This is a genomic window from Paenibacillus sp. GbtcB18 (assembly GCF_019091125.1).
Lineage (GTDB): Bacteria > Bacillota > Bacilli > Paenibacillales > NBRC-103111 > Paenibacillus_F > Paenibacillus_F chitinolyticus.
Window position 1 is genome coordinate 115,343 of record NZ_JAGXJX010000010.1, and the last position, 57,671, is coordinate 173,013.

General features: G+C 51.5%; 38 protein-coding genes (2 of these 38 running past the window's edge). 26 read left to right on the forward strand and 12 right to left on the reverse strand.

Annotated features, from left to right (window positions below; translation table 11 throughout):
• The 3 genes from KVT34_RS24760 to KVT34_RS24770 form a co-directional block, all read left to right on the forward strand.
• Window positions 1-2,441, forward strand: partial view of an IPT/TIG domain-containing protein gene (locus KVT34_RS24760; protein ID WP_217562105.1) — the 3' portion only. The gene continues 733 nt to the left of window position 1, outside the view; 2,441 of the gene's 3,174 nt are visible here — the last part of the coding sequence; the start codon falls outside the window, past its left edge; the stop codon is at window positions 2,439-2,441.
• 71 nt (window positions 2,442-2,512) lie between these two features.
• Entirely contained in the window at window positions 2,513-3,598 is a 1,086-nt protein-coding gene (locus KVT34_RS24765; protein WP_217562107.1) for a glycosyltransferase family 2 protein, read from the forward strand.
• Between the two features lie 22 nt (window positions 3,599-3,620).
• Window positions 3,621-5,492 carry a glycosyltransferase gene (locus tag KVT34_RS24770; protein WP_217562109.1) on the forward strand — a complete coding sequence of 624 codons (1,872 nt, stop codon included), beginning with the start codon at window positions 3,621-3,623 and terminating at the stop codon, window positions 5,490-5,492.
• Between the two features lie 70 nt (window positions 5,493-5,562).
• Here KVT34_RS24770 and KVT34_RS32645 read toward each other — a convergent pair whose 3' ends face one another.
• Window positions 5,563-7,479 carry a glycosyltransferase gene (locus tag KVT34_RS32645; RefSeq protein ID WP_217562111.1) on the reverse strand — a complete coding sequence of 639 codons (1,917 nt, stop codon included), beginning with the start codon at window positions 7,477-7,479 and terminating at the stop codon, window positions 5,563-5,565.
• Between the two features lie 345 nt (window positions 7,480-7,824).
• Between KVT34_RS32645 and KVT34_RS24780 the strand changes: the two genes are divergently transcribed.
• The 12 genes from KVT34_RS24780 to argH all read left to right on the forward strand — a co-directional run bounded on the left by KVT34_RS24780 (window position 7,825) and on the right by argH (window position 22,883).
• On the forward strand, window positions 7,825-8,022 hold the full coding sequence (locus tag KVT34_RS24780) for a cold shock domain-containing protein (protein ID WP_009677088.1): 198 nt from the start codon (window positions 7,825-7,827) through the stop codon (window positions 8,020-8,022).
• 197 nt (window positions 8,023-8,219) lie between these two features.
• On the forward strand, window positions 8,220-8,768 hold the full coding sequence (gene hpf / locus KVT34_RS24785; protein WP_042233776.1) for a ribosome hibernation-promoting factor, HPF/YfiA family: 549 nt from the start codon (window positions 8,220-8,222) through the stop codon (window positions 8,766-8,768).
• Between the two features lie 496 nt (window positions 8,769-9,264).
• A complete protein-coding gene (gene secA / locus KVT34_RS24790) occupies window positions 9,265-11,769 on the forward strand; it encodes a preprotein translocase subunit SecA (protein WP_217562113.1) in 2,505 nt (834 codons plus the stop codon).
• A 198-nt stretch (window positions 11,770-11,967) separates the two neighbouring features.
• Window positions 11,968-13,081, forward strand: a protein-coding gene (gene prfB / locus KVT34_RS24795; RefSeq protein WP_217562115.1) for a peptide chain release factor 2 whose coding sequence is annotated in 2 segments (ribosomal slippage) — window positions 11,968-12,039 and window positions 12,041-13,081 — 1,113 coding nt in all. Because the reading frame shifts where the segments join, the coding sequence is not laid out codon by codon here.
• 348 nt (window positions 13,082-13,429) lie between these two features.
• Complete coding sequence (locus tag KVT34_RS24800; RefSeq protein ID WP_042233772.1) at window positions 13,430-14,314, forward strand: YitT family protein; 885 nt, start codon at window positions 13,430-13,432, stop codon at window positions 14,312-14,314.
• Window positions 14,315-14,563: 249 nt separating this feature from the next.
• Window positions 14,564-15,613 carry an N-acetyl-gamma-glutamyl-phosphate reductase gene (argC, locus tag KVT34_RS24805; RefSeq protein WP_217562117.1) on the forward strand — a complete coding sequence of 350 codons (1,050 nt, stop codon included), beginning with the start codon at window positions 14,564-14,566 and terminating at the stop codon, window positions 15,611-15,613.
• Window positions 15,614-15,774: 161 nt separating this feature from the next.
• Window positions 15,775-17,001: a bifunctional glutamate N-acetyltransferase/amino-acid acetyltransferase ArgJ gene (argJ, locus tag KVT34_RS24810; RefSeq protein WP_217562119.1), complete on the forward strand. Its 1,227-nt coding sequence runs from the start codon at window positions 15,775-15,777 to the stop codon at window positions 16,999-17,001.
• A gap of 46 nt (window positions 17,002-17,047) precedes the next feature.
• Window positions 17,048-17,833, forward strand: coding sequence for an acetylglutamate kinase (argB, locus tag KVT34_RS24815; protein WP_217562120.1), 786 nt, complete (start codon window positions 17,048-17,050; stop codon window positions 17,831-17,833).
• Between the two features lie 41 nt (window positions 17,834-17,874).
• Complete coding sequence (locus KVT34_RS24820) at window positions 17,875-19,065, forward strand: acetylornithine transaminase (RefSeq protein WP_217562122.1); 1,191 nt, start codon at window positions 17,875-17,877, stop codon at window positions 19,063-19,065.
• A 66-nt stretch (window positions 19,066-19,131) separates the two neighbouring features.
• Window positions 19,132-20,088, forward strand: coding sequence for an ornithine carbamoyltransferase (gene argF / locus KVT34_RS24825; protein WP_217562124.1), 957 nt, complete (start codon window positions 19,132-19,134; stop codon window positions 20,086-20,088).
• 40 nt (window positions 20,089-20,128) lie between these two features.
• Complete coding sequence (locus KVT34_RS24830; protein ID WP_217562126.1) at window positions 20,129-21,367, forward strand: argininosuccinate synthase; 1,239 nt, start codon at window positions 20,129-20,131, stop codon at window positions 21,365-21,367.
• A 100-nt stretch (window positions 21,368-21,467) separates the two neighbouring features.
• Window positions 21,468-22,883, forward strand: coding sequence for an argininosuccinate lyase (gene argH / locus KVT34_RS24835; RefSeq protein ID WP_217562129.1), 1,416 nt, complete (start codon window positions 21,468-21,470; stop codon window positions 22,881-22,883).
• 128 nt (window positions 22,884-23,011) lie between these two features.
• Here the strand turns inward: argH and KVT34_RS24840 are convergent, their stop codons facing one another.
• Window positions 23,012-24,454 carry a VanW family protein gene (locus KVT34_RS24840; RefSeq protein ID WP_217562131.1) on the reverse strand — a complete coding sequence of 481 codons (1,443 nt, stop codon included), beginning with the start codon at window positions 24,452-24,454 and terminating at the stop codon, window positions 23,012-23,014.
• A gap of 259 nt (window positions 24,455-24,713) precedes the next feature.
• Between KVT34_RS24840 and ftsE the strand changes: the two genes are divergently transcribed.
• From ftsE to KVT34_RS24865, 5 genes are all read left to right on the forward strand, one after another.
• The gene (gene ftsE, locus KVT34_RS24845) at window positions 24,714-25,400 is read left to right on the forward strand and encodes a cell division ATP-binding protein FtsE (RefSeq protein WP_042233748.1); all 687 of its coding nucleotides are present in this window, start codon (window positions 24,714-24,716) and stop codon (window positions 25,398-25,400) included.
• Window positions 25,390-26,307 carry a permease-like cell division protein FtsX gene (gene ftsX, locus KVT34_RS24850; protein WP_217562133.1) on the forward strand — a complete coding sequence of 306 codons (918 nt, stop codon included), beginning with the start codon at window positions 25,390-25,392 and terminating at the stop codon, window positions 26,305-26,307. The genes ftsE and ftsX overlap by 11 nt, the downstream gene beginning before the upstream one ends.
• Before the next feature lie 44 nt (window positions 26,308-26,351).
• Complete coding sequence (locus tag KVT34_RS24855; RefSeq protein ID WP_217562135.1) at window positions 26,352-27,614, forward strand: murein hydrolase activator EnvC family protein; 1,263 nt, start codon at window positions 26,352-26,354, stop codon at window positions 27,612-27,614.
• Between the two features lie 95 nt (window positions 27,615-27,709).
• Complete coding sequence (locus tag KVT34_RS24860; protein ID WP_217562137.1) at window positions 27,710-29,164, forward strand: S41 family peptidase; 1,455 nt, start codon at window positions 27,710-27,712, stop codon at window positions 29,162-29,164.
• 174 nt (window positions 29,165-29,338) lie between these two features.
• Window positions 29,339-30,628, forward strand: a complete 1,290-nt coding sequence (locus KVT34_RS24865) for a PDZ domain-containing protein (protein WP_217562139.1) — start codon at window positions 29,339-29,341, stop codon at window positions 30,626-30,628.
• A gap of 157 nt (window positions 30,629-30,785) precedes the next feature.
• On the opposite strand, the gene KVT34_RS24870 is transcribed toward KVT34_RS24865, so the two are convergent.
• Window positions 30,786-31,613, reverse strand: coding sequence for a flagellar motor protein MotB (locus KVT34_RS24870; protein ID WP_217562141.1), 828 nt, complete (start codon window positions 31,611-31,613; stop codon window positions 30,786-30,788).
• Window positions 31,597-32,397, reverse strand: coding sequence for a flagellar motor protein (locus tag KVT34_RS24875; RefSeq protein ID WP_217562143.1), 801 nt, complete (start codon window positions 32,395-32,397; stop codon window positions 31,597-31,599). Before KVT34_RS24875 ends, KVT34_RS24870 begins: the two co-directional genes overlap by 17 nt.
• Window positions 32,398-32,687: 290 nt before the next feature.
• Between KVT34_RS24875 and uvrB the strand changes: the two genes are divergently transcribed.
• Window positions 32,688-34,685: an excinuclease ABC subunit UvrB gene (uvrB, locus tag KVT34_RS24880; protein ID WP_217562145.1), complete on the forward strand. Its 1,998-nt coding sequence runs from the start codon at window positions 32,688-32,690 to the stop codon at window positions 34,683-34,685.
• Between the two features lie 468 nt (window positions 34,686-35,153).
• The gene (gene uvrA, locus KVT34_RS24885; RefSeq protein WP_217562147.1) at window positions 35,154-38,045 is read left to right on the forward strand and encodes an excinuclease ABC subunit UvrA; all 2,892 of its coding nucleotides are present in this window, start codon (window positions 35,154-35,156) and stop codon (window positions 38,043-38,045) included.
• A gap of 282 nt (window positions 38,046-38,327) precedes the next feature.
• On the opposite strand, the gene KVT34_RS24890 is transcribed toward uvrA, so the two are convergent.
• A complete protein-coding gene (locus KVT34_RS24890; protein WP_217562149.1) occupies window positions 38,328-39,944 on the reverse strand; it encodes a nitrite/sulfite reductase in 1,617 nt (538 codons plus the stop codon).
• A 302-nt stretch (window positions 39,945-40,246) separates the two neighbouring features.
• Between KVT34_RS24890 and KVT34_RS24895 the strand changes: the two genes are divergently transcribed.
• A complete protein-coding gene (locus KVT34_RS24895) occupies window positions 40,247-40,447 on the forward strand; it encodes a DUF2759 family protein (protein ID WP_042233732.1) in 201 nt (66 codons plus the stop codon).
• A gap of 78 nt (window positions 40,448-40,525) precedes the next feature.
• Here KVT34_RS24895 and KVT34_RS24900 read toward each other — a convergent pair whose 3' ends face one another.
• The 6 genes from KVT34_RS24900 to KVT34_RS24925 form a co-directional block, all read right to left on the reverse strand.
• Window positions 40,526-41,494 (reverse strand): sugar phosphate isomerase/epimerase family protein, encoded by a 969-nt coding sequence (locus KVT34_RS24900; RefSeq protein ID WP_042233730.1) that lies wholly within the window; start codon window positions 41,492-41,494, stop codon window positions 40,526-40,528.
• Window positions 41,495-41,647: 153 nt separating this feature from the next.
• The gene (locus KVT34_RS24905; RefSeq protein WP_217562151.1) at window positions 41,648-42,793 is read right to left on the reverse strand and encodes an MBOAT family O-acyltransferase; all 1,146 of its coding nucleotides are present in this window, start codon (window positions 42,791-42,793) and stop codon (window positions 41,648-41,650) included.
• A 152-nt stretch (window positions 42,794-42,945) separates the two neighbouring features.
• Window positions 42,946-43,851, reverse strand: coding sequence for a hypothetical protein (locus tag KVT34_RS24910; protein WP_217562153.1), 906 nt, complete (start codon window positions 43,849-43,851; stop codon window positions 42,946-42,948).
• Window positions 43,852-43,862: 11 nt separating this feature from the next.
• Window positions 43,863-45,056 carry a class-II aminoacyl-tRNA synthetase family protein gene (locus tag KVT34_RS24915; protein WP_217562155.1) on the reverse strand — a complete coding sequence of 398 codons (1,194 nt, stop codon included), beginning with the start codon at window positions 45,054-45,056 and terminating at the stop codon, window positions 43,863-43,865.
• 4 nt (window positions 45,057-45,060) lie between these two features.
• Entirely contained in the window at window positions 45,061-45,312 is a 252-nt protein-coding gene (locus KVT34_RS24920; RefSeq protein ID WP_217562157.1) for an acyl carrier protein, read from the reverse strand.
• Between the two features lie 123 nt (window positions 45,313-45,435).
• On the reverse strand, window positions 45,436-48,657 hold the full coding sequence (locus KVT34_RS24925; protein ID WP_217562160.1) for an FG-GAP repeat domain-containing protein: 3,222 nt from the start codon (window positions 48,655-48,657) through the stop codon (window positions 45,436-45,438).
• Between the two features lie 179 nt (window positions 48,658-48,836).
• Here KVT34_RS24925 and KVT34_RS24930 point away from each other — a divergent pair, with 179 nt between their 5' ends.
• Window positions 48,837-50,981 (forward strand): methyl-accepting chemotaxis protein, encoded by a 2,145-nt coding sequence (locus tag KVT34_RS24930; protein ID WP_217562162.1) that lies wholly within the window; start codon window positions 48,837-48,839, stop codon window positions 50,979-50,981.
• A 163-nt stretch (window positions 50,982-51,144) separates the two neighbouring features.
• Here KVT34_RS24930 and KVT34_RS24935 read toward each other — a convergent pair whose 3' ends face one another.
• Window positions 51,145-52,530 (reverse strand): glycine--tRNA ligase, encoded by a 1,386-nt coding sequence (locus tag KVT34_RS24935; protein WP_042233715.1) that lies wholly within the window; start codon window positions 52,528-52,530, stop codon window positions 51,145-51,147.
• 805 nt (window positions 52,531-53,335) lie between these two features.
• On the opposite strand from KVT34_RS24935, the gene KVT34_RS24940 reads away from it, so the two are divergent.
• The gene (locus KVT34_RS24940) at window positions 53,336-55,408 is read left to right on the forward strand and encodes a glycosyl hydrolase family 18 protein (RefSeq protein ID WP_217562164.1); all 2,073 of its coding nucleotides are present in this window, start codon (window positions 53,336-53,338) and stop codon (window positions 55,406-55,408) included.
• 331 nt (window positions 55,409-55,739) lie between these two features.
• Window positions 55,740-57,671 carry the 5' portion of a U32 family peptidase gene (locus tag KVT34_RS24945; protein WP_217562166.1) on the forward strand. Its footprint extends 735 nt past the window's final position, so only the first 1,932 of its 2,667 coding nucleotides appear in the window; its start codon is at window positions 55,740-55,742; its stop codon lies beyond the right edge, outside the window.

Below are 57,671 nucleotides of genomic sequence, written 5' to 3' on the forward strand. Positions count from 1 at the left end.
TATACGCGGCTATTGTACAAGAAATTGGTTTGGCCAGCGCATATGATGTTATTGTTAAAGATATTATAGCCGAGGGATTTGAGATTGTGCCCGGTTCATATGACAATAACATTCCGAAACCTGTAGTTGAAGGAAATTCATTAACTTGGAAATTCCTCGAATTAAAAAAGGATATCTTAAGTTTTACTTATAAGATCCGTCACACAGGATCGGTTGATGGTACGTTTCCTGTTAGTAAGGGTTCGACTATAACATACAAAGATTACACGGGTGTTACCCGAAATTACGATATTCCTTCCGTGAACGTAGTAGTGAAGTATCCGGCTCCTAAAATCAATCAAGTAACACCTTCTAAAGGATTGATTACAGGTGGAGAAGCAATTAGCATTAAAGGCGAGAATTTTTTACCCAATGCTAAAGTCTATTTAAATGGTCAATTAGCTAGCAACATTCAAGTTATAAGTGGTACTGAAATTAATGCCGTAACTCCTCCAGGAACACAAGGTACTGCGCAGCTTAAAGTAGTTAATACGGATGCTCAGTTTGCAACCGCAGATTTCTTGTACTACGGCATTCCAGAAATAACAAGCATTTCTCCTAACAATGGTTTCCAAACAGGTGGTACAACCGTAATAGTAAAGGGAAAAAATTTTCTCCCAGAGGTTAAGGTTAAATTTGGGGAAAATTATTCTACTATGGTAACATACAATAACAATGGTTCTCTGTATGTTATTTCCCCTCCTTCCAGCCTATCGGGACCTGTTGATGTCACAATAGAAAATCCGGACGGATACTTGTCAACCTTGAAAAATGCTTTTACCTATAACGAATCGCCTAAAATAACACTCAGTGGCATTGCACCAGCAACTGGTATTCTTACAGGAAACGAGAGTGTAGTTTTAACGGGTAAGGAATTCAAAACTGGAGTAAAAGTTTATTTTAACAATGTGGAAGCTCCTTCGGTTACTTTAAATTCAAGTGAAAGATTAACGGTCAAAACGCCTGCATGGGTTCAACCTGAAGTCGTGGATGTAAAAGCTGTAAATGCTGACGGCACCGAATCAATCTTGTCGAAAGCTTATAGTTATGAGGCCCCACCAGCCCCACCAGCCCCATCAATTCTTTCTATCACTCCTAATCAAGGTAGACGAGATACAAGCCAACTAGTTGTAATTGATGGCAAGGATTTTGTTAAAGGTGCTAAGGTAGTTTTTGGAGGCACAGCTGAAGTTCAGACGGAGTTTATCACTGCTACACGCTTACGTTTGACAACACCACTGTGGAGTGTTTCTGGTCCTGTCGATATTCAAGTAGTTAACCCAGACGGACAGTCAACTACACAAGCACAAGGTTATACTTTCCAGGATCCTCCTGCCCTTCCGGACCCAGTCATAACCAAGTTATCGCAAACAAAAGGTCCGATGAGTGGAAATACTATGATTTATGTAGATGGGACAGGTTTTCAAAATGGACTTAAATTGTACTGGATTAGTAATGGGGCTGAGAAAGAGCTTAGTGTAGAATACATCAACTCGAATAGAGTAAGAATATTCTCGCCAGTATCAACTACTCCTGGAAGTGTTGATATAAAAATTGTAAATCCTGATAATAAGTCTGTTTCGATGCCTAATGCTTTTGCATATGATGCGCCCCCTGTCTTCCCGGATCCCGTTCTAACATCTGTTAGTCCGAATAGTGGGACTATAAAAGGTGGCAATGTAGTTGACCTTATAGGAAATGAATTCCAGAAGAATGCAAAGGTCTCCTTTGGATCAACACAAATCGATCTATATGCCTTTGTCGATAAAACTCGTGTAAAAGTAGTTGTTCCCGCTTCCACGACAGAAGGTACGGTCGATATTATAATTACTAACCCGGATGGTAAATCTTCAACATTATCGAATGCGTATACTTATCTCCAACCTAAGCCGGCAGTAACGAAAGTAACCCCTGGCAATGGACCGTTAGCCGGAGGAACGCTGGTAATAATAGACGGGGTTAACTTTGAATCGGGCCTTTCATTAACATTTAATGGTCAAGCGATCAAATCCGAATACATCAATTCAACGAGGATCAGATTTACTACCCCTGCGGGTAATGCTTCAGGTCCGGTTGACATTATATTAACAAATCCTAGTGGCAGTTCAGCAACTTGCCAGTTCACTTATGATGTACCACCACCTGTTGCGGCACCAAAACTAACTAAACTGCTGCCCAATAGTGGGCCTGTTGCTGGTGGAACTCTTTTATACTTGGATGGCGCCAATATTAAAAGCGGTGCTGTAGTAGTATGGGATGGGGTTACGTATACTGCGGAATTTATCAACAATACGCGTCTTCGAATTTTCTCCCCTAAGGGATCGGCAATAGGTGCAGTACCTGTTAAAATTGTCAATCCTGATGGGCAGGAGAGTGGCACTTTAAATTTTGAGTATAAGTGATTTATTGCAGTTAAGGAGAGGGAGCCAGTTCGGCTCCCTTCTTTAAATTATTAATAAAAGGTGTGATGATTTTGGTTTTGCCAATCAGTGTCTGTATCCTAACTCAAAATGAGGAGGAATATATTTGTGATGCCATACACTCAATCAAACCTTTTGTTAAAGAAATTATAGTTTTGGATACAGGATCAACTGACAGTACAGTAAGTAAAGCTAGAAATGAAGGTGCCAGGGTAGCACAAAGCGATTGGCAAGAAGACTTCAGTGAAGCAAGAAATAAATTGATTGAGCTTGCACAGGAAAAATTCATCTTTATGATGGATGCAGACGAGAGATATCTAGGTACGGAGGATGAATTAAAAGAATACATCCATGCGCTGAGCGATTCTCCCGGTAAGGTGAGCATTATCAATGAAGTTAGTGAGAATGAAAAAACGGAAACCTACATTACAAGAATTTTTCCAGCCTTTAAAGGCTATTATTATCAAGGAATTATTCATGAACAACTTACCAATGAAACTTCTGATTACAAAGTACATCGAACAAACATAAAATTATTGCATATCGGCTATCAGAAACATATTATTGAATCCAAGAATAAGTTAAACAGAAATATCTCATTACTTCTCAAGCAGTTAAATGATGCCGAAGATGATATATATACATTATTTCAGCTAGGAAGAACCTATTATGTAGCCAAGGAATTCACTGAAGCTTGTGTATTTCTAGAAAAGGCGTACCTTCTAAGTAATAACAGCTACTCGCCTAGTTCCTTATTACCGAGTATCCTTTTTTATTATGGGTATAGTTTGTTAAAGAAAAAAGCTTGGTCTGAACTATTAAATTTGTTAGCTACAGCACTAAAAAGTTACCCCGATTATACCGATTTATATTTTATGTATGGTAGTTATATTATAGAATCCGCGAATGTTAATTTATTTAGCAAGTTACCGGAAATTTATAATACATGTTTGGAGCTGGGTGAGGCAGATTCCAATAAATATGAAACGGTTACTGGTGTAGGCACATTTAAAGCTTTATATAATTTAGGGCTTTATTATGAAATTACTAATCAAAAGCAAAAGGCTGTTGAATGTTATCGCTTAAGTCATTCTTATGGCTATTCATTAGCAAAAAAAAGACTCGATGAGTTAATATAATTAAGCTAGGGAGAGCAAGTTTATGAAAAGCCAAACCATATCATTGTGCATGATTGTGAAAGATGAAGAAAGAACATTAGATAGATGCCTTGCAAGTGTCAAAGATTTTATAGATGAAATGATTATCATTGATACTGGTTCGACAGATAATACTATAGCAATTGCCAAGAAACACGGGGCCCAGGTTCATTCTTATAAATGGCGCGATGATTTCGCTGATGCTCGTAATTTTGCAAATCAATTTGCGACCTCTGACTATATCTTATCTCTCGACGGGGATGAATGGATAAGCGAAGACACAGACCTTTCAGTATTTAAACAGTCCTTTGAACATGAATTTTATTATTTAACTATACGAAATCAGATACAAGTGGGAGTTGTAGAAAATCATTCTTTGATCAGACTTTTTAAAAGAGGATTTTCCTTTGCGGGGTCAATTCATGAACAGATAGATTTGCAGGGACTTTCTTCTAATGAAGGGGGCTTTCTTGCTGCATTTATTAATCACGATGGTTATATGGACACTGTCGTAAAAAATAAGAATAAAAAAAGCCGAAATAGAAGCCTCTTAGAGAAAGAAATAAAAAAAAATCCAACAGCATTCAATTACTATAATCTTGGTAATCAATATAGAATGGAACAAAATTTTGATAAAGCTATTGAATTATACCGAAAATCCTATTCGATGGACAGCAATAAAGCATTCACACACAAATTATTGATTAACCTGGTTCAATGTCTTTTTGAGAAAAAAATGTTTAAAGAATCTTTAGATATTCTAAAAGATGCTTCAAAGATATTACCGATGTACACAGACTATTATTTTTATATTGGACTTGTTTATGAAAAGTTAGGATATTTACGAGATGCTGAAGCCAGTTTCTTAACTTGCTTGGAACAAGGCGAAGTAAAGGATCCGTTCCTTATTTCCCAACAAGGCGTAGGTTCTTATATGGCTCATGCTTTATTGGCTAAAATTTATTTAACCTTAGGGGACGTAGATCAAGCATGGAATCAACTTCATTTAAGTATTAAAAACAATCCACTTTACATGCCATCTTTTAAAATTTGGATGGATTTGAACGTGAACGCAAGTTATGACGACATCATTGCTAAAATGAATAAAACATTTAACATGCGGGATTACGAACAAATCTCGGCTGTTCTAAAAGCTTTGTATCAACTAAGAAGTCCCTTATTAGTTGAAATGCAAAAAGTGTATAAAGTCGAGTTTGATGAAGATGTAAAAGCATGGGCTATGCAAGTAAATAACCAATTGGAAGAAGCTAAAGAAGCGTGGTCTAAGAGGAAAACTTTATCGGAGACTAATTATCGAGAGATAATATATTTGTCTGTACTCACAAGAGATGAAAGTTACTATAAAAAGCATAGATATTGCAAAAATATAACCATAAAAGAACATGTAATAATAGAACGGATAATTAGGAGAGAATCCCTAGATCGCGGAAAAATTACGCCTGAATTAGAAAATATATTGCAAGAGTTGTTATACGATATCCTTACTTTAAAACAATATGATCTTGTTGAATACTTTATGCTTAACGTTCAGATCCCATATGTAAGATTCTTAGTAGCTGAGATGCTAAAGAAATTTAACTTTATGGAATTAGCTTTAGACTCAATTATAGAACCAACGGAGCATTCAGAAAAATATAAAATTTATTGTTTAGCTGGTGATTTATTAAAAGAATTAGGGCAAAAAGGGGATAGCTATTATTATTACGAGCAGGCTAAAATGGCAGAGTCAACCTTTGAAGTAGCATTTAAAATTTACAACTTAGCCTTAAGTGTTGGGGATGGCCAGATAAAAGAAGATGCTGCTGAGCAATTAAAAAAATTCATTCCGGAATCTCCATGGGCCCATACTCTATGAAATGACAAATTTATAAAAACCTCAACCCTTATGAAAGAAGGTTGAGGTTTTATTTATTTCCATGTTCTTCTTATTCTTGCCAAAGGACTAGAGTAGGTTTTTCATCAAGAATTGTATTGTACTGTTCTAGTGAACCGTATAAGCCATCCGGATCTAGTTTCATGTATCTCTTATACTTTTCTATCCTGTCTACGGGGTTCATCCACCCCCAATGCTTCACACGAAGCTGGGATGTACCTACTTGAAAATCATTAACAATATTATCAGGGAATCGTCCGGAATGTTGCTTTTTATTGTTCCATTTATAATGGGCGGTTGGATTAAAGTGGACGAGAAAAGGCTTGTAACTCAAGTGGGCAGACCAATATTTATCCTCTCTATAATAATCTTCATTCCAAAAATCATAAAGACGAAAACAGATAGTATCAAAGCTATCCTGATCGATCAATTGATGAATATCCCGTCTGAACCGCGTCTCAAATATTTCATCCGAATCCATATTTAAAATCCAATCGGGATCGGTATCTATAGTTTTTTTCCATTGTAGTTCTCGTAACTTGTACTCCGTATGAAAAAGCGAACTGTCGTTTCTTATAATATGATGAGGAGTTGTTTTCAGGATGGAAGCACAAATCTCAACGCTATTATCCGTAGAACAGTCGTCTATAATTACGGCCTCATCTATATAATGAATGTGTTCTTTAAGTACCCTTTCTAAGTATCTTTCGCTTTCATTTTTAATCGTCATGGAAAGTGTTAGTTTCTTTGGCTTGCGCAGAATAAAAGGAGCCGAGGTTTTTGCTGATTCAATTATTTCGAAGGAATCGATCAAATACCTTCTTGTTTCTCTATCGAACTTTATATGTGACCTACACAAAAAGTGGTCTGTAAATCTTGTGGCCTTTTCAATTCCGCAATTTATTAATCTAAATTCAGCATCAAAATTTTCTTGGGTAGGGGTTAGAACAACATTACTAACCTGGCAAGTAACCTTTAGCTTACTGATTAAGTTATGTTCGGCTTCGCTTTCAGCCATTTCATTAAGTGTAGCTGCCATTTTATCAGTAAAATAGGGGGCCCAATTACTTTTATTTCCCTTATCATAATGTGAGGTCCCGAAATTTTGGAAGCCATTCATTATATTTTTCTTGATTTGATAAACTTTTATTTGTTCGTATAGAGAACTGTAATTGTTTTTAAAATCTGTAAGTTTTTCAAGGTCTCTCTCACGATAAATATGAAATGCTGGAAAATGGGTATCAACAAACAATTCATACCCTAGTACGGCGGCTCTGATACAGAAATGTCTGTCTTCGCCCATAAAGTTAATATTGGGTACTTCGTTGAAATTTACTCCAGCCCTCAATGCTTTATGGCTTATAAGAGTACAGGCACCCAGTCCGCCTACCTGATACAGGCCTGGTTGTTTTAACTGTTGAAAAAAATGATTCCGTCTCGAGTGTTTCTCTTCTTGTGAAATGGTTTCTCCCCGTTTAATTTGGAACTGATTATAGTGGTCGCTTAACCAAACTTGAGGGTAAACGGTGTCTTTATTCAAATCCCACTGGGTCCAGAAAATGTTAGAAATGATATCCTTTTGAGTGGAAAGAAGCTGTTGTAGGGTTTGAGGATGAAGCACTAAATCAGAATCTATCAGAAAGAGATAATCATAGTTTTTTTCTATACAGTACTCAATGATTCTGTTTTTGTATTTTGCGACCTTCCAAATAGTTTCTTCCTTCCATTGATGACTGTTTTCTTCACTTGAACGATTTGAAGGCAAAAATCCGGGTAATATAAGCTTCTTCCCCGAACTATACGAGAAACCGGTGAGTATATCAGTTGATTGAATATCATGATTATCATCTATAAAAAATAAATCGGCTTCTAAGTCAGTTTTATCTAATCCCTCGATCGACAATAAAAACTCATTTAAAATGTCAGGTTTTTGATAGATTGGACTTGCTATTAAAATACGTGGTTTCACAGATATCCCCTCAATCATTTTGGATGGTTACTATATAGTTTATCGGTGAAAGAAACTCTTTTGTTAATCGATTTCTGAAGTACGAAATTACCCTTATACCAGTTGCTTTTTAGCCTGTGGACAATGTGTATAACTTTGTTGATAACTCTGTGAATAAGTGCTTAAATCCCGCTTTCGAAAAGGGATCTAGGGCTTAAAGCCTATGCTGTCGAAAGTGTGAATACCTAAATTTTCAAAATATTTAGGATTATCTTGTCATCAGATTGACACAATTATTTCCGCGGTGATATATTCAAAAGGTAAGCAAAGGCTTACATTTATTTGAAGACGAAGGGAATGTGTCCGATGCAAGGTAAAGTAAAATGGTTCAATGCGGAAAAAGGCTACGGTTTCATCGAGCGTGAGGACGGCGGAGACGTATTCGTACATTTCTCTGCAATCCAAACGGACGGTTTCAAAACACTAGAAGAAGGTCAGGCTGTCGAGTTTGACATCGTGGAAGGCGCTCGCGGACCACAAGCAGCTAACGTAAACAAGCTGTAATTATTCGGCCGTTTGGCCGGTTCATAAAACATGGCACAAATGTTTGAACCAGCACCCTGGATTGCGATCCGGGGTGTTTTTTTGCATGCGCCCGGCGTTCACCATTTAGCCGCAGAACGGACACGAAACGTATATTAAGATTTTTTGAATATTCAAAATAGTTGGTGTATAATAGAGACAGAAGGGAGGAGTTTTATATGAAATTCACCGTTCGAGGAGATCATCTCGAGATAACAGCTGCCCTCAGGGAGTATGTGGAGAAAAAGCTGAGCAGACTGGAGAAGTACTTTGAAGCCCCCCTCAACTCGGAAGGATATGTGACACTTAGCGTAGTCAAAAACATCCACACGGTGGAAGTGACGATTCCGCTCCAGGGCGTCCTGCTCCGTGCCGAGAATAAAGATCAAGACATGTATGCGGCAATTGACCTGGTGGTCGACAAGCTGGAACGTCAAATCCGCAAACACAAAACGAAAATGAATCGTAAAATCCGCCTGGAAGGCAACAAACGCGAATTGAGCAAGCTGGAAAGCCCGGTTCTCACCATGGATGAGGAAGAGGAGGATTACGAACTGGTCCGGACGAAGCGGTTCACGCTGAAACCGATGGATATCGACGAAGCGATTCTGCAGATGAACATGGTTGGTCATGATTTCTTCGTTTTTTCCAACATGGACACAGAGCAAGTGAACGTGGTCTATAAAAGGGACGATGGCAGATACGGTCTGATCGAACCGGCTATTTGACCCCAACCCGTCTTACTGATTACGGCAAATGCCAGACGAACTTCCAACTGAAACTATGAAACCAAAGCTTGATCCGACAGGATCAGGCTTTTTAAATGTTAATAGCCTATATCCAGCACAAAAATGGGTGAATAAAGCTGACGTTTGACGTGGAAGCCAGCGTTACGCTATCTTCTCTTTAATAGTAGAAAGAAGCTCGCAGATTTTGCGCATGTTTACGAAAAAAATATAACAAATCCAGAGGTTTTCGTCTGTTCAACAGCCGGACGGTAAAATTTCGCCAACTTTGGAAATGAAAAAACGGCTTTTCAGTGGCTTTGCCGACAACAACTGCAACAAAGCGCGAGCTTTTACGTATGTAAAGGAGTAGGTTTGCTACAGAGAACCACATCTGATAAACTGAAATGTTCACGCTCTGAAGCCTTGTTTTGTTGCGGCTTGACGAGCAAACTGATACAATTTAAGGATACTGAGTGTAAGGGAAAGGGGTTCACCGATGCTAGGACTGGTCAAAAAAATGTTTGGTGATTCCAACGAACGTGAAATCAAGCGATATTGGAAAGCAGTCGATGCTATAAATGGGCTCGAGCCGGAAATTTCCGCTCTGTCCGACGAACAATTAAAAGGCAAAACCGTCGAGTTCCGCGAGCGTCTGGAAAAGGGCGAAGACCTGGACGACATTCTGCCGGAAGCATTTGCCGTTGTGCGTGAAGCCTCCAAGCGGGTGCTGGGCAAGCGTCACTATGACGTGCAGTTAATCGGCGGCATGGTGCTGCACGAAGGCAAAATCGCCGAGATGAGAACCGGTGAAGGTAAAACCCTCGTCGGTACGCTTCCCGTCTATCTGAATGCGCTGGCGGGCAAAGGCGTGCACGTGGTTACCGTCAATGACTATCTGGCGCAGCGTGACAGCGGCGAAATGGGCCAGATTTACGATTTCCTGGGGATGACCGTCGGGGTCAATCTTCATGATCTTTCGCATGAACAGAAGCAGGCTGCTTATGCTTGCGATGTCACATACGGCACGAACAATGAATACGGATTCGACTATTTGCGCGATAATATGGTGCTTTACAAAGAGCAGATGGTTCAGCGTCCGCTTTATTTTGCCGTTATCGACGAAGTGGATTCCATTCTGGTCGATGAAGCGAGAACACCGCTGATCATTTCGGGACAAGCTGCCAAATCTACGGATTTGTATTATGCGGCGGACCGTTTTGTGAGCAAGCTGGAAGCGGAGAAAGATTATACTGTCGATATTAAAGTGCGTTCCGTGTCTTTGACGGAGCAGGGTGTGGAGAAAGCGGAGAAAGCGTTCGGGATTGAGAACCTGTTCGATCATCAGAACGTTACACTCAACCACCACGTTACCCAGGCTCTGAAAGCACGCGTCATTATGCGCCGCGACGTGGATTATGTCGTTCAGGACGATGAAGTTCTGATCGTCGACGAATTTACGGGCCGTCTGATGACGGGCCGCCGCTACAGCGAAGGTCTGCACCAGGCGATCGAAGCGAAAGAGCAGCTCCAGGTGCAGAACGAAAGCATGACGCTGGCAACGATCACGTTCCAGAACTATTTCCGTATGTACCGCAAGCTGGCCGGTATGACCGGTACGGCGAAGACGGAGGAAGAAGAGTTCAAGAAGATCTACGGTCTGGACGTTATTATTGTGCCGACTAACCGTCCGATGATCCGTAAAGATATGCCTGACGTTGTGTATAAGACGGAAATGGGCAAGTTCAAGGCGGTCGTGGAAGAAATCGTCGAGCGCCACAAAAATAAACAGCCGGTGCTGGTCGGTACCGTTTCCATCGAGAACTCCGAGCTGCTGTCCGAAATGCTGAAGAAAAAAGGCGTTCAGCATAAGGTGCTTAACGCGAAGTACCACGCCGAAGAGGCGGAAATCGTCTCCCGCGCGGGACAAGCCGGCGCCGTAACGATCGCAACGAACATGGCGGGCCGCGGTACCGATATTATGCTGGGCGATCAAGTCCACGAAATCGGCGGTCTGCATATTATCGGTACGGAGCGCCATGAGAGCCGCCGGATCGATAACCAGCTTCGCGGTCGTGCGGGCCGTCAGGGTGACCCGGGTTCCTCCCAGTTCTATCTGTCGCTTGGCGATGAACTGATGAAGCGCTTCGGTGCCGAGAACATCATGGCTATGATGGACCGTCTTGGCATGGAAGAAGATCAGCCGATCGAGAGCAAGCTTATCACGCGTGCGATCGAGTCCGCTCAGAAGCGTGTAGAGGGCAACAACTTCGATATGCGTAAAGTCGTCCTCCAATATGACGACGTTATGAACCAGCAGCGTGAAATTATTTATAAACAGCGCCGTGAAGTGCTCGAGTCCGAGAATATCCGTGAGATCGTGGAGACGATGCTTCGTTCCAGCATTGAGCGTATCGTGAACGCCCATTGCAGCGAGTCTCAAATTCCGGAAGAGTGGGATCTGCAGGCGGTTGTCGACTATGTCAACAACAACTTCCTTTCCGAAGATGCCTTGAACAGCAAAGATATCTGGGGTAAAGAGATCGACGAAATCATTGAATTTATTGATGAGAAAGTCAAAGATAAATACAACGAGCGCGAAGAACAGATCGGCACTGAATTTATGCGCGAATTTGAGAAAGTCGTCGTACTGCGTGCGGTCGACTCCAAATGGATGGATCACATCGACGCGATGGATCAGCTGCGCCAAGGGATTCACCTTCGGGCATACGGCGGCACGGATCCGCTTCGCGAATACCAGTTCGAAGGCTTCGAAATGTTCCACGAAATGGTCGACAGCATCCAGGAAGAAGTGGCCACTTATATCATGAAGGCCCATGTCGAAAGCAATCTGGAGCGTCAAGCCGTGGCCGAAGGGCAAGCCGTGGATCCCAAAGTGGAATCCGCAGGCAAACAGCCGATCGTAAAAGAAGAGCAAATCGGCCGCAACGATCCTTGCCCTTGCGGAAGCGGGAAGAAATATAAGCAGTGCCACGGAGCGTAATCCGCATCCGGCCGGGATTTTATAAGTTGTATCTTATGCAAGGTTATGCATTTTTCATGCATAGCCTTGCATATTCGCTTATATCCTGGCGCAGGCCCGGTTATGATAAGCTGAGAGCAGCCGGGACCGGCAAATTTTTTTACTACTCTGTATTACAACTAACTGCTAGATCAAATATGAGGACTCCGAGGTGTTGGTATGCTGGAACCGGAAGTGAAACAAGACCTGCGCGAAATTGCAAAGCGACTAACGGAATTAAGGGGGTCTCTTTGACTTAGATCATAAGCTCGAAGAGATCGGAGATTATGAAGTAAAGATGGCGGCGCCGGATTTCTGGGACGATAACGAGAAGGCCCAGAAAATCATCGGCGAACTCAACGCCATAAAGAGCGTTGTGGATCAGTTCCAGGCGCTGAATAATGAATATGAAGACCTGGACGTGATGGCGCAGCTGGCTGACGAGGAGAACGACGAGGACATGGCGGCCGAACTGGCCGACGGGCTGAAAGGCGTTCTCCGCAAGCTGGAAGACTTCCAGCTGCAGCTGCTGCTCAATCAGCCGTACGACCGGCTGAATGCCATTCTCGAGCTGCATCCGGGCGCGGGCGGGACGGAGTCCCAGGACTGGGCGGAGATGCTGCTGCGGATGTACCGCCGATGGGCAGAGAAACGGGACTTCAAGGTCGAGGTGCTCGATTATCTTCCCGGAGACGAGGCCGGCGTGAAGAGCGTTACGCTCCTCATCAAGGGCCACAACGCCTACGGGTATCTTAAAGCGGAGAAGGGCGTACACCGCCTTGTGCGCATCTCGCCGTTCGACGCTTCGGGCCGCCGCCACACGTCATTCGTGTCGTGCGACGTGGTGCCGGAGATCGAAGATGATGTGGAGATCGATATCCGCACGGAGGATTTGAAGATCGACACGTACCGCGCGAGCGGAGCGGGCGGCCAACACATCAACACGACGGATTCGGCCGTGCGGATTACGCACTTGCCGACGGGCGTCGTGGTGACGTGCCAGACGGAACGTTCCCAGATCAAGAACCGGGAACGTGCCATGAAGCACTTGAGATCGAAGCTCTACGAGAAGAAGATCGAAGAGCAGGAGAAGCATCTCGCGGAAATCCGCGGAGAACAGTCCGACATTGCGTGGGGCAGCCAGATCCGTTCGTACGTCTTCCATCCGTACAGCATGGTCAAGGATCACCGGACTACGGAAGAGACAGGCAATGTGGGAGCGGTAATGGACGGCGATCTCGATCCGTTCATCGATGCTTATCTGCGTCTGCAGATCCAGAAGAAAGAAGAATAAGAAGCGTGCGGGGAAGGGGGCCGAGTGCCTGCGGCCCCGCATTTTTTGTATATTCAGAGGTCGATGGGCCAGTCGAGAGGGTTCAAGCACTTAGCGCGCGGGCGAGCCTGCGAAAACCCGGGATCTGTTCAAAACCGGAAGGGTGCCCGGGCACAGTGCGAACCAGTCTTATACAAGGTTCTGCAACGCTCCCGAATTATTTTTGACCAGTGGTTAATTAGAGGTAGGCAAACTCTTCTTTTAATGCCATAATAATCCCAGTGCCTTACTCATACAACAATAGACCTTCATCAGGCAAAACTAGAGATAACCGGCGCGAACGGCCGGTAAAAGATAGGAGGAATGCCCATGGCTATGGCCAAAGGCAAACGGAGAAAAGCCCGTCTTGTCCTGAACAGTCCGCAGCAGAAAGTGTACGAATATGCGATGCTGCTGATCGGTTGTTTGATTATTTCCATCAGTTTTAACGTCTTTCTCAATCCCAATCAGGTTGCTTCCGGAGGGGTATCGGGCCTGTCGACCATTATCCAGCAAACCTTGGGCTGGCAGCCGGCTTTAACGCAGTGGGGTTTGAATATTCCGTTATTTCTCCTTGGCTTGTGGCTTCTGGACCGCTCCTACAGCCTTAAGGCAGTCGTGGGTTCGATCGTGCTGCCGCTCTGCGTTATGCTGACCAGCCATCTGCCTACCCTGACTCATAACATTCTGCTTGCAACGATCTACGGCGGCATGGTGCTGGGGCTTGGTATCGGGATCGTGTTCCGCGGCCGCGGCTCAACGGGAGGCTTCAGTATTTCCTCGCAAATTTTACATAAGTATTCCGGTTTGAGCCTGGGTGTATCGGTTGCCGTTTTTGACGGAATGGTCATTTTGCTGGCCGGAATTTTTTTCGGTCCTGAAAAAGCTCTTTACGCGTTGATCGGTCTCTTTGTGACCACGAAAACCATTGATATCGTCCAAGTCGGGCTCAACACATCGAAGGTGGCTTACATCATTTCGAACGATCCGGAGAAGCTTCGCGAAGCGATCCTTCATGATCTGGATCGTGGCCTGACCCAGTTAAACGGAGCCGGCGGTTACACGGGTGATGCGCGGCTTGTGCTGATGGTTGTCGTCAGTCAAAGCGAAGTCAGCAAGCTCAAAGCGCTGGTACAGTCGATCGACCCACAAGCGTTTATCATTTTAAGCAATGCGAACGAGGTGTTGGGGGAAGGTTTCAAACGAGCGGTATAATTCTGCATATATACAAAACATTCTGTATAAAAGCTATAAGACGCAGAGACTGATCCTCTTCAAAAGAACTCAACTTCGAACCTATATCCTGTAGTGGAAAACAGCTGTCTTTAAAGGCAGCTGTTTTTTTGCGCGTGATTTAATGATCCGGATGGGAGGCTCCTTGGCAGGCAAAAAAGTCGTTGAATTATTATACCCGTGTCTGTATAATAATACATATCATTTTTAGGACGTTTGGGGGAAAAAGCAATGACGGAACACGTGAGAGCGGCTATTGTAGGTTCAACCGGTTACGGGGGAGTGGAGCTGATTAGGCTGCTGCTCGGACATCCCGCTGTAACGATCACTTCGGTAATTTCGTCTTCGAGTGCAGGCGCGCCTATTTCGGAGGGATTTCCTCATTTGAACAGCATTATGCACGATTCGCTGGATGCTGTGGATGTACCGCTTATCGCGTCCAAAGCGGATGTCGTTTTTCTGGCGACACCGGCGGGTGTGGCTGCCAAGCTGGCGCCTCAAATGCTGGATGCCGGTCTCAAAGTGATCGATCTGTCCGGAGATTTCCGGCTGAAAACCCCGGAGATTTATACCCAGTGGTATAAGCGCGAGGGCGCGTCTCAGGAAGATCTGGATAAGGCTGTGTTCGGATTGTGCGAAATTTACGGAGAGCAGGTGCCGGGGAAAGAGTTTATTTCCAACCCGGGCTGTTACCCGACGGCTACACTTCTTGGTTTGGTTCCGGCTGTGAAAGCGGGATGGATCGATCCGTCCACGATCATCGTGGATGCCAAATCCGGAATTTCCGGTGGGGGCAGAGGACTTGGCCTCGGCTTTCATTACGCGGAAGCCAATGAGAATTTCTCGGCTTACAAACTTAACCGCCATCAGCATATTCCCGAAATCGAGCAGGTGCTGAGCGATGCCGCGGGACGTGAAGTCATCATCACTTTCTCGACTCACCTTGTCCCGATGACGCGCGGAATTATGGCGACCTGTTATGCGCAGTTGAACGGAAAGCATGACACCCGCGAGTTTATTGAAATGTACCGTAATTTCTACGAAGGACGCCGTTTTGTGCGAATCCGCGAAGAAGGCAAGTGGCCGGCGACCAAAGAAGTATGGGGCTCGAATTACTGTGATATCGGTTTTGCCGTAGATGAAAGGACGAACCGGGTCACCGTCGTTTCGGTTATCGACAACGTGATGAAGGGCGCGGCGGGGCAAGCCGTGCAAAACTTGAATCTGATGCTTGGCTGGGATGAAACGACGGGTCTTCAACTTACGCCGGTTTATCCGTAATCGTTCCGACTGGCTTAAAGATAGTTTGCTTTTGCATAGATTGAGCAGGGCTTATTGAAGAGCCGTTATATTTTACGAGCTTTTGGTTTGCAAGAAATTTAACAGATTACAGATTAGTAGATATCCCAGGGATAATGGGCAAAAAGGACAGGTGAGCATCCATGACGCTGCTAGGCCGTTTTACCGTCGTGCCGGATGGCACGGTGACCACACCTCAAGGCTTCCGCGCTGGCGGCCTGCATTGCGGGTTGAAGAAAACCGAACGCAACGATCTCGGAGCGATCGTATGCGACGTCCCGGCGGCCGTTGCGGCCGTTTACACGCTTAACGCGTTCCAGGCGGCACCGCTTCGCGTGACGCAGGAAAGCATTGCCGCGGGCGGCAGGCTCCAGGCGATGCTCGTCAACAGCGGCAACGCCAACGCGTGCACGGGCGAGCAGGGACTCGCGGATGCGCGCGCTATGCGCGATGCCCTGGCTCGCCGTCTCGGAATCGCCGAAGAGCTGGTCGGCGTCACCTCGACAGGGGTCATCGGCGAGCTGCTGCCGATGACGAAAGTGCTCACCGGCATTGAAGCGCTGCCGGAGAAGGTCAACGCCGCAGGCGGTGAAGACTTTTCCCAGGCGATTCTGACGACCGACCTGGTGAAGAAAGTCATCTGCGTGCGTGTAAACATCGGCGGACGCGAGGTGCACATCGCCGGAGCCGCCAAAGGTTCGGGGATGATTCATCCGAACATGGCGACGATGCTCGGTTTTGTCACCACCGACGCGAACATCGAGAGCAAGCATTTGCAGCAGCTGCTTGGTGAAGCGACCGACTCCACCTTCAATATGATTACGGTGGACGGCGATACCAGCACGAACGACATGGTCGTCGTGATGGCCAGCGGCCTGGCCGGCGGGGAGGCTCTTCAGCCGGGCCATGCGGACTGGGAAGACTTCGCGGCCGCTTTCCGCCACGTGTCGGAGCATCTGGCGAAAGCGATCGCCAGAGACGGCGAAGGAGCGACGAAGCTTATCGAAGTCAACGTGCACGGGGCCGTCTCAAAGGAGGCCGCACGCGCGATTGCCAAGACCGTCGTAGGCTCCAGTCTTGTGAAGACGGCGTGTTTCGGAGCGGATGCCAACTGGGGCCGCATTATTGCGGCCGTCGGACGCGCAGGCCAGCCGGTGAACACGGAGACGGTGGATGTAAGCCTTGGAGGCATCACCGTACTTAAGCAGTCCAAACCGGTTATGTTTGACGAGGAGCGGGCGGAAGCTTACTTAAAGGGAGATATCGTGCAGATTGACGTGCACTTAAATATGAGTGATAGCGGAGCGACTGCTTGGGGCTGTGATTTGACCTATGATTACGTCCGCATCAATGCGGCGTACCGGACTTAGGCTGCCACGAACCGCTTGGGGAGAAGAACGGAGGCAAGGGGAAGACATGGAAAGTTTTGTGATGAAGTGCGGCGGGAGTACCCTGGCTGCACTACCGGATTCTTTTTTCACGGATTTAAAACAGCTCCAGGACCGCGGCATTGTCCCTGTCATCGTGCATGGCGGGGGGCCTGCGATTTCAGAGACACTGAATCAGCTCAGCATCGCGAGTGAGTTCGTCGGCGGACTCCGCAAAACAAGCGAGGCGGTTCTCGACGTTGTCGAAATGGTGCTGGCCGGACGGATCAATAAAGAAATCGTCAGACGCATCCAACTGTCGGGAGGCAGGGCCCTGGGATTGTCCGGTGTAGACGGACGCCTGATTACGGCCCGCCCGGTGGAAAACACCTCCGAAGTAGGACTCGTAGGCGACGTGACCGATGTGAACGCGGAGCTGATTCAAGGCGTGGTCGGGATGGGCTACATGCCCGTTATTGCACCGATCGGTCTCGGCGGCGACGGGAACCAGCGCTACAACATTAATGCCGATACGGCAGCGGGTGCGGTCGCATCCCGGATCGGTACGGACCGTCTCATCGTTGTGACCGATGTACCCGGTATTATGAAGATGGAGGACGGTGTGAAGCGGGTGCTTACGACCGTCACCATTGCGGATATCGAGACGATGATCGAGAGCGGAGATATTTACGGGGGCATGATCCCTAAAGTACGGGCGGCGATCCAGTGCATCCAAGGGGACGTGCGGGAAGTCGTGATCGTGGACGGTTCCGTCCCGGGTATTCTCAGCAGCGTTCTGGACGGAGAGCAGGTCGGGACCCGGATTATCCGCTAGCGGATATTATCTTTAACAATTAAACGATGGGAGTGAAGAACATGGTTCAGCAGGCAAGCAGTTTGTTTCCGACGTATGCCCGGTTTCCAATCACACTGGTAAAGGGAGAAGGCAGCCGATTGTGGGACGATCAAGGCAAGGAGTACATCGATCTGATGGCCGGCCTTGCCGTTACGAATTTAGGGCATGCTCCGGAAGTTGTTAAAGAGAAGCTTGTGACGCAGCTTGATCAGCTTTGGCACGTGTCTAATCTGTTCCATATCCCGAATCAGGAAAAGCTGGCGAAGCTGTTGACCGACAATAGCTGCGCGGACGCCGTGTTCTTCTGCTCGACCGGTGCCGAAGCCAACGAGGCGGCTATCAAGCTTGCGCGCCGTTATTCGCAGAAGGTGCTGGGCGAGAACCGTTACGAGATCATTACGTTCCATCAGTCGTTCCACGGCCGTACGCTGGCTACTCTGACCGCAACCGGACAAGAGAAGGTGCAGGAAGGTTTTCATCCCCTTCCCGAAGGGTTTGTCTACGCCGACTATAACGACCTTGCTTCCGTCGAAAAGCTGATCAGCGAGCGTACATGCGCCGTTATGCTGGAAATGGTTCAAGCCGAAGGCGGCGTCATCCCGGCGGATCCCGCTTTCGTGAAGGCGCTGGCCGAACTTTGCAAGGAGCGCGGCCTGCTTCTCATCGTCGATGAAATTCAGACGGGTATGGGCCGCACCGGCAAGCTGTTCGCCTACGAACACTACGGCATCGAGCCGGACATCTTTACTCTGGCCAAAGGCCTCGGCAGCGGGTTCCCGATCGGGGCTATGCTGGGTAACGCCAAAGTGGCGCCGGCTTTCTCGGCAGGCTCCCACGGCAGCACATTCGGGGGAACGCCTATCGCTACCGCAGCGGCTATAGCAACGGTTGAATATATGCTGAACGAGAAAATTCCTCAGCGTGCGGCGGAGCTTGGCGAATGGACGGTTAAGACGCTTCGTGAGAAGCTTGCGGGCAATCCGCTCGTTGAAGAAGTGCGCGGCGAAGGCCTCTTGATCGGCATCGTGTGCAAGCAGCCCGCAGCGGAGCTTATAGCCGAGATCCATGAAGCGGGCGTTCTGGTCGTATCGGCCGGCCCGCAAGTGGTGCGTCTGCTGCCGAGCCTCGTTATTCCGAAAGAAGATTTGCAGAAGGGCCTGGACGTCGTTTGCGATGTGCTGGCAAGAAAAGCCTCTGCTTTAGTACAATAGACAAGAAGGTCGTCCGCAGCCCTGCGGACGCTCCGACATTTTGCAGGAAAGAAAGGACGGATTCCCATGTCCAGCACGGTACAGGAAGAATTGCAGCAGCAGCTTAAGGGAAGAGATTTTCTGGGACTGGTCGATTACACACCCGCGGAGCTTAACCACCTGATCACCCTGGCCCGCGATCTGAAGGCCAAACAAAAGGCCGGTGAAGCGCATGAGCTTCTCAAAGGCAAGACGCTCGGCATGATTTTCGAGAAATCGTCCACGCGGACGCGTGTATCTTTTGAAGTAGGAATGTTCCAGCTCGGGGGCCAAGCCTTGTTCCTTAGCAAAAACGACATCCAGCTCGGACGCGGAGAAACGGTTTCCGACACGGCGCAGACGCTGTCCCGCTATCTGGACGGCATCATGATCCGTACGTTTGCCCACCGCAACGTGGTCGATCTGGCGCGTGCCGCAACTATTCCGGTTATTAACGGGTTGACGGACTTCTCTCACCCGTGCCAGGCCCTGACGGATTATATGACGATTCAGGAGCACAAAGGCCGCCTGGAAGGGCTTAAAATCGCTTATGTCGGCGACGGTAACAACATGGTCCACTCCCTGCTTGTCGGAGCGGCCAAACTCGGCCTGAACATTACGGTCGCTTCCCCGGAAGGATATACGCCGGATGAGGAGCTAGTCCGCAGCAGCAGGGAATTTGCTTCCCAATCGGGCGGCTCGGTGCTGGTTACCCAGGATCCGAAGGAAGCGGTGGCGGATGCGGACGTGATTTATACGGACGTGTGGGCGAGCATGGGCTTCGAAGCGGAGCAGCAGGAGCGCGAGCGTGCTTTTAGCGGCTACCAGGTAAACGAGGAGCTTGCCCGCTACGCGAAAAAGGATTACCTCTTCCTGCACTGTCTCCCGGCACACAGGGGAGAAGAGGTCAGCGAAGGCGTAATCGACGGACCGAATTCTTTCGTATTCGATCAGGCGGAGAACCGCCTTCATGCACAGAAAGCCGTTATGGCTTCGATTATGTAACTATGTAATTAAAATTATGGCAGCAAAGGTGAGGGAAAACATGGCTAAAGAAAAAATCGTGCTGGCCTACTCGGGCGGTTTGGATACGTCCGTTATTCTGGCTTGGCTTAAAGAAACATACGACGCTGAAATTATTGCGTTCACAGCGGATATCGGGCAGAAGGACGAACTCGACGGCCTGGAAGAGAAAGCATTGGCAACCGGCGCGAGCAAGGTCTACATCGATGATCTCCGCGAAGAATTCGCGAGCGACTTCATCTATCCGATGTTCCAGTCCGGCGCGCTGTACGAAGGGCAATACCTGCTCGGCACGAGCATTGCGCGCCCGCTGATCGCCAAGCGCATGGTCGAGATCGCCCGCGCCGAAGGCGCTACGGCCATTGCGCACGGCGCAACCGGCAAAGGGAATGACCAGGTGCGCTTTGAGCTGACGGCTGCTGCGCTTGCGCCGGAAATCAGCGTAATCGCCCCGTGGCGCCTGGAAGCGTTCCGGGAGCAGTTCCCGGGCCGCGCTGAAATGATCACGTATGCCGAGAAGCACGGCATCCAGGTGCAGGCGACCGCGTCGAAACCGTATTCGACGGACCGCAACCTGCTGCACATCTCTTTCGAGAGCGGCATGCTCGAGGATCCTTGGTTTGACGCAAGCGCCGACTCCAATCGCGATATGTACGTGCTCAGCGTATCTCCGGAAGATGCGCCGGATCAGCCGGAGTACATCGAGCTTGAATTTGAGCAGGGCAATGCGGTCGCTATCAACGGCGAGAAACTGAACCCGCTGCAAATGATGGAGACGCTCAATGAGCTTGGCGGCAAGCACGGCATCGGCCGTATCGACATGGTCGAGAACCGCTTCGTGGGCATGAAGAGCCGCGGCGTGTACGAGACGCCGGGCGGCACGATTCTGTTTGCGGCTCACCGCCGCATCGAATCCCTGACCATGGACCGTGAAGTCATGCATCTGCGCGACTCTCTAATCTCCAAATACAGCACACTCGTATACAACGGGTTCTGGTTTGCTCCGGAACGTCTGGCTATTCAAGCGCTTGTCACCGAGAGCCAGAAAAACGTTACGGGCACAGTTCGTATGAAGCTGTACAAAGGTAACGTGATTGCCGCCGGCGTGAAGAGTCCGGTGAGCTTGTACAACCCGAATATCGCGACGATGGAAGCGGATCCGACCCAAGCTTACGACCAGGGCGATGCGGCAGGTTTCATTCGTCTCAACGCGCTGCGTCTGAAAGTAAGCTCCGGCGTAGAGCAGCAATCCGGGAAATAAGCGGGCAACCGATCGTTTGTATATATACCTGTGAAACAGGAAACGGGGAACGGGCCGGAATCGGCCCGTTGTTCCGTTGAAATCGAAGGAGGCAGCAGTCGTGTCTAAATTATGGGGCGGCCGGTTTACGAAGCAAACCGACCAATTAGTAGAAGAATACACAGCTTCCATCACGTTCGATAAAGAACTGGCGGAAGAAGACATCCAGGGCAGTCTGGCTCATGTGACCATGCTTGGAAAGTGCGGCATCCTGCCTCAAGAGGATGTCGAAACGATCAAGGACGGTCTTAATCGCGTACTGGGCATGATCCGCCGCGGCGAGCTGGAATACACGATCGCCAACGAAGACATTCATATGAATATCGAAAAGACGCTGATCGATGAGATCGGACCGGTAGGCGGCAAGCTGCACACGGGCCGCAGCCGTAACGATCAGGTGGCGACCGACATGCACCTGTATTTGCGCGGGCGCGTGGTGGAATTCGTGAGCCTGCTCCAGAAGCTTCAGGAAGCCCTCCTGACGCAGGCTAAGGCCAACCTGGATACCATCGTGCCGGGATATACGCATCTCCAGCGTGCGCAGCCGATTCTGTTCGCCCACCATCTGATGGCCTACGTGTCGATGTTCCAGCGCGATATCGAGCGTCTTCAGGACAGCTACAAGCGGATCAACGTTCTGCCGCTGGGCGCCGGCGCGCTTGCGGGCACAACGTTCCCGATTGACCGTCATTTCGTAGCGGAACAGCTTGGCTTCGAAGGAGTGTACGAGAACAGTCTGGACGCCGTCAGCGACCGTGACTTTATTCTGGAGTTCCTGGCGAATGCCTCCTTCATCATGATGCATCTTTCCCGTTTCTGTGAGGAGCTGGTTATGTGGTCCAGCACCGAATTCAATTTCGTCGAACTGGACGATGCGTTCTGTACGGGCAGCTCGATCATGCCGCAGAAGAAAAACCCGGATGTGGCCGAGCTTGTCCGCGGCAAAACCGGCCGCGTGTACGGCAACCTGTTCGGTCTCATGACCGTTCTCAAGTCGCTTCCGCTGGCCTATAACAAGGACATGCAGGAAGACAAAGAAGGCATGCTGGACACAGTTCGTACCCTTCAAGGTGCCCTGCAGCTTTTCGCGCCTATGATCTCCACGATGAAAGTGAACAAAGCCCGCATGCGCCAGGCGGTAAATCAGGATTTCTCTAACGCCACGGACATTGCGGACTATCTCGTAAACAAGGGTCTGCCATTCCGCCAGGCTCACGAAGTGATCGGCAAGACAGTTCTCTATTGCATCCAACAGGGTAAATTCCTGCTCGATCTGTCGATGGAAGAGTTCAACAAGTTCTCCGAACTGTTTGGCGACGACATATACGGGGTGCTTCAGCCGGAGCAAGTGGTTAACGCCCGCAACGTATACGGGGGCACGGCCAGCAGCCAGGTAGAGGGAGCTATTGCTCGTGCGGAGAAAGGGCTGGAAGTAACTGTAAGCTGGGTTGACAGCAAGCTCGATAAAAGTAAATAATGAGAAAATAACCGAAAGGCTCATGAAATTCATGCGTTTGGCCGTTGTGCCACGCACGGGTTATTCAGGGCCTTTCCTGTTTCGTCCTGTCCCTCTTTGTGCCGGATGGACGGGTTGTTTCACAGGCACTAAGGTGACTTACCGTTCTGGGTGACTCCGTCTTCAATGACGTTCTTTTGCGGAGGAGCGGATTCCGCAGGAGGCTTGAGTACACCTGTATTAGACGCGACGACTCTCGCTTGCGGAGTATAGCGGTCTCTGGAAACTTTTTCACGGGAGACTTCTTTACCGCCCTGCTTTTTTATCCGGTAGGTATCGACCACAAACCCTTGTTTGCCGGGACTTAGCTCCACTTGTTCTCCGGTTTTCAAACCGGGGTTGTGCACGTATTTGACGGGCGGTTGAATGGTTTCAACGGTATTCGACATAATCTCATACGTCGTATCCGTGGGAATGCTTCCGAATAGTTTAATAGTCAACGCCGTATCCGACATTTCCGTTCGGATAAGGAGGTGGGCTTTTGTGTCGTTTCGGAAGCGAAAATTGATGAAACCTGTCGAAAAGGTAGCATCTTGCCCCAAGGGAGCATAGCTGATCGGCAGTGAATGGTTTCTTCGTTCGACAATCTCCAGGCCGGCGCGCAGAACCGCGTTGTAGAGCGTGGTGGAAACTTGGCAAATTCCGCCCCCTACTCCGGGAACAAGCTTGCCGTTTAGGATAACGGGAGCTTCCCGGAAGCCGAATTTAACGCCGGTCTGTTCAATAATAGGGGCGTAATCGAAAATTTCGCCCGGCTTTAGGATCACTTCATGAAGCGTTGCCGCGGTCGAGCGGACGTTGTGCCTGCGTCCCGGCGACGATTGGTTAAGCGGGGTTGAGAACTGCGTGATAAGCCGATCCACATGCTGGCCACGCAGCATTTTTTCCGTCACCTCGGGTTCCTGCAGCCGAAATGGGACCTGTATGGAAAGCGGATTCTCCGCCCGTTTCGGATCTATCTGCCTGATCTGCCGCTCTATGTCCGCCTTCAAGCGGGAAGCATCAATGCGGAGAGCGGGTTGTCCCGCTTTATACTGCACGCGGTCATCGGGCGTAACGATACGTTGGGCGGATACGGGCTGTACCGCATAAAGTTCCGGCCACAGGCTTTGCAGCTTCTTGTCGAGCCGGTCCGCCTCTATGGACAAGCCGATTTTCGCCTCGTAATGGCGTAGCTTCCAGCGGTTGCGTGCACGATCCAGCAGATTTCCTTCCGTAAGATCATGGAGGAGGGCCTGAAGCTCGCGGTCGTCTACACTCAGTCCCAGATCCTGAAGCTTCTGAGAGCGGGAGGGAACATCCTTCCGGTTGGAAAGAAGCTGTACGGGGACGGAATTTAGAAGCGCAACCTGGCGGCTCAACTGCCGGGGGAAATCGGCGTAAGCCATTCCTCCCACTTTCCACCCCGATACGGAGAATTGCTCCGGAAAAGCCGGACGCGAGCCGTAAAAGGCTATGGAGCCCAGCCCTACGACGGCCGCCAGCGGTAGGACGATGGCAATTGTCGTTAGCACACGCTTAACTGGCTTCATAAGTAAACTCCTTCGAAGAATTTGGCGCACTGACACTTTGGACTCAAGTTGAACTTGAACATTCAGACGGATGCCTGTTCTACATGTCTATGGATTCATCGGACAAATATGCCTGAGTCGAAAAGAGGGCAAACCCCAACAAAATTCGCCGTCCGCTGTGAAAAGATGTTGAATATTCCCTTTTTTAAAAGGAATTTTAAGATGGCTGTCGAACTTGTATGAGCTAGGATCAATCCGCCGTTAACAGGAAGTGATGATTTTGATCGAAATGCAGGATGTCTGGAAAACGTATTCTAACGGAACTCATGCGCTGCGGGGGATCGATGTCAAGGTTGACCGCAACGAATTCGTTTATATCGTCGGCCCGTCCGGCGCCGGCAAATCTACTTTTATGAAGATGATCTATCGGGAAGAAAGACCTACAAAAGGGCAAATATTTGTGAACGGGTTTAACATCGAGAAGCTTAAGCAACGGAAAATCCCGTATGTGCGCCGCAACATCGGCGTTATTTTTCAGGATTACCGGCTGCTGCCGAAGATGACCGTCTATGAAAATATTTCTTTTGCTATGGAAGTTATCGAGGCACCGAAGAAGCTAATCAAAAAACGCACGATGGAAGTGCTCGATCTCGTGCATCTGAAGGATAAGGCCAATTCTTTACCGGGACAGCTCTCCGGCGGTGAACAGCAGAGGATCGCAATTGCCCGGGCAATAGTGAACAATCCGGCCGTGATTGTCGCCGATGAGCCGACAGGAAACCTGGATCCCGAAACCTCGTGGGGAATCATGAAGCTTCTGGAAGAAATCAATTTCCGTGGAACGACGATCATGATGGCGACCCACAACAAAGAAATCGTCAACACGATGCGCAAGCGCGTTATCGCTATCGAGAACGGGATTATCGCCCGTGACGAGCTGCGAGGTGAGTACGGTTATGAAGAGTAGGACAATGGCCCGCCATCTGCGGGAAGGCTTTCGCAACATCATTCGCAACGGATGGATGACCTTCGCGTCGATCAGTTCCATCACGATTTCGCTTTTTATACTGGGCTTATTCCTGCTGCTGTCATTGAACGTGAATTATGTGGCAGATCAAATAGAGAAGCAAGTCGAAATCCGCGTGTATATGGATTTAAACATTACGGAAGATCAGACCAACCAGTTGAAGCAGGAGCTGAATGCCCTGCCTGAGGTCCAGAAGGTCACTTTCGTCTCGAAGGAGCAAGGGCTTGAAGATCTCCGGAACCGGCTTGGGGAAGAAGGAAAAGGATTCCTGGAAGGTTTCGAAGGCGACGAGAATCCGCTGCCGCCTGCTTTTAAAGTGGAGGTTAAAGACCCCCGGCAAGTGGCGGGAGTTGCAGATAAAATCAACCAGCTTAACGAAGGCAAGGAACCGAAGCCGATCGGCAGCGTCAAGTACGGCCAAGGCACGGTTGAGAACATGTTCAAAATTACGGAAATTGTCCGCAACGTCGGACTCGTTCTTGTAGCGCTTCTCGCTTTTACATCCGTATTTCTGATTGCGAACACCATCAAGCTTACCATCGTCGCCAGACGCAGAGAGATCTCGATCATGAAGCTGGTCGGCGCGACGAACGCTTTTATCCGCTGGCCATTCTTTATCGAAGGGGCTCTGCTGGGAATCGGCGGTTCAGCCATACCGGTGGCCGTGCTCCTGTACGGGTACAACAAGCTGGTGGAATCCAGCAAGTCGGACCTGAGTATGGTCTTTATCAAATTAAAGCCTTTTGCCGAAGTCAGTTATGTCATTGCCGGACTGCTGTTATGCCTGGGCTTCCTTATCGGAATCTGGGGCAGCATCATCTCCGTGCGCAAGTTTCTCAAAGTGTAGACGTGAATGGGCGCATGCACAATGTGTAAGAGGAGGATCAACACTTGAAGAAAAGAATCATGCCTTTAGTGGTTGCACTCGGAATCTCGACAACATTGCTGCCGTATGCGGTGGCCAACGGGGCTTCCAACTCGGCCAAAATCGATCAGGAAATTGCCAATATGAAGAAAATGAAGTCCGCAGCCGAACAGAAGGCGAAGGACGTTCAAAATCAGCTTACACAGGTTCAACAGGAAAAACAGGAAACCGCCAAGGACATCGAAACCTTGATGAACCAGGTCGACAGCGCGACGGCCAAGCTTTCCGGCTTGAACGTGCAGATCGAGAACACGACCGAGGATCTCGAAGAAAATGCCAAGCAGTTGGACGAAGCGGAAAAGCGGGTTGAAACCCGGGACGAGCTTTTGAAGAAGCGCATGCGCATTATGTATGAGAACGGTTCGGTATCCTATCTGGAAGTCGTCCTGAACTCCACGAGCTTTTCGGATTTTATCGACCGGATGTCGGCGCTGAAATCTATTGTGGGCCAGGATAAAGAGATTTTGGAGGCGAACAAGAAAGACCGCGCCCTTGTGGCCGAAAAGAAACAGCAGATCGAGAAACAGCTGGCTTATGTGAAGAATTTGTATGCGCAGACGGAAACCCTTAAACAGGATCTCCTCGTCAAGGAAAAAGCAAAAGAAGTGAAAATCGCATCCCTGTCCGCCGAGCAGCAGCATCTGGAAGAAATTAGCAGCGATCAGGAACAAGCGATTATGGAATATGCGAAAAAAGAATCCCAGCTTCAAGCCAAGAAAGCGGCTGATGCGAAAGCTGCAGCGGCGGCTGCGGCGGCTGCGGCAGCCGCGTCGAGGAACTCATCGTCTATCGGCGGCTCCAGCGGCGGCGGTCCGGCAACGGGTTCAGGCGGAAGCATGGGCTATCCGCTACCGAAAAGAGTTTCGTTGTCCTCCGGTTTCGGAGGCCGTGTAGACCCGATCAACGGTTCGTTCGCCGGTCACACGGGAATTGATATGCCTTCACCGCAAGGTACCGATATTTATGCGGCGGAGTCCGGCACCGTGCTGGTAGCTTCCGAGTGGAGCGGCTACGGAAACTGTGTCATTATCGACCACGGGGGCGGCGTTTGGACCCTCTACGGACATATACGTAACGGAGGCATTAAGGTTTCCAAAGGTCAATCCGTGAAACGCGGAGAGAAAATCGCAGAGGTAGGTTCAACCGGAAGATCCACGGGGAATCACCTGCATTTCGAAGTCCGGATCAATTCGAAACCGGTCAATCCGTCCAGCTATATCGGCTATTAAGGTTTTCGGCGACTGGCACTCATAAATTGGAAGAGCTTGTCATACACTAGCAAGAGCAGCTCATAAGGGTGCAAGTACAAAGGTGGTGAACGGCAGTGCAATTTAAAGGGCGTACGGTGATCGCATTCGTTCTTCTGGGGATGTTTGCAAGCAGCATTCTGACGCTGACCTTTACGGGCAGAAATCTGCTGCCTCTCGGGAGCAAATCCGTCGGAGCTTCGGCAACCGCAGGAAGTTCGGGACTCAGCAGTCAGGACGTCGGCAAAATTGCAAAGACGTACCAGTTGATCGAGAACAAGTATTTGAACAAGGTCGATCACGACAAAATTATGAATGGCGCCATCAACGGAATGCTGGAGTCGCTTGAAGACCCGTATACCGTGTATATGGATTCCAATGAAGCGAAGCAGTTCAGCGAGAGCATCAATTCTTCGTTCGAAGGAATCGGGGCCGAGGTTACGTCGGAAGACGGTAAAATCAAAGTCGTTTCTCCGATCAAGGGATCACCGGCCGAGAAAGCCGGAATCATGGCTAACGATGTAATCGTATCGGTCAACGGCGAAAAATTGGACGGGCTGACCGTTAATCAGGCGGTCGTCAAAATCCGCGGCCAGAAAGGCACTCAAGCCAAACTGGAGATTTTACGGCAAGGTTCGACGGAGCCGGTTCAAGTGATTGTAGTCCGTGACGAAATCGACATTGAGACGGTGTTCGGTGAAATGCTTGAGGGCGGCATCGGCAAAATCGAAATCCGCCAGTTTTCGGCAAATACCGCGGAGCACTTCCAGGAAGAGCTGAAAAAGCTGGAGACTCAGGGAATGAAAGGACTCGTAATCGACGTCCGGAACGATCCCGGCGGTCTTCTCAACGTTGTGATAGATATTGTCGAGCCGTTTGTGCCGAAGGGCAAACCGATCGTACAGATCGAAAACCGGGAAGGCAAACGGGAAGCGACGACATCCAAAGACGGCAGCAAAAAGTACCCTGTTGTCGTGCTGACGAATAAGGGAAGCGCCAGCGCTTCGGAGATTTTGGCGGGAGCGTTTAAAGAAGCGGTCGGCAGCAAGACCGTTGGCGAGACTACGTTCGGCAAAGGCACCGTGCAGGAAACGTATGTGAAGGAAATGGGAGACGGCAGCAATATCAAAATGACCGTCTACAAGTGGCTGACCCCGGACGGCAACTGGATTCACAAGAAGGGGATCGAGCCGGATATCGCGGTCGAGCAGCCGGCATTCTTCAAAGCATCGATTCTGTCCAAGAAAGATACCTTGAAGCCGGACAGCAACAGCGACGATGTGAAAAACCTGCAGCTGATGCTGACCGGCGTAGGGTATGAACCGGGCCGGACAGACGGCTACTACAGCAGCAAAACGGCGGATGCCGTCAAGGCGTTCCAGAAGAGCAGTAGTCTGCCCGTGACCGGCAATGTGGACATGGCGACGGCCAAGAAACTGGAAAGCGCCGTTCTGGAAGCCGTTAAGCTTCCGAAGAACGACAACCAGCTGAAAGCGGCCGTTAAAGAGCTGCAGACCCAGCTTTCGAAATAAAAGAGGGACGGTAGGACTTTGCGCACTCCGCGCGGGTCTGGCCGTCCTCTTCTTTTTGCCAATTGCATGGGGACGGAAGGAAATGAAGGGGGCGGGTCGAATGTATATAACTAAATCGGACCGTCGGATTTTTTACAAAAAAGAAGCGTGTTTCGAGCCACGAGGGAGTGAGTTATGGACATTATTGCGGAAATTGCCGGACGTTTCTTGACGGCGTTCGGCCGGTTATGGCTGAACCCTTTTACGTATATCGGACTTCTTCTCGTCCTTCTGCAGTACCGGAAACAAATTCAATTTGAACGAAAATTGTTTGCCACCCGCCTTCATTCCCTTATCGGGGAAACCTGGCGGACTTATTTATGGGGCTGGGTCGCGGGACTCGGCGTGTCGGTCGTTATGCTGTTCGTAGGCGTCTCCCTGCAAGCCGATACGATTCTGCTGCTGTGGGGGCTGTCCGTCGCGATGATTCTCATCCGTATCCGATTTCTGTGCCTCGCTTATTCGGTGGGACTCCTCGGTATTCTGCAAGTAGTGCTGGCGGGATTGCCCGGGCCTTCCGGAGACGGTTTCTGGAGCAGCTTGGCCGGCGTCGTAAAGAACGCGGATGTTCCGTCCCTGCTGGCTCTGGTGGCCGTCCTACATGCGGCGGAAGCCCTGTTGATCCGCTCTCAGGGAGCCCGAATGGCTAGCCCCATGTTTTACGAAGGCAAGCGGGGCAAGATCGTCGGTGGCTACCAGCTCCAGGGATTCTGGCCGGTGCCGCTTTTCCTCGCGGTTCCGGTTCAAGCGGGAACGGGAGCGGTTGATTTTCCCTGGTCGCCGCTGTTTACCGGCGATGCTCTGACGGCGGGCTGGAGCTTGCTCGCATTTCCCGCCATGATCGGGTTTACGGAGCTGACGATGACCCGGCTTCCGAAGGAGAAGGTGGGGCGAAGCGCCGGCATGCTGCTGGCTTATGCAGCGGTGCTCTTCCTCTCCGCGCTGCTTGCGCAGGTCTGGAGTCCGTTCACCGTTGTCGCCGCCGTGCTTGGAATTGTGCTGCACGAAGCGGTGATCTGGTACGGACGATGGGAAGAAGCGCAGCGCAGCCCGTGCTTTATCAACCAGCCCCGCGGGCTGAAGATTTTGGCGGTGGTGCCCGGGAGCCCCGCCGCCGAGCTGGGGCTGAGACCCGGAGAGCTTGTGCACAAGGTAAACGGCGTCCGGGTCCACAGCAAAACCGAGCTGCACCAGGCGATCCAGGTGAGCTCGGCGTATTGCAAGCTGGAGATCGTCGACATGGAAGGCGAGATCCGTTTTCACAAGCGGGCGGTCTTCGCGGGTGAACATCATCAACTGGGCATCGTCATCTGCCCGGATCAGGATGCCGTTTACTACGTCGAAATCCGGCAGCTTCCGCTGCTGACTTATTTTACGAGAAAGCTGACGGGGCTGCTGACGAAACGTTCGGAAGAAACCTTATAAGGAGCGAACGGAGCGTAATCTTCGGCCGGCCGGAAGCTCTTAAATTCAAATAAAAACCTCGACATCACCTTAGGGTGAACGTCGAGGTTTTTTAGCGTTGCGTGAGGCCGGGGGAAGGGAAGCTGCCCAGGCCAAGCCTTCACAACTGGAGCGTGAACTAATTAGCTTTTGCCGAAGCGGCTTCCGCGACAGCTGCCGGCGGCGCTTCTTTCTGTGGCTGCGGCTGCTGCCCGTCATTTTGAAATTCTCTTAGCACGACGATTTCCACACGCCGGTTCTTGGCGCGGTTCTCTTCGCTTGTGTTAGGCATTTTAGGAACGGTATCCGCATAAGCCGTCGCCATCAGATGATCATCGTTCAGTTTAGCCGTATTCGTAAAATAACGGAGTACGGAAAGCGACCGCGCAAACGAAAGTCCCCAGTTATCTTTGTAAGCCGATCCCGAGGAAATCGGAATATTATCGGTATGCCCTTCGATGCTGACCCGGTTGCTCAGCGTAGGAAGAAGGGTAGCGAGCTTTTCAAGTACGGGATAAGCGGCCGGTTTGAGGTCGGCTTTACCCAAATCGAACAGGAACAGATCGTTCAGCGTAATGGCGATGCCTCTCGGTGTATCCGATGCGGAAACTTTAGCTTCCAGGTTGTTATCTTTGATGTATGCCTGGATCGCTTGAAGCATGTCCTTGAGCTGCTGCTCTTTCTTGGCCGCTTCTTCCGCGGAGGTATCCTTCTTAGGCTTGGTTCCGTCGCTCGCCGTAGGGATAATCGTGCCGGAAATTCCGCTGCCTTGAGGCAGAAGGGACTCATTTTTCATAAACTGCGAATTCAGGGCCTTGGCCATAGTCTCATACTTGTTTATATCGACCTTGCTCATCGCGTACATCACGATAAAAAATACCAGAAGCAGCGTAATCAAGTCGGAATAAGTAATCAGCCAGCGTTCATGGTTCACGTGTTCTTCTTGTTTCTTACCTCTCTTCCGCAAGAACGGCACCCGCCTCTCCGCTGGTTTGCTTATCGGCATTCTTCTCGTGAACGAAGGAAGCCAGCTTTTTGCGGATCAACTGAGGATTCTCACCGGCTTGGAGAGCCAGAATGCCTTCCAGCATCAGTTCCATCTCGGAAATTTGCTCTTTGCCGCGCAGCTTGATCTTATTGCCGATCGGCAGATAAACCACGTTGGCGAACATAACGCCGTACAGGGTGGCGGAGAAAGCGACCGCGATGGCCGGACCGAGTGTGGACGGATCGGACAAGTTGCCGAGTACGTGAATAAGCCCGAGCACCGTTCCGATGATTCCCATGGTCGGGGAGTAACCGCCTGCGGCTTCGAACATTTTGGACATGCCGTCGTTGCGGTGTTCGATCGAGTCCATTTCAAGCTCCAGAATCTGCCGGGTAAGCTCCGGATCCGTACCGTCTACGACCATCATAAGACCGTCTCTCAGAAAAGGATTCGGATGCTCCTGCGCTCTCTGTTCCAGAGCCAGTACGCCTTCTCGGCGGGCGATGGAAGCCATGTCGACGATTTCGTCGATGGTGGCGGTCGTGTCCCGCTGGGTTTGCTTGAATGCGATTCCGAGCGCTTTCGGAATTTTTTTGAGCGTTGCTACCGGGAAACTCACCGCGACCGCGCCGAAGGTGCCTCCGAAGACGATCAGCATGGCACTTGGAACGAGGAGCGAGGTCAGGTGACCGCCGTCCCACATGTATCCCCCGATTAGTGCTCCCAAGCCGAGTATAAGCCCTAACAATGTTGCCAAATCCACAATTGACCACCTCTAAAATCGAAATATGTTCATGATGCAGACCAGGCTGCCGCCTAAAATAAGGAAATGAAAGTGAGTCTGAATATTTGCAACCGGATCATAAAAAGAGTATAATTATACGGGAACACATATTCTTATTTCCGGCAGCCCGAATATCTCCGTTGTAGGTAAGTATATATGTTCTATATCGGAGCAAGACGGGTAAAAGTTTATAGGTATTAAGACAGGCATGCGGGGTGCAAGCCGCCGCGTGCTTTTAAATTTGACTACCTGACGGTGGGTGATAAATTTTGAATGAAATAATCAAGAGCACGAAAAAGTTTGAACTCGTATCGGAATTTTCTCCTCAGGGAGACCAGCCTTCGGCGATCCAAGAGCTCGTCAAAAGCATACAGAGCGGGACGAGACACCAGACGCTTCTGGGCGCGACGGGTACGGGGAAGACGTTTACGGCGGCTCAGGTCATTGCCCAGCTAAACCGTCCGACCCTCATTATTGCGCACAATAAGACGCTGGCGGCTCAGCTTTGCAGCGAGTTCCAGGAGTTTTTTCCGAACAACGCCGTGTCTTATTTCGTCAGCTACTACGATTACTATCAGCCGGAGGCTTATATCGCTTCTTCGGATACGTATATAGAGAAAGACTCCAGCATCAATGAAGAAATCGATAAGCTTCGCCACTCGGCGACGAGTTCTTTGTTTGAACGCAGAGACGTTATTATCATAGCGAGCGTGTCGTGCATTTACGGCCTCGGTTCGCCTGCGGAATACGGATCGCTGCTGTTGTCGTTGCGCACCGGAATGGAGAAGTCCCGCAACGAGATTCTTCACCGGCTTGTGGACATCCAGTATCAGCGCAACGATTTGAACTTCGTGCGCGGCACATTCCGCGTCCGCGGCGATGTGATTGAGATTTTCCCGGCCTCCCGAAGTGAACAGGCTGTCCGTGTGGAACTGTTCGGGGACGAGATCGAGCGGATCACCGAAATCGACGTGCTTACGGGCGAGATTCTGGGTGAACGCGATCATATCGCGATTTTCCCGGCGTCTCACTTCGTAACGAAAGAAGACACGATGAAGCGCGCGCTGGTGAACATCGAGCGCGAGCTTGAGGAGCGGCTTGAGGAACTGCGCGGCAAGGGCAAGCTGCTCGAAGCGCAGAGACTGGAACAAAGAACGCGCTACGACATCGAAATGATGGCGGAGATGGGTTTCTGCTCCGGGATCGAGAACTATTCGGGACCGCTGACGTTCCGCGAACGCGGGGCGACGCCTTATACGCTTCTCGATTATTTCCCCGACGACATGCTGGTGATGGTCGACGAGTCCCACGTAACGCTGCCTCAGATCCGGGCGATGTACAACGGGGACCGGGCGCGCAAGGAAGTGCTGGTCGAGCACGGATTCCGTCTGCCTTCCGCGCTGGATAACCGTCCTCTGCAGTTCGAGGAATTCGAACGCAAAGTGAATCAGATCGTTTACATCTCGGCAACGCCGGGGCCATACGAGCTGGAACACACTCCGCAGATGATCCAGCAGATTATCCGTCCGACCGGACTGCTTGACCCGATCATTGAAGTGAGACCGACCAAAGGCCAGATCGACGACCTCATCGGAGAGATTCAAGACCGGATCGCCAAGGACGAGCGGGTTCTCGTGACGACCCTCACGAAGAAGATGTCCGAGGATTTAACGGATTACTTCAAGGAAATCGGCATTAAGGTGCGTTATCTGCATTCCGATATCAAGACTTTGGAGAGGATGCAAATCCTCCGCGACCTGCGGCTTGGTACCTTCCACGTTCTTGTGGGAATCAACTTGCTCCGGGAGGGGCTTGATTTGCCGGAAGTTTCGCTGGTGGCTATTCTGGATGCCGACAAAGAAGGCTTCCTCCGGGCGGAACGTTCGCTGATCCAGACGATCGGCCGGGCGGCCCGGAACGCGGATGGACGCGTGATTATGTACGGCGATAAAATTACGGATTCCATGGATAAGGCGATTAAGGAAACCGAACGCCGCCGTACCATACAGGAAGCCTACAACAAAGAGCACGGAATTACTCCCCAAACCATTGCCAAGAAGATTCGTGACGTTATTGAGGCGACCAAGGTTGCCGAAGAGAAGACGGAATACTTGGCAGAAGTGAAGACAGGCAAAATGTCCAAGAAAGATCGCGCCGCGGTAATCGAACGTCTCGAGGCGGAGATGAAAGATGCGGCGAAGAATTTGCAATTTGAAAGAGCTGCGGAATTGCGCGATGCTCTTCTTGAACTGAAAGCGGAAGGTTAGGATAGCAACGATGCGGCACAGACAGGCAGGAGAACAGAAAGGGATCCTGCCTGTTTGTCTGCTTATATTCGGACCAATCCGGGCATAACTGGTACTAAGCGAGGCAAGTGTGGTAAATAGAGTACGTATACCCTTATAGTTGGGGATGACAGTTGCATGATTGATAGATTATCGTATATATTGACGTATATACGTTTTTGATTAATATTTAATGGGACCCGCGTTCAAGCGACAGTTGGACGAGAGGTTTTTTCATAGATATCTTTTTGGTGTGAAACTGTTCTGCTATATTCGAAGAGTCGGTATGTACAAGCCGGAGCAGACAATAGAGACTGGATTTTGAAGCGTGTGGAGTATCAAAGAGATTAACTAACAGGAAGCTCAGCCTTAGAACCCGGGAAGGGAACCTTTCAGATGTTCCGGGGAAAGGACTGGACGGCCTGCGAATAGAGAGGGTGTACGTACAAAGTGGCCAGAGAAAACATAGTCATTAAAGGGGCACGGGCACACAATCTGAAAAACATTGATGTGACCATTCCGCGCGACAAGTTCGTCGTGCTCACGGGACTCAGCGGTTCCGGGAAGTCGTCCCTGGCCTTCGATACGATTTACGCGGAAGGGCAGCGCCGTTACGTTGAATCGCTGTCCGCTTATGCGCGGCAGTTTTTGGGACAAATGGACAAGCCGGACGTCGATTCCATCGAGGGGCTTTCACCTGCGATTTCGATCGACCAGAAGACTACGAGCCGGAATCCCCGTTCTACGGTCGGAACCGTTACGGAGATTTACGATTACCTTCGTCTTCTCTTCGCGCGTATCGGGAAACCGCACTGCCCGGTACACGGCATTGAGATTACTTCCCAGACCGTCGAACAAATGGTCGATCGGGTGATGGAATATCCGGAACGGACGAAGCTTCAAATCTTAGCCCCGCTTGTATCCGGACGGAAAGGCGAGCACACCAAGCTGCTGGCCGATATTCAGAAGCAGGGTTTCGTGCGCGTGCGTGTTAACGGAGAAATCATGGATCTCTCCGACAAGATTACGCTGGAGAAGAACAAAAAGCACAACATTGAAGTTGTTGTTGACCGTATCGTCGTTAAAGACGATATTCAAAGCCGGTTGGCGGATTCCCTGGAGACGGCGCTGAAGCTGTCCGAAGGCCGCATTATCGTCGATATTATCGACCAGGAAGAACTGCTCTTCAGCCAGAATCTCGCCTGCCCGGAGTGCGGGTTCAGCATTGATGAATTGTCTCCGCGTATGTTTTCCTTTAACAGCCCGTTCGGAGCTTGCCCGGAGTGTGACGGTCTTGGCAGTCAGATGATTGTAGATCCGGATCTTTTGGTGTCCGATCCGAACAAGACGATCAACCAGGGAGCTTTTGAAGCTTGGGCGGGAAGTACATCCACATACTACCCTCAATTCCTGGCGGCCGTTTGCAGCCATTACCAGATTCCGATGGATGTTCCGGTATCGGAACTGAGCCAGGAGCAGTTCAAAATCATTCTATACGGCACAGACGGACAGCGTGTCCGCTTCCGTTATCAGAATGAATTCGGTACCGTCAAGGACGCTTACGTGCCGTTTGAGGGCATCGTACGGAATTTGGAGCGCCGTTATCGCGACACTTTCTCGGATGGAATCCGGGAACACATCGAGGCATACATGAGCTCCAAACCGTGTCCGAAATGTAAAGGACAGCGGCTTAAGCCGGAAACCCTTGCCGTAACGGTAGGGGGAACCAACATTGCCCATGCGACAGAGCTCTCTATCGGAGACGCTCAGACCTGGTTTGAGGATCTTGACGGAGGACTGTCCGAGAAAGAGCGGACCATCGCCCACCTGATTCTTAAAGAAATCAAAGCACGCCTAGGATTTCTGGTAAATGTAGGACTGGATTACTTGACTTTGCACCGGGCAGCGGGAACGCTATCCGGGGGCGAAGCCCAGCGTATCCGGCTTGCTACCCAAATCGGGTCATCGCTGATGGGTGTCCTCTACATTTTGGACGAGCCGAGTATCGGTCTCCACCAGCGTGATAATACACGCCTGATTCAGACGCTGGAGCACATGAGAAATCTGGGCAACACGCTGATCGTTGTGGAACATGACGAAGACACCATGATGGCTTCGGATTATATTATCGATATCGGTCCGGGCGCAGGTATTCACGGCGGACAAATCATCGCTCAAGGTACGCCGGAAGAGATCATGAACAATGACAACTCCCTGACGGGCCAGTATTTGAGCGGTAAAAAATTCATTCCGATTCCGGCCGAGCGGCGCAAGCCGAACGGGAAATGGCTCGAGATTAAAGGAGCTAAGGAAAATAACCTGCGCAACGTAAGCGTGAAATTCCCACTGGGTGTATTTACGTGCGTAACGGGCGTGTCGGGATCGGGCAAAAGCACCTTGATTAACGAGATCCTGTATAAGACACTGGCACGCGATCTTAACAAAGCCAAAGTGCGTCCGGGCGTGTACCGCGAAATGAAAGGTCTGGAGCACGTGGACAAGGTGATTGATATCGATCAATCGCCAATCGGACGAACTCCCCGCTCCAACCCGGCAACGTATACGGGTGTCTTCGACGATATCCGTGATCTCTTCGCTTCCACGACGGAAGCGAAAATCCGCGGCTATAAGAAAGGTCGTTTCAGCTTTAACGTGAAGGGCGGACGCTGTGAGGCTTGCAGAGGCGACGGGATCATCAAGATCGAGATGCACTTCCTTCCGGACGTCTATGTGCCGTGTGAAGTCTGCAAAGGCAAACGATACAACCGTGAAACGCTCGAAGTCAGCTATAAAGGAAAGAGCATCTCCGATATCCTGGATATGACGATTGAGGATGCTTGCGAATTCTTTGAGAATATACCGCGGATTCACCGCAAGCTTCATACTCTTCTGGATGTAGGCTTGGGTTACATGAAGCTCGGACAGCCCGGAACGACCTTGTCCGGCGGGGAAGCCCAGCGTGTGAAGCTGGCGGCCGAGCTTTACCGCCGCAGTACAGGCAAGACGATCTATATCCTGGATGAGCCGACAACGGGTCTGCATATTCACGATATCGACCGGCTGTTGAAAGTGCTTCACCGTCTAGTTGAGAACGGCGATTCGGTTCTGGTTATCGAGCATAACCTGGATGTAATCAAAACGGCCGACTATTTGATCGATCTGGGCCCTGAAGGAGGCAGCCGCGGCGGTGAAATCGTCGCAGCCGGTACTCCGGAAGCCGTCGTCAAGGTCGAAGGCTCCTATACCGGCCAGTATCTCAAGCCGATATTGGACCGTGACCGCAAGCGTTCGGACGACTACGCCGAGCGCGCCAAGGAACTGCTGGAGGATGCGGTCAGCTAGGGGAAGAACAATTCTGTTCGGACGCAGCCATAGACTTGCAGCACAAAAGAAGCAGGAATTAAAGCGGGCATCGCTTTGTTCCTGCTTCTTTTTCGTCCGGTCCGGTCCAGTCCGGTGGGACAAATAAAGAAAAAACGGGAGAGATCGCTTTAGGGCGATCCCTCCCGTTTTCTATAGTTCTTTTAAGAATATAGGTGCTTCATAAGTACTCTGTTCGTTGAGGCTTAAGGAATGGCGTGGTCGGCAGCTGCACCCGAATTAAACTCATTCCGACCTTTTAAATTAAGAAGCCACCGTAAGGATTTCCGTCAATTTCTCCTGGAAAGCAGGTGCGCCTACGCGGAGGAAGAATTGATGGAACGTTTCCTCCGGGCTGCGGTTGTCCTTGTAGAAACGGATAAGCTCGGCCAGCACCGGGCCTACATCGTCCCCTTTGACGCGGCCTTTCAGCCCCGTGTTAAACTGGGCGCCGGGACCGAGGATACCGCCGACCGCGATATCGAACGCATCTACCGGGCCGTCCGGCGTTTTAACGAGCGTACCCTGCAAGCCGATATCCGCAATTTGCTTCTGGCCGCAGGCGTTCGGGCAGCCGATGAAGTGGATGCGTACTTCTTCGTCCAGGTCAACATTGGCGTCCAGATATTCGGCAACGCGGCGTGCGCGTTCCTTGGTTTCGACGATCGCCAGGTTGCAGAATTCGTTGCCTGTGCACGATACCGTCCGGCTCATGAAACGCTTCGGGAACGGCGTCAGACGCTGCAGCACGGTTTCCTGGAGAACATCGTCCACCCGGTCGTTCGGGATATCCGACAGAATGATGTTCTGGGACATGGTCGTGCGGATCGTGCCTTGGCCATACTGGTCCGAGATGCGGGCCAGCTCGCGCAGCTCTTCCGCGTTCAAACGTCCTACCGGCACGTTCAAGCCGATATAGCTGTAGCCCTCCTGTTTTTGAGGGTGAACGCCGTCAAAATAAGCCGCTGTCCAGCCGGCAACTTTCTCCTCTCCGCGGGTTGGCATAGGTCCGATCAGCTCGATGAGCTTCTCCAAGAATTTCTCCGGACCCCAATCGGCCACGAGAAATTTCAGGCGCGCATGATGGCGCTTCTCACGATAGCCGAAATCGCGGAAAATAATCGTTACGCCGGTTGCGACTTTCAGCACTTCTTCCGGACGCACGAAGAGGTCAAGCTGTTTGGCCAGATGGGGCTTCGCGGAAAGACCGCCGCCGACCCAAGCGTGGAAGCCGAGCACTTCTTCTCCGTCAATGACTTTAACGGCCGGCGTAAAACCGAGGCAGTTAATTTCGGCATGAGCGGAGTTATAGATGTTGCTGGAAATCGACATTTTATATTTACGTGGCAGGTTGGAGAAATCTTTGTTCATCAGGAAGAAATCGTTTACTTCATTTACCAGGGCAGTCGTGTCCATAAGCTCATCGGGATCGATACCTGCCAGCGGATTTCCGACAATCGTACGCGGGCAGTCGCCGCAAGCTTCATAAGAATAAAGGCCGACTTCTTCCAGCCTTTTAAAGATATCGGGGAGGCTTTCAACGGTCAACCAGTGGAACTGAATCGCCTGACGCGTGGTGACGTCGACCAGATTGCGCCCGTAATCTTCCGCAATGCCCGCAATTGCACGAGCTTGAGCGCTGGACAATACGCCGGAGTTGATGCGAACGCGCATCATAAAATGGCCGTCCTTAGGCTTTTGCTGATAAACACCGGCCCATTTAAATAAATTCATATCGTCTTCAGGAATGGAATCGTATCCTTCCAGAGCATACTTTTCAATAATGGTACGAATCACATCGAGTCCGTCCTTTTGAAGCTTAACGAGTTCCATCTTGTTCAACTTCGACGTGTCTTGAGCCCAGATCGGTTGATAAGCCATCGTGCGACCTCCCTTTATATTTAATTCCGATAGAAAAAGTGTGATATAGGATAGGTTGATCGTATCATATTTAGGCCGGGGCGTAAATCCGTGCAGGCCAAAAGCGGGTATAAACAATTATTATGAAAGAGACAGGTTTTGTTTATAATTGGCCGCGCTATTCATAGAAATGAATAAAACGTGACAAACTTGTTAACATCAAGACCAGGGCCTTGCATCTTGAACCCGATAGAGATAACATAGAGAGTAAAAGGCTATTTCGTTAAGTTACCTGGTTGGATAAATGAAGGAGGTCTCTCACAATGTTATTTGCAGAAGAGGCAGCACAAGCATCCAGTTTTTCCGGATTCGATCCATTTGTGATCATTTTTACGATCCTGATCGCAATCGGTCTGGTCCGTCTGTTCGCGGCCAAAAGAAAAAATGTTTTCGCGATCGCATTTGCGTTGGTTAGCTTGGTTGTGTTCCTTTTCATGGATTTCGTCATGATCAAAGGCTGGTAACAAGCTGCCGCTTACAAATATGCAGCGCATGAAGAAAAGCCCCTTATCTTCGGATAAGAGGCTTTTCTTTTTGTTCCGTTACACCCACCACATGTCGCCAAGCGGTTCTTTGATAAGAATCTGCTGAAGGTTCTCGACGGCTTTCGTGAAGCCTTCGTTAACCGACATCAGCCCGTCTTCGTGCTCAATGCTCACGACGTAGTCATAACCGACCAGACGCAGGGCGCTGATAATGTCCGCCCATGTCTTCATATCGTGGCCGTAGCCGACGGTGCGGAACTGCCAAGCGCGATCCAGCATAAGCGAGTAGGACTGCATATCCGTAATGCCGTGCTTATTCACGTTGATCGGGTCGATCGAAGTATCCTTGGCATGGAAATGATGGATCGCATTTTCGCGGCCGAGAATTTGAACAGCTTGAACCGGGTCGATCCCCTGCCACCACATGTGGCTCGGGTCGAGGTTCGCGCCGATCACTTCGCCGGCTGCTTCACGCAGACGAAGCAGGGTGCCCGGTGTATGAACGGAGAAACCGCCGTGCAGTTCAAGGGCGATTTTCACACCGCGGTCAGAAGCGAATTTACCGGTTTCGGTCCAGTAAGGGATAACTTTATTCGTCCACTGCCAGTCGAGAATCTCCTGGAAGTCGTTCGGCCAAGGAGCAACGGGCCAGTTCGGGTATTTGGCATCTTCGTGATCGCCCGGGCAGCCGGAAAAACCGTTTACGACAGGGACTTCAAGCTTTTCAGCCAGTTCTAGCGTACGGATAAAATCGTCGTGAAACTGTTTGGCTATCGCCTTTTGAGGATGAAGCGGGTTACCGTGGCAGCTGAGCGCGGAAATCGTCAGGCCGCGGGAATCAAACGCATGTTTGAATGCTTTCAGCTTGCTTTCGTCGGCAAGCAGTTCTTCGGGCTTGCAGTGAGCGTTGCCCGGGTAACCGCCGGTACCGATTTCAACGGCCTCAAGGCCTTTTTCTGCAATGTAATCGAGTGCTTCTTCTAGAGGTTTTTGTCCGAAAAGGACGGCAAATACGCCTAGCTTCATTTTTGTACACCTCCACGGATTTTAAAAAAGAACGCGCGTACACTTATTATATCACCGCTGTGCCCGGAAATGAAGCGGATAACCGCAACAAGTCTCGTCAGGGAAAACTTGCTCTTTTTGCAAATAAGAAAAAGGTCTTCCCACCTGCCTCTTTTAGAAGGGGAGATGGAAAAGACCTTTGTAAACGCGTAAGACCACGTCAGGGTTATTCAAGTTAATAATAATGGCCGCGACGACAAGAGCCTGGGTCAGCAGGCATCGCATGTAGAAGTAAGGCTTGGACACCTTTCTGCGGATGACGGTCGTCTTGCCGAGCAGATTCTCAATCGCGATAATGACCCCGTGATAAACCCCGTAGATCAGAAACAGCCAAGAGAAGCCGTGCCACAGTCCCATCAGCGTCATAATGAAAATCGAAAGCCCGGCGGTCATGAGCTTGGATGGCGTTTTGCGAGAAAAGAAAATGAAGATATGATCGCGGAACCAATCCCCCAAGGTAGCGTGCCAGTTCCGCCAGAACTGAGTAAGAGTGGGAGAGAGGAACGGTTTCTTAAAGTTTTCGGGAATCGTGAAGCCCATCAGACGGCCGAAGCCGACGGCAATATCCGAATAGCCCGAGAAATCCATATAAATCATCAGATAAAACCAGATCATCAAGAAAAGGCTCTGATGGGTATGAAGCTCCTGGTCCATCACTTTGTTGAACAGATCGGTCATCCAGACGACCACGACGACTTTTTTGAAAAGGCCCAAAATAATCCGCTTCACGCCCGCCTCAAACTGGGACGCATCCACCTTGTACGGCACTTTTACATCGGCCATGAAGTCCCGGAACTTTAAAATCGGCCCCGAAGTAAACGTGGGAACGAACAAAATGTAGTTCATGTAGTCGATCACTTTGGCTTGGCCGTCTTTGCCGAAGAAGTAGGCGAAATACAGCGCATCAATGATTTTGAGGACGTTGAACATGATGCCGAGTGTCATCACGCCGTCTGCCAAAAGCGAGCCCTGCTTGCCGAGCATGTGAAACAGGATTACGGCGCCTATGTTGGCGAGAATAAACAGCGCGAACGCAAATTTCCGCCAGACGGATGTACGGCACAGATATACGAAGAAAATATAATTAAGCAGCGTATAGGCGATATAGAACGCAAACAGTTTGCCGCTCCACAGAAAAAGAAAGCCGAGGTTGAACAGCAGCATCAGGATGCGTTTGTTCTGCGGCCATTTTCTCGTCGCCATCAGCACGAACACCATGCCGCACATGGCAAGCAGCGCGTTCATGTTCAAATAAAACATAACAGGACTCCTTCAACGGACGGAGAATGAGTGGATCAACACATAAGCGGACAGGTAAGACCTCATGGGGAGGCTGGGCTAGAACCCTTCATAGATAAACAAACCTTGCCCCGTAAAATAAATAAGAACCAAGTAAAGCATGGCTACATAAATCAGGATTTCGAAGGTTTTCTTAAAGAAAGCAGCCATTCGTCAACCTCCTTCGTAAACAGGGGAGCCCCTTCCTCCCGGTTAAGGTGGACCAGGTCGTGGAAGTACTTCGGCGCGTAACGGTCCATGAGATCAAGCACGGGAACGTCCGCGGCTTTAAGACGCGCATTCACTTCCTGCTTCATGGCTTCGGCATAGGGAGGCTTTACGTGATCCTGGCGGAACGGCATCCACACGACGCGGAGCGGGATTCCTTGCTCCCGGCTGTAACCCAGTATCCATTGGAGCGCGTCCAAGTTGTCCTGCATGTCCTTGAGCGTCATCCAATTGTAATCCTTCTCGTACCGGGCCCAGCTTTTGATCATAGCCTCTTCCGTAGCGTACCCGTGATAAAGCTCCTTGTCGATCCAGCGGGGCTCATAAGCTAGACTCCCCTGAAAAGCCAGATTGCGGACCAGTTCCTTGCCCGCATCGAGGAAATCCGCCCGGTACGCGTATACGTACGGCTTGTACCAGGGCTTGTTCCACGGGAACCGGTAGTCGGTTTCCATCTTGTCCAGCAGCGTATGCACATCGATGCCGATCACAAGCTCATCCTTCACGGTGTATAAACCGCGCTGAAGAATTTGCTGCAAATCCGTCAGCTTCCCGTAGGATAAGCCCATTTCGACCAGCTTGGCTGCCGACTTCTCCTCGATATACGCCCCCGTAACGGAGGAATTGCCGTAAAATACGGATCCGCTGCGCGACCAGCCGTGATGGTAGAGCGTCTTCGTAAAGTCGTCTTTACCGAACCGGCGGCTCGTTTCAAGAGGATTCCACCACATGACGAGAGCTTCAGCGACCACAAAAATAAGAAGCAGCCCCAGGACGAAGCTGTTCTTCTTGAAAAAAGCGAGTATGTTCACACGATCACTCTTTATAGGGATTTTTGTTGCCAAGCATGGTACTGCTCACGGAAAGACGCCGGCCAGTCGGCTTCATTCATGCCGTATTGAGCGAGGAAGGCGAACGCCCAGCGCTCGATGCCGAATCCTACGCAGCCGGTAACGGCGGCACGTTTGCCTACTTTGATGTCGAAGGCGTTGCCGAACGTGTTGCTGTGGAAGTTGACGGAACTGCAGGCGATGGACTTGTCCAGGTACGGAATCGTCAAACGCAGTTCGTATTTCATCTCCTGATTGCGCTGGAAGGACGCTTTTACCTGGAAGTCATTGGTGAAAAACGGATCGTTCGCAATTTCAAGCAAACTGTCGACTTCCCACTCTACGGCAAGCTCTTTAATGTATTCGATGGATTTCAGACGATTTTCCTTCACGAAATCAGGTTTTCCCACAAAAATAATTTCCCGCATCGAGAAATCGAGCAGCCGGCCGAAATCGGTATGGTTTTTGGACTCGAACCGGTGACATTTCGCGACAGCCGTTACCACGATTCCGTCTCCTTCGAGGGTCTCGCCTTGCAGGCCTTCATAGCAGTGGTAGCACGTGGACGGGTTCATCGTAAATTTAGGCTTCGGCATGGTGGCGTTCAGATCGAGCGGATGCTCGTCCTTCCAGCCGCCGGTAGCACGGATCGAGTCGGAGAAGGATTCGATCACATCCAAATCTTCGCGCAGATGCGTCAGGAAATGGATATGCTCCGGGAAAGAGGTGAAGTGATTCGTTTTGTTCAAGGTCTCCGAGTGAATCACGGCCGGGTAAGACTCTTCCTTCACCTGAAAGCGGTTCGCGATTTTCGTAACGAACGAATAGTCGAGAAAGCGCATGAGAGAGGAGAACGGCTCGCGGAAAATAAACAAGCCCGGCTCCAGTACCTTAATGCTCTTGCTTTCCACGAGTTCGCGGATAATGTCGCCGCTGTATGGAACGGAAACCTCGTTGCGGAACAACACGTTTTCTTTAAAACCGAAGTCGCCCTTGGAGAAACGCTCGATAAGACGCTCTACGCGTTCGCGGATCGCTTCGTCGCCGTTCGGGGACGTATGGACGATCCGGAGATGTCCGTCTTCCAGTGAAATTTCCTGAATGTGCTCATCCACGAAAGCGGATGCGTATTTAACCTGTCCGTGCTGGCTTTCGGAAAGCCGCTCCAGCGATATTTTGCATTCCATGGTGTTACCTCCCGGTTTTCGTGGAAATGAATTGGGCGATCTCGCGAACGGTATTCATCGGATACAGCATCAGATCCTGGTTCGTCACTTGAATGCCGTACGTCTGCTCGATATGAGCGATCAGTGCCGTGGCACCCATCGAGTCGATAAAGCCGTAATCGAACAGATGAACATCTACGCCGAAATCGTCGTCGTCTTCTTCAATCTCATAGCGGGTTCTGATGTGTTCTTCCAGCTGCTTTATGATTTCTTCCATAGTCAGTCGGGCCTCCCAGGCAGGAATAGATTGGTGTAAAGAAGGCGTACAGCCGGATGGGCCGTAGGAACGGCAGGCACCGGCTGCACTCGGGAGCGGGACGGCGTTAACCGGCCCCTCCGTTTATTTTTTAAGAGACAGGCTAATGGTCGTCTTGTCTCCGTAACGTGTAAGTGTATACATGCCGGTTGCCGCATCCTGTTCAAGCTTGATATCCGCCGGATTTCCCGGGATCGTCAGCCCGGACGGGCTGTAGATCTTGATTTGCTGCAGACCGGCCGCCTGCAAATTGAGCTTCCAGGTGCCGCTCTCGCGTGTATCCAGCTCGAACGGCACATTGGCACGGACAATATGAGCTTCATCGGCAGGCTTGCCGATATGAAGCTGAGCCTCGCGGGCAAGGCCGAGGTACAGCTTGCCGCTGCGCTCGGTATATACGTCGGATTTTGCGGCAAGGGAGTAAGGCGCGTACTTCTCGCCTTTTTCCACTACGACGCCAGGCGTATTGGCGTACTCGGCCGCCTGTTTCGGCACGGCGGACGTATCCGCTCCGATCGTGAGAGACAGATGGAGGCCTTTGCCGGAAATCCGGTCTTTCACTTCGTCCATGATATAGTCGGCCCAGGTGCGCTTCACGGTAACCTGCGTTTTCAAGGTAGTCAGGAAGGAACGGGCCATTTGGGTTTCCGTCATAAAGTTATAATCGTACTGATTCCGAATGTCATCGAGGAAGGAAGCGAACTCCTCCAGTTCCCCTACGCGGGCAGGGAAATGATACTCGATGTGTTCGAAGTAATCAATAGGCATATCACGCTTGATATAAGAATCGTAAATATCGACCGTAGAGCTTTCACCCGTTTTGCGAAGCACCGGAGCCGGCGTATAGATCAGCATAGGCTGATCGCTACCGCTTTTGTCCTTCGTCAGCAGGAAAGGAAGCCCCCAGATGTAATCCGTACCGAGCCGGGGCTCTGTTGGCGTATGTGACGGGGTAAAGCCAAAGTTGAACCAGATTCCCTGCTCGTTCTCGTTGCGGAGCGTCTGAAGCCGGTCCGGGAAGTTGATCCGCCAGGTGTGCTGGTTCGTTCCGGGCATCGTCCAGGGAAGGCCGAGATTCTCGAACGCCTGCTTGTGCAGGGCGATTTCCTGCTTCTCCTGGGCGTCGCTGACGAAATTGTGCACATAAATGTGCGGATACAATTCGAGATGATTCTGCTTCGTATACTGCAGGAACTCTTGCAGTTCCGCCTTATAAGGGAAAGCGGGCGAGTCGACCGGAACCGGCGAGCCGAATTCCAGCTGCCCGACGATCAGGTCCACCACGCCGTCGTGGTTCACATCGTGCCAGACCGGCACGGAGTTGTGCCCGCCGACCAGGGCGTTCGTGCCCATCTGATTCAGCGTGGCGCCACCTACGCTTCCCTGGGCGGTGAAGGTTCCGCCGCTTTCCTGGCGGAACACGCGCAGATCTCCCTCGTTGCTGCCGACAACGAGGTCGGCCCGGCCGTCGCCGTCCATATCACGGACGGACGGCGCGGCATACTTGGCGCCGACGTCCGCGACTACGGCGCCGGCGGAGAGGCGCAGCGCGCCTGCCTGCGGCGCGCGGTACACCCGGACCTTGCCGTCGGCGTCTCCGACGATCAGGTCCGGGAAACCTTGGCCGCCGAGGTCTCCCGCGGCGGCGATGGCCGGTCCGGGCACCTTGATGGGCCCGGACGGGTCCTGCAGGGCGGTCGGCGGTGCGAACCGCCCGTCGCCTTGGCCGAGCGCGATCTGCACGGCCCCGGTGGCATCGCTGACGAGAAGGTCGATCTTCCCGTCGGCGTTCCAGTCCACCGCATGCACGGAAGCATGCGGACCGGTCTTGAGCGGCTGGCCGCTGGTCAGCAGCAGCTTCTCCGGCTTGCCGTACACATCCGGCAGCTTGAGGCCGCCCGGCGCGGGATCGCGCTCGTAAGCCTCCGGCTTCGGCCCGAGGTTCGGATACACGTAGACGTATCCGTCGCTGCTGCCGGCGAGAAGGTCTTCCTTCCCGTCCCCGGTGAGGTCCGCGAACGCCGGCACGAGCCGATGCGGGCCTTCTACGGGATCGGCCAGCGATTTGTAGTCCGGATACTCCGCCAGGCGTATGGCGCCTTCCTCGGACTGCAGGTGCATGCCGCTGCTGTAATAAGAAGCGGGCGACTCCCCGCTGAACTGCGGCTTCTCGTTGGATCCGCCGTTCAAGTGGACGGAGACGCTCTCTTTCCACTGCCCCCAATAGAAGGCGGAGCGGACCAGCGAGAAGGACGGGATCTGATTGTACTTCTTCGTCAGCTCCGCCCATTGAATCGCTTCCTTGTCCTTGAACGCCGGCATGGCCTCGAAATGGTTCTGGTAGGACATGGCCGGTCGCCCGTAAGGCCCGAGCACTTTGGTCACGCTGTACCCGAAGGTTTCCTTGGACACGTAAGAGACAAATTCCGTGCGGAACTGGGCGTTGGCCGCCGAGAAAGCGAAGTTGAAGTAGGGCTCCAGCTTCAGATCTTTCTTGTCGAAATAGGCGGTGCCCGGTTTCAGGCTCCGCTGCTGATCGTACTTGGCGGCCAGGCTGCCGAACCCCTGCGCGGGGTCCATGCCGCTTTGAAGATCGTAGCCCGTAATAAAGTACCGGTTAGGCAGGAAGGTGCTGCTTAGGAGCACCGTTCCTTTGCCGACCTTATTGACGGCGACGAGCGCTTGTCCGTTCAGTGTAACCAGCGGCTGCGCCGTTGAAGGATCAAGGCCGTAGCCCCAATAGAAGCCCGGAAGATTGTCCATCGTTTCCCGTTTGAAGAAATTATCGCTGAAAAGTTTAATGACTTCCTGCATGCCTTGAGCGTTCACCGGCACGGCCGGATATTGAAACTGCGGTTTGGCCTGCGGCGGCGCTATGAGCTGCGTCTGATAAGCTCCCAGAAAATCGGCGGGAAACTTGCTTGCGAACGCATTGTCGAGAAGCAAATGCCCTCCGTTCTGCACATAGTCCTGGAGCTTCTGGATGTATCCGTTGTCGGGTGTGTTTGCGAGCTCCGGATCCGGCACGACCGCATCGTACGATTGAAGCTTGCGGGCCGACAATCCATCCATCGGCTTCCGTTCGAGCTCCAGATTCGCCGCCAGCGACTGCCGGAACTGTTCGAATGCCGCCGTATCATAACGATCGCCTCCGGTTGCATACAGCAGGCGGACCTGCTCCTTCTTCCCGGTGAGGAAGGCTGCCGCTCCGACTGCCAAAAGAAGGGCGGCCAGGCAAAATACCGCTATGGCGGTTCTTTTTTTCGACAAATTCATCCCTCGATTTTTGTATATGATCCTTGCCATTATAGCACTTCTCCCTCCATTTGTTAACTTTGGGGGCGGCTGCGCCGCGGTTCCGCGCATTCGCCGAATCCGAAAAATTTTGCCGAAAAATAGGTTCATAAATAAAACCCGGGGCGCCGATATATACAAAAGATGAAGATCTACTATGCGAAAATTATTCTGACAAATGGGGAGTTGCTATGAGTAACAAGTGGAGTGAGAAAGCAGCCGGTGTCTGGCAGAGCGCGGTCAAAAAGATACAGAACCTTGCGCCTAACAAGTCTGCGGCGGGTAGTCCTTCCGGCCCGGGAGGAGCAGGAACTTCGGTTCCCGTGCTGAAAGCTGTAGGAACAAAGCTGTTCGTCATCTTTTTTCTCAGTATTCTGGTCGCCGTTCTGATTGTGGGGACGCTGTCTTATCAGACTTCAAGCAGCGTAGTGGAAGAAGAAGTATCGAAAGCGGCTCAACAGACCGTAATCCAGACGGGAGAAAAGCTGGATTTTCTTTTCCGGACTTATGAGAAGATGTCGCTGGATATCATGATCGACAAAGCGGTCGGAGCCTCGGTGGATCAGCTTGCACGTCCGAATATTTCCGACTCGGATATCGCCATCGCCCGGATGAATCTCGACGGCAACCTCAAGAAATACTCGCAAACGGATGAGAATGTCGCAGGCATTTACATCATTCCGATGACCGAAAAAGGGGTTTCCACCGGCTACGGCCAAGAGAAGCTCATCCAGGAGAATGCGGCTCTCATCAAAAACGTGAAGGAAGCGGACGGCAAGGCGGTCTGGTTCGATTCCAAAATCAACGGCTATTTTACACAGCTTTCTTTCCCGACTTTCGGTGTAGCCCGTGTAATGAAGAACGATTACGGACATAGCAATTACATGGTCCTGTTGGAGATCAAGACGGATTATCTCTACAATCAGCTTTCCAGCATCCGCGTCGGCCAGACGGGCAGGATCGAAGCGATGAATACAAAGCAGCAGTTGATGGTAACTGAGAAAGCCGACCATATCGGCCAGACGGCAGAGGTTAAACTGGAAGGCGAGCTGCAGGATCAGGGGCGCACGAAGGCGGACGTCAACGGCGAACGGAATCTGATCGTTTATACAAAAAGCAAACAGACGGGCTGGCTCATTTACGGCTTCGCGCCGTTGGATGAAATCACGGAAAAAGCGAACGGCATTTTCGCGCTGACCGTCTGGGTGGCGATCATTTCTGCCCTGCTTGCGGTCGTGATCGGCTGGCTGATGAGCCGTATGATCGGCAAACCGCTGGTCGAGCTGGGCCATCTGATGAACGAAGGGGAGAAGGGCAACCTGGCGGTACGCACTCTCTTTACCCAGCGTCAAGATGAGATCGGCCAAGTGGGCAAGAGCTTTAACGGCATGATGAGCAAAATCACGGATCTCGTCAATCAGACGAACCGTTCGGCGGACAGCGTGCTCGAAACGGCGCGCGAGCTGACGGACGCTTCGAAGAAAACCGCGCTGTCGGCGCGGGAAATCGCGACGGCTACGGAAGATATCGCCGGAGGGGCGACAAGCCTGGCGGTTGCGGCCGAGAACGGAAACGATCTGACCACTAAAATTTCCGAACAGATGAAATACGTGATCGAGAAGAACATCCGGATGTCTATCGCCACTTCCGAAGTGCAGCAGATGAGTGAGCGGGGCATCGAGCAGATGGATGAGTTGACCCAGAAAACCATGCAGAGCGAGCAGATGACCCACTCCCTCGTAGACCGGGTCGATACGCTTAAGCAAAGCACCAGCTCTATCCGTAAAATTCTTGATGTCCTTACGAAAATCACCGCGCAGACGAATATTTTGTCGCTGAACGCGAGTATTGAAGCGGCGCGCGCCGGAGCGGCAGGCAAGGGATTCATGGTCGTTGCCGGAGAAATCCGCAATCTGGCGGATCAATCCAGAGAGTCGATCGTGAACGTAGCCCATATCACTGAGGAAATTCAGCGCGAGATGGACGCTACGGTAGAAGCGCTGTCGGCCGCATATCCGCTGTTCCGCGAACAGACGGAGTCGGTGAAGGAGGCGAACCAGATGTTCTCTTCCGTTAAAAACGAGATGGACAATCTGCTCATCCAACTGGATGAGGTCTCGACTTCCATCAACGAGCTGAACGAGTCCCAGCTGACGCTCGCCGATGCGATGACTAACGTGAGTGCCGTTGCGGAGCAATCTTCCGCGACAAGCGAGGAAGTCGCTTCCCTGAGCAGCGAGCAGCAGAGCGTGAGCGAAGGGCTGGTACACCTGTCCGGCAAGCTGGAGGACGTCTCCAGCCGGTTGAGCGAATCGCTGACGAAATTCAAGGTGTAGAACCGGATCGGTAAATCCATTGAAAAAAAAGCCCGGCCAACGCAGTATCCTGCGGTGGCCGGGCTTTTCGTGTATGGAAGCCCCTTATGAAGCGGAACGCAGCCTTTCTCTTTTCAGGCTGTATCCCGCTTCATAAGGGGCTTTTTAGTCAATTCCCTGCGTCTTAGAACTGAACTTTGCTTTCGATGAACGCCTTCAGTTCGCTGATCGGCATCCGGGTTTGTTCCATCGTGTCGCGGTCGCGAACGGTAACTTGGCCGTCCTGTTCGGACTCGAAGTCGTACGTAATGCAGAACGGCGTGCCGATTTCATCGTGACGGCGGTAACGCTTGCCGATGGAGCCGGTGTCGTCGTAATCGACCATGAAGCTTTTGGCCAGGTCGGAGAAGATCGCCTGCGCGCCTTCGGACAGCTTCTTGGAAAGCGGGAAGATCGCCGCTTTGAAAGGAGCCAGTGCCGGGTGAAGGTGAAGCACGGTGCGGCTGTCGTCGCCTTCCAGCTTCTGTTCTTCGAAGGCGTCGATCAGGAAAGCCAGTGTGACGCGGTCGGCGCCGAGCGAAGGCTCGATGCAGTACGGCACGTACTTCTCGTTGCCCGCTTCTTGATCCACATAGTTGAAATCTTCGCCGGAGTGTTCCATATGCTGCTTCAGATCGTAATCGGTGCGGTCGGCGATACCCCAGAGCTCGCCCCAGCCGAACGGGAAGCGGTACTCGATATCCGTTGTGGCGTTGCTGTAGTGGGACAGCTCGTCATCGGAGTGGTCGCGGAGACGGATGCTGTCTTCTTTTACGCCGAGATTCAAGAGCCAGTCGCGGCAGTATGCGCGCCAGTATTCGAACCATTTCATGTCTTCGCCCGGTTTGCAGAAAAATTCAAGCTCCATCTGTTCAAACTCGCGCGTGCGGAAAGTGAAGTTGCCCGGTGTGATTTCGTTCCGGAAGCTTTTGCCGATCTGGCCGATACCGAAAGGAAGCTTTTTGCGCATCGTGCGCTGTACGTTCTTGAAATTCACGAAAATACCCTGCGCGGTTTCCGGACGCATGTAAACGACGTTGGAGCTGGACTCCGTAACGCCCTGGAACGTTTTGAACATCAGGTTGAACTGGCGGATGTCCGTGAAGTCGCGGCTGCCGCAATCCGGACAGGCGATTTCGTGTTCGTCCATCAGCGCTTTCATCTGATCGAAGGACAAGCCGTCCACAACGAGCTCGATGCCTTTGGCATCCAAGGCGTTTTCGATAATTTTATCCGCGCGGTGGCGGGCTTTGCACTGTTTGCAGTCGATCATCGGATCGTTGAAGTTGCCGACGTGACCGGATGCGACCCAAGCTTGCGGGTTCATCAGGATAGCGGCGTCCAGACCGACGTTGTACGGAGACTCCTGGACGAATTTTTTCCACCAGGCGCGTTTTACGTTGTTCTTCAGTTCTACGCCGAGGGGGCCGTAATCCCATGTGTTGGCCAGGCCGCCGTAAATTTCGGAACCCGGGAAAATAAAACCTCTGTGTTTGGCCAGAGCTACGATCTGATCCATGTTGACGCTCATTTTTGTTCGCTCCTTTGCGTATTTCGGGAATGGGTTAAAACATGATGCAAGCCAAATCGCCTGATCGCTGCCCGGGTCATGGGAATTTCCGTCTGAGCAGACTCCGCAGATTCATACGGAGCCTTCCGCCGCCCAATCGAAAAAGCCCCCAATCCCACAGGCATCCGATATGCCTAGGGACGAGAGCTTGAGCACCCGCGGTTCCACCCTAGTTGATGCTCCGCCCGGATATCCGCCGTTCCCCGTCATTCCGTACCCGTCCGGCACTTGCTTATCGGACAAAGGATCGGATTGCGGTGAATGGCGCCTGGCTGGCGCATCCCCTTTCTTTCCGCACGCGGCTCCGGACTGCCGTTTCGCTGGTTCCTTGCCCGGGCTTCCACCATTCCCGGATCGCTGATTCGAAGGAAATTCAGGTACTATTGGTCCTTCACGGCCGCATCGTATGCAGTTGGGAATAGTTTACCTAAGTTGCGTCAAAAAATCAATGCGGAAGCCGCACAGCCGGAACTCAAAATATTTTTCTGGAAAAGGGAGGAAATAAATATGGAGAGTCGAACTGTTTAGGTATTAAGAGAACTGCGGTGATAAAACTGACCCGGACGCATGCATCCGCAGATGCACATTTTGCAGCCTGTAAAGTTAAAGCCATTTAACTTTTGCAGAGACTCGGAGGAGGAGATAGACGAAAAACGACAGGCTTACGAGCGAGATGCGAACAACAGTCAAGGAGACGGCTGTGCCCGGATGGGCTAAACGGGATGTCCCGGGAAGTTTCCTAATTATGAAGGGAGAGAATTAACGGATGAATGGACAAGCAAAAAGAGGGTTAGCGTTTCTTCTGGTCGTCCTGCTGCTGCTCGTATCCTTGCCGCTGAGCGCTTTGGGCGCATCGGAATGGGTACCGGGAACGGCATATAAGAAAGGCGACGTCGTCAGTTACAGCGGATCGCTTTATGAATGTGTGCAGCCGCACACGGCACTGCAGGGCTGGGAGCCGCCGAACGTACCGGCGCTTTGGAAGAAGTCGACAGCCGTTCCGGATACGCAAGCGCCAACGGCGCCAACTGGTTTGACGGCGGGTACCGTAACGGGGAACTCCGTTGCGCTCAGTTGGACGGCTTCTACCGATAACGTTGGTGTAAGCGGTTACGATGTGTACAACGGTACGGCACTTGCCGGAACTTCCACGACGACTGCGTACACGGTAACCGGCCTGCAGCCGAATACGTCCTACACGTTTACCGTGAAGGCGAAAGACGCTGCCGGCAATGTATCCGCGGCCAGTGCGGCGGTAACCGTTAAGACGGCTGCCCCTGACACTCAGGCTCCGACTGCTCCAACTAATGTGACAGTCGGAAATGTAACCGCTAACAGCGTCGCGCTAAGCTGGACGGCTTCTACCGATAACGTCGGCGTAGCCGGCTACGACGTGTACAACGGTACCGCCCTCGCGGGTTCGACATCGTCGACAAGCTACACGGTGACGGGCCTTCAGGCGAGTACAGCGTACACGTTCACCGTGAAAGCCAAAGATGCGGCTGGCAACGTGTCTCCCGCAAGCGGGGCGGTAACGGCAACGACGACGAACCAGCCGGCCGGAAGCAACGAGATTATCGCCTACTTCCCTAGCTGGACTTCGTACAATACGCCGGCTTTCACACCGGCGAATGTCGACGCTACGAAAATATCCGCGATCAACTATGCGTTCCTGGATATTTGCTGGAACGGCAGACACGGCAACCCTTCCAATGATCCTGAGAATCCGAATGCCCAAACCTGGCCGTGCCAGAACGGCAACGGTTCCGCGAACAACGCACCGAACGGGTCCATCGTACTGGGCGATCCTTATGTCGATGACGTCGGCGAAGGCGGCGGCTACGAGAACCTGAAAAAACTGGCTCAGCTGAAAACGAAAAATCCGAAGCTGAAACTGTTCTTCTCCGTCGGCGGATGGACTTGGTCCAACCAGTTCTCCAACACGGCCGCGGATGCGACAGCCCGCCAAAACTTTGCCACTTCGGCTGTTTCTTTGCTCCGCCAGTACAATTTTGACGGTATTGATATCGACTGGGAATATCCGAACGCCATCGGAGTACCATGCGCTTCCGGTCAAACCTGCCAGCGCGCGGCGGATAAAGCCAACTACATCCTGCTGCTGCAAACTCTGCGCCAGCAGCTGGACACAGCCGGTCAGAAGGACGGCAAGCAGTACTATATCACGATCGCGTCGGGAGCTAACTCCACTTTCGTGGCGGATGCGGGCGGCACTTCGAACTGGATCACCCAAGCTGCGAACTATCTGGACTGGATCAACATCATGACTTACGATTTCCACGGTCCTTGGGATTCTTCCAGCAATCACGTAGCACCGCTTTACAACGATCCGAGCGATCCGGCGGGCACTCCGCAGTTTAATGTGGATTCCGCTGTCAAAATCTATCTGAACAAAGGCGTGCCGGCCAGCAAAATCACGGTAGGCGAACCGTTCTACGGTTACGGCTGGAACGGCTGCAGCGCGGGAGCCAAAGGCGACGGCCTGTATCAAAGCTGCTCCGGCTCCTCCAACACGGGTTCGGACGGCTCCACGTTCAACTTCTCGTACCTGCAGAACAAAGGCTACCTGACGAAAGATGCAAGCGGCAAATATACAGTGGGCGGCCTGGGCTTCACGCGTTACTGGAACGACGTGACCAAGACACCTTACCTGTACAACCCGACGAGCAAAATTTTCATCACTTACGAGGACGAGGCTTCGATTCACGCGAAGAATGAATATGCGAAGTCCAAAGGGCTGCGCGGCGTCATGTTCTGGGAGCTGGAAGCCGACAGCAACAAAACGCTGCAAACGGTCGTTTCCAACGATCTGCCTCACTAAGCACTTATCCATTTGGCGATTCTTAATAGGAAGAAAAGCGGGCGCTGTCTTAGGACGGCGCTCTTTTTCTATGGAAAAGGGACGATGAGGACGAAGGGTTCGCTTTCTTGCTTTTTCTATAAGATGCATTAAAATAGGCCGTTTACAGAGGTGAGCGGTCTCTAAGTGTCAGGCTGCGAGGTCTCGTACGGGCGAATTCGCCCGGAATGCTTATTTTTTCGATCTGGTGACAAAAAAAGGACGCCGCGGGGGCTTTTGCGGGTTGCGGGCGAACATTCACAAAGGTACACTAGTTATGTTACCTGATTTGCACAATGAAAGGATATGAATCATGCGATCTTTACGCAGAGAAGATATAGAGCTTCTGGCTCCTGCCGGCGACTGGGATTGTCTGCGGGCGGCCGTAGCGAACGGCGCCAATGCGATTTTTTTCGGGGTTGAGAAATTCAACGCCCGTGCACGCGCGCACAATTTCAAGATGGATGAATTGTCCGACATTATGTCGTTTCTACATTTATATGGCGTCAAAGGGTTCCTGACGTTTAATATTCTCGTGTTTGAGGACGAGCTTCGCGATGCGAAAGAACTCATCGAGGCTTGTGTGGATGCGGGTGTGGACGCGGTAATCGTACAGGATCTGGGCCTTGTCAAAATGATCCGCGACATCTCTCCGGATTTTCCGATCCACGGATCGACGCAGATGACCATTACTTCGCCGGAAGCGGTGGAGTTTACAAAACCGTTCGAGATCGAACGTGTCGTGCTCGGACGCGAAAACAACTTGAAGCAGATCAAAACGATCGGCGACCAAGCGAAGCTTCCGATGGAAGTTTTCGTGCACGGCGCGCTGTGCGTTTCCTATTCGGGACAATGCCTGACATCCGAAATGTGGGGCGGACGCTCCGCAAACCGCGGAGAATGCGCCCAGGCCTGCCGGCTGCCGTATGACCTGATCGTCGACGGAGAGCCTAAACCGATGGGAGACGTAGCTTACCTGCTGTCGCCTAAAGATTTGGCCGCTATCGAGCTGGTTCCGCAGCTTATCGAAGCGGGTGTCACCTCGTTCAAGATCGAAGGACGTCTGAAAAGTCCGGAGTACGTGGCCAACGTCGTGAGCAAGTACCGCCGGGCTATCGACGCGTATTTCGACGGGAAGGATGCGAAGCCGTCCAAGGAAGATATCCGCGAGCTCCAGCAGAGCTTCTCGCGCGGATTCACGAGCGGGTTCCTCGAAGGAACGAACAACAAGAAGCTCGTGGACGGCACGTTCCCGAAGAGCCGCGGCGTATTCCTCGGCCGCGTGAAGCAGGTTCTGCGCGATGCGGTCATTTGTGAGATTGAGGCGCCGCTCAAACGCGGAGACGGGATCGTGTTCGATGCGGGCGACCCGACGAAGAAGGAAGAAGGGGGCCGCGTGTACGACTTGCGCCGCAAAGGCGTCAAGATGGAAGGCGAAGCCGAGGGCGGCCTGATCGAAATCGTGCCGGGTCGCAACGATGTGGATCTCGGACGTGTCCGCGTCGGAGACCGGATCTGGAAGACGAGCGATCCGGCGCTCGACAAGCGCTTGCGTCAAACGTACGAAACTGAGAAGCCGTATCGTACGTTCCCGGTTCACGTGCGCGTCACCGGGGCGGCAGGCCAGCCGCTGAAGAGCTGGTGGAGTGATCCATCCTCGAACCACAGTGTGTTCGTGGAAAGCGAAGCGCTGCTGGAAGCGGCCCTGAAGCGCCCTCTCGGCGAAGAGGTGCTGGCGGAGCAGCTGGGACGTCTCGGCGGCACGATCTTCGAGCTGGCCGGACTGGACGTCCAGCTTAGCGGCGACGTGATCGTCCCGATGCGCGAGCTGAATGCCCTGCGCCGCCGCGCCGTGGAGCTGCTCGAAGCCGAGCGCCAGAAGCCCCGCCGGTACATGAAGCGCGAGGTCGACGCTTACGCCGACGAGCAGCTGCTGCAGGTGCCGGTGAGCGCCGAAGAGCGCCGGGCAAGCGGCCGGGCGGATGCGGCCGACCGGCAGGAGTCTGCGGAAGCGGCTCCGGCGCACACGCCTGACGCGGCAGGCAAGGCCGCAGACGGCACCGGAGCCGCTGGCGGACAGGCAGCGCAGCCTTACGGCGTGCGCTTGACCGCACTCTGCCGCGGCATCGAGCAGGTGCTTGCGGCCGTCGAAACCGACGTCGATATGATCTACGCCGATTTCGAGTTCATCAAGCAGTTCCCGGCCGCCGTGGAGGCCGCTCATGCCGCGGGCAAGAAGATTGCG

Bases quoted from the DNA above. Each gene is read 5' to 3' on its own strand.
- KVT34_RS24770 (WP_217562109.1), top strand. From the start codon at position 3,621: ATGAAAAGCCAAACCATATCATTGTGCATGATTGTGAAAGATGAAGAA.
- KVT34_RS24780 (WP_009677088.1), top strand. From the start codon at position 7,825: ATGCAAGGTAAAGTAAAATGGTTCAATGCGGAAAAAGGCTACGGTTTC.
- hpf (WP_042233776.1), top strand. From the start codon at position 8,220: ATGAAATTCACCGTTCGAGGAGATCATCTCGAGATAACAGCTGCCCTC.
- secA (WP_217562113.1), top strand. From the start codon at position 9,265: ATGCTAGGACTGGTCAAAAAAATGTTTGGTGATTCCAACGAACGTGAA.
- KVT34_RS24800 (WP_042233772.1), top strand. From the start codon at position 13,430: ATGGCTATGGCCAAAGGCAAACGGAGAAAAGCCCGTCTTGTCCTGAAC.
- argC (WP_217562117.1), top strand. From the start codon at position 14,564: ATGACGGAACACGTGAGAGCGGCTATTGTAGGTTCAACCGGTTACGGG.
- argJ (WP_217562119.1), top strand. From the start codon at position 15,775: ATGACGCTGCTAGGCCGTTTTACCGTCGTGCCGGATGGCACGGTGACC.
- argB (WP_217562120.1), top strand. From the start codon at position 17,048: ATGGAAAGTTTTGTGATGAAGTGCGGCGGGAGTACCCTGGCTGCACTA.
- KVT34_RS24820 (WP_217562122.1), top strand. From the start codon at position 17,875: ATGGTTCAGCAGGCAAGCAGTTTGTTTCCGACGTATGCCCGGTTTCCA.
- argF (WP_217562124.1), top strand. From the start codon at position 19,132: ATGTCCAGCACGGTACAGGAAGAATTGCAGCAGCAGCTTAAGGGAAGA.
- KVT34_RS24830 (WP_217562126.1), top strand. From the start codon at position 20,129: ATGGCTAAAGAAAAAATCGTGCTGGCCTACTCGGGCGGTTTGGATACG.
- KVT34_RS24840 (WP_217562131.1), bottom strand. From the start codon at position 24,454: ATGAAGCCAGTTAAGCGTGTGCTAACGACAATTGCCATCGTCCTACCG.
- ftsX (WP_217562133.1), top strand. From the start codon at position 25,390: ATGAAGAGTAGGACAATGGCCCGCCATCTGCGGGAAGGCTTTCGCAAC.
- KVT34_RS24865 (WP_217562139.1), top strand. From the start codon at position 29,339: ATGGACATTATTGCGGAAATTGCCGGACGTTTCTTGACGGCGTTCGGC.
- KVT34_RS24890 (WP_217562149.1), bottom strand. From the start codon at position 39,944: ATGGCTTATCAACCGATCTGGGCTCAAGACACGTCGAAGTTGAACAAG.
- KVT34_RS24895 (WP_042233732.1), top strand. From the start codon at position 40,247: ATGTTATTTGCAGAAGAGGCAGCACAAGCATCCAGTTTTTCCGGATTC.
- KVT34_RS24900 (WP_042233730.1), bottom strand. From the start codon at position 41,494: ATGAAGCTAGGCGTATTTGCCGTCCTTTTCGGACAAAAACCTCTAGAA.
- KVT34_RS24905 (WP_217562151.1), bottom strand. From the start codon at position 42,793: ATGTTTTATTTGAACATGAACGCGCTGCTTGCCATGTGCGGCATGGTG.
- KVT34_RS24915 (WP_217562155.1), bottom strand. From the start codon at position 45,056: ATGGAATGCAAAATATCGCTGGAGCGGCTTTCCGAAAGCCAGCACGGA.
- KVT34_RS24920 (WP_217562157.1), bottom strand. From the start codon at position 45,312: ATGGAAGAAATCATAAAGCAGCTGGAAGAACACATCAGAACCCGCTAT.
- KVT34_RS24925 (WP_217562160.1), bottom strand. From the start codon at position 48,657: ATGGCAAGGATCATATACAAAAATCGAGGGATGAATTTGTCGAAAAAA.
- KVT34_RS24930 (WP_217562162.1), top strand. From the start codon at position 48,837: ATGAGTAACAAGTGGAGTGAGAAAGCAGCCGGTGTCTGGCAGAGCGCG.
- KVT34_RS24935 (WP_042233715.1), bottom strand. From the start codon at position 52,530: ATGAGCGTCAACATGGATCAGATCGTAGCTCTGGCCAAACACAGAGGT.
- KVT34_RS24940 (WP_217562164.1), top strand. From the start codon at position 53,336: ATGAATGGACAAGCAAAAAGAGGGTTAGCGTTTCTTCTGGTCGTCCTG.